Consider the following 56,205-nt stretch of genomic DNA (forward strand, 5'->3'; position numbering starts at 1 on the left):
CTATCGGTCCCCGAACACGGTGCGGTGCCAGTCCTTCGCCGCCACCGCGGTGTTGTCGAACATGACGTGTTTGATCTGGGTGTACTCCTCGAACGAGTACGCGGACATGTCCTTGCCGCAGCCGGAGGACTTGTAGCCGCCGTGCGGCATCTCGCTGATGATCGGGATGTGGTCGTTGATCCAGACGCAGCCGGCCTTGATCTCCCGGGTGGCCCGGTTCGCGCGGTACACGTCCCGGCTCCAGGCGGAGGCGGCCAGCCCGTACGGGGTGTCGTTGGCGAGCGCGAGGCCCTCGTCGTCGGTGTCGAAGGGCAGCACGACCAGGACCGGCCCGAAGATCTCCGACTGGACGACCTCGCTGTCCTGGGCCGCGTCGGCGATGAGGGTGGGCCGGTAGTAGGCGCCCTTGGCGAGCTCCCCCTCGGGAGCCTCGCCGCCGGTCACCACGCGCGCGTAGGCACGCGCCCGGTCCACGAAGCCGGCGACCCGGTCCCGCTGCACGTGCGAGATCAGCGGGCCGAGGTCGGTGCCGGCGGCGAAGGGGTCGCCGAGCCGGACCGTCTCCATCAGCGCCGCCGTCCGCTCCACGAAGGCCTCGTACAGCGGCCGCTGCACGTACGCGCGCGTGGCGGCGGTGCAGTCCTGCCCGGTGTTGATGAGAGAGCCCGCGACGGCGCCGTGGGCGGCGGCCTCCAGGTCGGCGTCGTCGAAGACCACGAAGGGCGCCTTGCCGCCGAGCTCCAGGTGGAGGCGCTTGACGGTGGCGGTGGCGACCTCGGCGACGCGCTTGCCGACGGCGGTGGATCCGGTGAAGGAGGTCATGGCCACGCCGGGGTGACCGACGAGGTGCTCCCCGGCCTCCTCGCCGGTGCCGGTGACGATGTTGATCACCCCGTCCGGGATCCCGGCGTCGGTGGCCGCCCGGGCGAAGAGCAGCGAGGTCAGCGGGGTGAGCTCGGCGGGCTTCAGGACGATGGTGTTGCCCGCGGCGATCGCCGGGAGGATCTTCCAGGCGGCCATCTGGAGGGGGTAGTTCCAGGGCGCGATCGACCCGACGACGCCGATGGGCTCGCGCCGGACGTACGAGGTGTGGTCGCCGGAGTACTCACCGGCGGACTGCCCCTGGAGGTGCCGTGCGGCACCGGCGAAGAAGGCGGTGTTGTCGATGGTCCCGGGGACATCGAACTCGCGGGTCAGCTTCAGTGGCTTGCCGCACTGGAGCGACTCGGCGCGGGCGAAGTCCTCGGCCCGGTCGGCCAGGACCGCGGCGAACCGGTGCAGGGCGTCGGACCGCTCGCCGGGCGTCGCTCCCGCCCAGCCGGGGAAGGCCGCGCGGGCGGCGGCGACGGCCCGGTCGACGTCGGCCGTGCCCGCCAGCTCGTAGGTGAGGACCTCCTCGCCCGACGCCGGGTCGACGACCGCGTGCGTGCGGCCGGAGGTGCCCTTGGTCAGACGGCCCGCGATGTACTGCGCGCCCTCCGCGAAGCGTTCCCCGGCCGGAAATCGGTCCGGGGTGGCAATGCCCGGGTTGTGCATGTGGCTCTCCTCCGTGTCCCCTGATGGGGCCGGCGTGGCTCAGGCTCGATTTGAGTGCCGATCCTGACAGAGGTATGCCACTCCAACAAGTGATTCCGTTGTTGATTTTTGGTTACGCGACGGAATCTGTCGACCAGGTGTCGAGTTCGCCGCGAAAAGGCAGGACGCTGTGTCAGTGGTGCCTGCCACACTCGCGTGCATGGAGGAGATCACGGGGGCGGTCGGCTCGCAGGAGGCACTGATCAGGGCGGTCCGCGACGGGGCCAGGATCAGGTTTCTGCACTTCTGGGGGCACCGGCCGCGGCCGGACGGCCGGATCGGGGCGAGCTGTCTGAGCCAGTGGTGGCCGGCGCCGTTCACGGTCGACGGGGCGGCGTACGCGACGGCCGAGCACTGGATGATGGCCGCCAAGGCCCGGCTCTTCGAGGACCCGGCGGCGGAGCGCGCCGTGCTGGCCGCGGCGCATCCCGCCGAGGCCAAGAAGGCCGGACGGCTGGTACGCGGCTTCGACGAGGCAGTCTGGCGGCGGGAGCGGTTCGGGATCGTCGTGGAGGGCAGCGTCCACAAGTTCGGCGCGCATCCCGAGCTGCTGGGCTACCTGCTGGGCACGGGCGACCGGGTGCTGGTCGAGGCGAGCCCCGTGGACCGGGTGTGGGGCATCGGTCTTGCCGCGGACGACGAGGCGGCGGCCGATCCGCAGCGGTGGCGGGGGCCCAATCTGCTGGGGTTCGCGCTGATGGAGGCGCGGGAGCGGCTGCGGGCGACCGGAGCATGAGTGAGGGGCCGGTCCCGGGGACCGGCCCCTCCCGAACCTCCGGGGGCGCCGTTCAGGCAGCCGCGCCGAGCCCACCCATGATGCCGGCGAACAGCAGGAAGCCCAGCAGCGGCAGGATCACCGTGGCGATGATGCCGCAGACCAGGCCCGCGGTCGCCGCGCCCTTGTTGGTGGCCTCGCCACGGGTGGCCTTGCCGCGGCCGACGGCGCCGAAGATGATCGCGAGGATGCCCAGGATCACGCCGAAGAACCACAGGATGAACGTCACGCTGCACACCACGCCGATGATGCCCAGCACCAGTCCCGTGGTGCCCATGCCGTTGCTCGGCTGCGCGGGCATCCCGTAGCCGGGCGTCTGCGGGTAGCCCACGGGCGGCGCCGCCGGGTAGCCGGGGCTGCCCTGGGGGTAGCCGTAGCCCGAGCCGGGCTGCTGCGGATAGCCGTATCCCGGGGCCGGCTGCTGCGGCGGCTGGGCGGGCGGGCCGAACCCACCCGGGGGCGGATTGGTGTTGGACATGACGATCTCCCCTCCGTTGTCAGACCAGGGCATCGTAGTGGCCAAGTCGGCCCGCAGAGCCCGTGTTTCAGCGGTGGGACGGAGCCGTGGCCACCGGACCGAGGGTTCCGTAGTACGGGTCGTCGTCGGGGTCGTCGCTGTTGATCGCGGCCGTGATGCCGACGGCGATCAGGACGATGACGGTGACGCCGAGGATGATCCCGATGATGCCCATGATCAGACCGGCCTGGGCCTGACCGTGGTTGGTGGCCACCCCGGCCTCGGCGCGCTTGCGGCCCTTGATGCCGAAGACCACGGCGAGGATGCCGGTGACCAGGGAAACCACGCCGTAGAGGCAGAACAGGGCGCAGGAGATGATGCCGAGCACCATCGCGGCCACACCCATGCCGTTCTGAGGGGCCATGGGCATGCCGGGCCAGCCGTAGCCGGACTGGGGATATCCGGGGTAGCCGTAGCCGCCGGGCGCTCCCGGGCCGGTGGGAGCCACGGGCGGGGGCGGGACGGCGCCGGTGCCGCTGCCGGACGGGTCGTACTGCGGGATGCCGGTGCCCGACGGGTTGTACTGCGGCGTGCCGGTGCCGGTGCCGGACGGGTCGTACTGCGGCGTGCCGGTGGGCGGGGTGAAGCCCGGCATGGAGGTGACCGTGGCCTGGTCGTGCACGGACGGTGGCTGCGGCGCCGGGTTCTTGTCGAGCGAGGGCTTGCTCTCCGGTGGCGCCCACGGGTCGTGGCTGCCGCCGTCCGGCTGCGTGGCGTCCGTCATCGTGCGTCCCCCCTGGGTCGATCGTGCCGCCATGCTACGGGGCCGTGCGACGCGGGCCACAGGGCGGGGGCGGCGGCCGGTCGCCTCCCGGCGCGGCCACGTCCGGCCAGGTCCCGCGCCCCGGGGAAGCGGCGCCGTGCCACCGCATACGATGAAGCCGAGTCATCGATCAGCCGATCACCCGCGCCCGCCCGCCCTGCGCCGGCCGGAGCGCCGTTCCGGGGAGGAACCTTGACCCAGCATCTCGTCGACCCCCACACCCCGCGCGACCTGTCGGCGTTCATCGCCGGACTGCCCAAGTCCGAACTGCATGTGCACCACGTGGGCTCCGCCTCCCCCCGGATCGTCTCCGAACTGGCCGCGCGGCACCCCGACTCGAAGGTACCGACCGACCCCGAGGCGCTGGCCGACTACTTCACGTTCACCGACTTCGCGCACTTCATCGACGTGTACCTGTCGGTCGTCGACCTGATCCGCACCCCGGAGGACGTCCGGCTGCTGACGTACGAGGTGGCCCGGGACCTGACCCGGCAGCAGGTGCGGTACGCCGAGCTGACCATCACCCCCTTCTCGTCCACCCGGCGCGGCATCGACGAGCGCGCCTTCATGGACGCGATCGAGGACGCCCGCAAGGCCGCCGAGGCCGACTTCGGGACCGTGCTGCGCTGGTGCTTCGACATTCCCGGCGAGGCAGGGCTGGAGGCCGCCGAGGAGACGACCCGGCTGGCCACCGACGACCGGCTGCGCCCCGAGGGCCTCGTCTCCTTCGGTCTCGGCGGTCCCGAAGTCGGCGTGGAACGCCCGCAGTTCAAGCCGTACTTCGACCGGGCGATCGCCGCGGGACTGCACTCCGTGCCGCACGCGGGCGAGACGACCGGCCCGCAGACGGTGTGGGACGCGCTGACCCATCTGCGGGCCGAGCGCATCGGGCACGGCACCAGCTCCGCGCAGGACCCGAAGCTGCTCGCGCACCTGGCCGAGCACCGCATCCCGCTGGAGGTGTGTCCGACCTCGAACATCGCCACCCGCGCGGTGCGCACCCTCGACGAGCACCCGATCAGGGAGTTCGTGCGGGCCGGAGTCGTCGTCACCATCAACTCCGACGACCCGCCGATGTTCGGCACCGACCTGGACAACGAGTACGCGGTCGCCGCCCGGCTGCTGGACCTCGACGAGCGCGGCCTGGCCGAGCTGGCGAAGAACGCCGTCGAGGCGTCCTTCCTGGACACGCCCGGCAAGGCCCGGATCACGCACGAGATCGACTCGTACACCGCGCAGTGGCTCTCCCGGTGACGCCCGCCCCGGTCGCCGTGGCCCACCGGGGCGACCCCTACCGCGTCCGCGAGAACACCGTCGCCTCGCTGCGTTCCGCGCTGCGCCGGGGCGCGGACGCCGTGGAGATCGACGTACGGCTCACCCGGGACGGCGTGCCGGTGTTGCTGCACGACGCGACACTGAAGCGGCTGTGGGAGCACGAACGGCCGGTGCGGGCACTGTCCTCGCAGGAGGTGCGCGGGCTGACCGGCGGCGGGGTGCCCACTCTGGCCGAGGCGCTGAGCGCGACCGACGGGCACCGGGTGATGATCGACCTGCCCGGCTCGCCCGACGTGCGGGCGGTGCGCCGGATCACGGGTGTCGTGGGGGAGGCGGGTGCGTCGGACCGCGTCTACTACTGCGCGGGCGCCGACGTCATGCTCGCCGTGCGTGCGGCGGATCCGGCCGCCGAGATCGCCCTCACCTGGACGACCCTGGCCCCGCCCCGGCCCGTCCTGCTGGAGGCGATCCGCCCGCGCTGGCTCAACTACCGCTTCTCGCTGGTGGACCGCCCGCTCGCCGAGCGTGTGCACCGCGACGGCCGGCTGCTGTCCGTGTGGACCCCCGACACACGCCGCTCGATGCGACGGCTGCTTCAGGCGGGCGTGGACTCGATCACGACGAACCGCGTCGACGTCCTGTGCGCCACTCGCGCGAGCGCCGCGGCACCCTCGCCGGATCGGCCGGCGTCGCGCCCCTGACGTACTGCGGCACCGGCGCGCTGTCCGTGCCGGTGCCGCGGACGAGGGATCACCCGCGGGGAGACGGCGTGAGGTTTCGGGACAACCGTTTCAATGACCGCTGAGCACCCGGGGTGGCCACCGGCGCGGTCCGCACCTCCAGCCGCTTTCCGCTGCCGCAGGACGTTCAGCGGGACCACCCCGAACACCCCGAAGGCGATGTCGATCACCGGCCACCGGCCACCGGCCACCGGCCACCGGCCACCGGAAAGGGTTCCTCGGGCCGCACGACGGCCCCGGGCGAAGCGGAGGTCCGCCCGGGGCCGTCGGCACGTCACCGCGTGACTACGCGTCCAGCGACGTCATCACGTGCTTGATCCGCGTGTAGTCCTCGAAGCCGTACCCGGAGAGGTCCTTGCCGTAGCCGGACTTCTTGAAGCCGCCGTGCGGCATCTCGGCGACCAGCGGGATGTGCGTGTTGATCCACACACAGCCGAAGTCGAGCTTCTTGGACATCCGCATGGCGCGGCCGTGGTCCTTGGTCCACACCGAGGAGGCCAGCGCGTACTCGACGCCGTTGGCCCACTCCACGGCCTGCTCCTCGTCGGAGAAGGACTGCACGGTGATGACCGGGCCGAAGACCTCCTGCTGGATGATCTCGTCGGTCTGCTTCAGGCCCGAGACGACGGTCGGCGCGTAGAAGTAGCCCTTGTCGCCGACCCGCTTGCCGCCGGCCTCCACGCGCGCGTGCGCGGGCAGCCGGTCGATGAAGCCCTCGACCTGCTTGAGCTGGTTGGGGTTGTTGAGCGGGCCGAACAGCACCTCCTCGTCGTCCGGCTGCCCGGTCTTGGTCTCGGAGGCGGCCTTCGCGAGCGCGGAGACGAACTCGTCGTGGATGGACTCGTGGACGAGCACGCGCGTGGCGGCGGTGCAGTCCTGGCCGGCGTTGAAGTAACCCGCGACCGAGATGTCCTCGACGGCCTTGGCGATGTCGGTGTCCTCGAAGACCAGGACCGGCGCCTTGCCGCCCAGCTCCAGGTGGACACGCTTGACGTCCTTGGCCGCGGACTCGGCGACCTGGATGCCCGCCCGCACGGAACCGGTGATGGAGGCCATGGCCGGGGTGTCGTGCTCGACCATCAGGCGGCCGGTGTCGCGGTCGCCGCAGATGACGTTGAAGACGCCCTTGGGGACGATCGAGCCGATGATCTCGGCCATGAGGACCGTCGAGGCAGGGGTGGTGTCGGACGGCTTCAGCACGACGGTGTTGCCCGCCGCGATCGCCGGGGCGAACTTCCACACGGCCATCATCATCGGGTAGTTCCACGGCGCGACCTGGGCGCAGACGCCGACCGGCTCGCGGCGCACGATGGAGGTCAGGCCCTCCATGTACTCACCGGCCGAGCGGCCTTCGAGCATCCGCGCCGCCCCCGCGAAGAAGCGGATCTGGTCGACCATCGGCGGGATCTCCTCGGAGCGGGTCAGCCCGACCGGCTTGCCCGTGTTCTCCACCTCGGCCGCGATCAGTTCCTCGGCGCGCTCCTCGAAGGCGTCCGCGATCTTCAGCAGGGCCTTCTGACGCTCGGCGGGCGTGGTGTCGCGCCAGCCGGGAAAGGCCTCGGCGGCCGCCGCCATGGCGGCGTCCACGTCCGCCTGCCCGGACAGCGGAGCGGTCGCGTACGCCTCGCCCGTCGCGGGATTGACCACCTCGGTGGTCCGCCCGTCGGCGGCGTCCCGGAACTCACCGCCGATGTAGTTGCGCAAGCGACGCAGCTCGGTGCTCACTGCCGGCCCTCCAGTTCGGATGTCCAGTACTTGAGACACCCACCCTAGTCGGCCGCCCCACGTTTTCAACACCCCCACTCCCTTCGATCGTGCGGAATCCGCAGGTATAGGGGACACAGACAACGGATTTCATCGATCGAGGCTTGCGGAAGTGACGAGACCTCGTGCACAGTGACCTCGTGGCCAGTCGAAGCGCAGACCAGAAGGGCTCGCGGGAGCACCGCGAGTCCTCCCGCGAGTCCAGGAACGGCAGCTCGCCGCAGCTGGACGCCGTCTCCCTCGCCATCATCGAGCAGCTCCAGGAGGACGGCCGTCGGCCGTACGCCGCCATCGGCAAGGCCGTGGGCCTGTCCGAAGCGGCCGTGCGCCAGCGCGTCCAGAAGCTGCTCGATCAGGGCGTGATGCAGATCGTCGCCGTCACGGACCCGCTCACCGTGGGCTTCCGCAGACAGGCGATGGTCGGCGTCAACGTGGAGGGCGACGTGGAGTCGGTCGCCGACGCGCTGTCGGCCATGTCCGAATGCGAGTACGTGGTGATGACCGCGGGCTCCTTCGACCTGATGGTGGAGATCGTCTGCGAGGACGACGACCACCTCCTGGACGTCATCAACAAACGCATTCGGGCGGTGCCCGGAGTGCGCTCCACCGAGAGCTTCGTCTACCTGAAGCTCAAGAAGCAGACCTACATGTGGGGAACCCGATAACCGTGAGGACCCGATAGCCGTGAGCAAGGACCTCTCCCAGACCGCGTACGACCACCTGTGGATGCACTTCACGCGTATGTCGTCGTACGAGAAGGCCCCCGTTCCCACCATCGTCCGGGGCGAGGGCACGTACATCTACGACGACAAGGGCAAGCGCTACCTGGACGGCCTCGCCGGTCTCTTCGTGGTGCAGGCCGGACACGGCCGGGTCGAGCTCGCCGAGACCGCCTTCAAGCAGGCACAGGAGCTCGCGTTCTTCCCGGTGTGGTCCTACGCGCACCCCAAGGCCGTCGAGCTGGCCGAGCGTCTCGCCGGGCACGCGCCGGGCGACCTGAACAAGGTCTTCTTCACCACCGGCGGCGGCGAGGCGGTCGAGACCGCCTGGAAGCTCGCCAAGCAGTACTTCAAGCTGGTCGGCAAGCCCACCAAGCACAAGGTCATCTCACGTGCGGTCGCCTACCACGGCACCCCGCAGGGCGCCCTGTCCATCACCGGCCTGCCGGCCCTGAAGGCCCCCTTCGAGCCGCTGGTCCCGGGCGCCCACAAGGTCCCGAACACCAACATCTACCGCGCCCCGATCCACGGCGACGACCCCGAGGCCTACGGCCGCTGGGCCGCCGACCAGATCGAGCAGCAGATCCTCTTCGAGGGCCCGGACACCGTCGCCGCGGTCTTCCTGGAGCCGGTGCAGAACGCGGGCGGCTGCTTCCCACCCCCACCCGGCTACTTCCAGCGGGTCCGCGAGATCTGCGACCAGTACGACGTACTGCTCGTCTCGGACGAGGTCATCTGCGCCTTCGGCCGCCTGGGCACCTACTTCGCCTGCGACAAGTTCGACTACGTGCCGGACATGATCACCTGCGCCAAGGGCATGACCTCGGGCTACTCCCCCATCGGCGCGTGCGTCATCTCCGACCGCCTCGCCGAGCCGTTCTACAAGGGCGACAACACCTTCCTGCACGGCTACACCTTCGGCGGCCACCCGGTCTCCGCGGCCGTGGGCCTGGCCAACCTCGACCTGTTCGAGCGCGAGAACCTCAACCAGCACGTCCTGGACAACGAGGGCAACTTCCGCGCCACCCTGGAGAAGCTCCACGACCTGCCGATCGTCGGCGACGTCCGCGGCAACGGCTTCTTCTACGGCATCGAACTGGTGAAGGACAAGCACACCAAGGAGTCCTTCAACGACGAGGAGACCGAGCGCGTCCTGTACGGCTTCCTCTCCAAGGCGCTGTACGACAACGGCCTGTACTGCCGCGCCGACGACCGCGGCGACCCGGTCGTCCAGCTCGCCCCGCCGCTGATCTCCGACCAGTCGACGTTCGACGAGATCGAGCAGATCCTGCGCGCCACCCTCTCGGAGGCGTGGACCAAGCTCTGACGCCCCGTCGCTCAGATCGTCTTTCTGGATGATCAACACCGGCCCCCGGTGCCGCCCGTTCGAGTGAGAAACGGTGGCCCGGGGCCGCGTGCTCTCCGGCGTCCCGCCGCCTTCTGCCTAGCGTGCCCAGTGACCGATCGGCCCTGCCTTCGTTCCCCCGCACGGGGGATGGACACGGGAACTACGGATCTGAACCGAGGTGTACGCGCATGGAGGCCCCGCCGGACAACGACGTGCTCTGGGCACGCGCCCTGCACTTCCAGCACGACGACGGCTCACCCGCGCTCTGCGGCGTCTCGCTCGGCGTGCGGGAGGGCGAGATCCTCGCCATCGGCGGCCCGCGCGGCAGCGGCAAGACGACCCTGCTGCGGTGCCTGTCCGGTCTGGAGCCCGTCCGGCGCGGCGAGGTCTGGTTCAACAGCGTGCCCGTGCACACCATGGGCACCCTCACCCGCGAGCGGCTGCGCCGCGATCGCTTCGGCTGGATCGACCCGGCGCCCTCCCTGGTCGCGGAGCTCAACGTCTGGGAGAACACCGCCCTGCCGCTGATGCTGCGCGGCACCAGCAGGCGGCGCGCCAAGACCGCCGCCCTGGAGTGGCTGGAGCGCCTGGACATCGGCGACAGCGCCCGCAAACGCCCGCACCAACTGGTGCAGGCCGAGCGCCAGCGGGTCTGCATCGCCCGCGCCCTGGCCCCCGCGCCCTCGGTCCTGTTCGCCGACGAGCCCACGGCGCCCCTGCACCGCGCCGACCGCGCCCATGTGCTGCGCACCCTCACCACGGCGGCCCGCTCCCACCGCATCACCGTCGTCCTGGCCACCCACGACGCGGAGACCGCGGCCCTCGCCGACCGCACGGTGTCCCTGCTGGACGGGCGGCGCGTGCAGACGGTGCACCTGCCTCCGGTCAGCGAGAGCACCGAGCCGGAAGGCCGGGCAGCGTGCTCGCTCTCCGTCTGACCCGCGGCGCCCACCCAGCCGTCCAACTGCGCCGCCTCCTGGTCGCGGCCGCCTCGGCGGGCACGGGATTCCTGCTGCTCTGCGCCCTCGGCTACGGGCTGGGCCACCCCGGCGCCCCCGGTTCCGCCCTGCTGCGGCTGGCCTGGTGCACGGCGCCCCTGGCCGCCACGGTGTACTTCGCGGTCGCGGTGGCCCGTACCGACCCGGGCACCGAGCCCCGCCCCGGCCTCTCGGCGATCGGTCTCGGGCCGGTGCGCATGATGGCCGTCTCGGCGACGACGACCGCTCTGTCCTGCACCCTCGGCTCGATGGTGGCCCTGCTGGTCTTCCTGCACCTGCGGGGCGACCTGAGGGGCATGCCCTTCGACGGCGCCGCCGCCGCGTGGCTCGCCGCGGACCAGCCCCTGCCGCTGCCGGCCGCCCTGACCCTGCTGGCGCTCGTGCCCGTCGGCGCGTCGGTGGCGGTGGCGCTGGTCCTGCGGCCGCGCGAGGCGGCGCCCGCCCGGTCCGGGCCGGCCCGGATGTACGGCCGCTTCGGCGCCTACCGGCGCACCAGCGCCCGCGAGACCTTCGGGGCGTACGGCCGGTTCGGCCGGCAGCTCGCCCGGCCGGGGACCGGCGGCACCGCCGGGTCCCCCCCGAAGAGCGGCCCGCCGGCGGCCCGGACCAGCGGGTCGGTCCCGGCCGCGGTCGCCGGTTCCGGTGGGTCGGTGAACGCGGTCGCGGATCCCCCTCGGCCACCCGCGGCGCACCCGGGCGCCGGGGACGCGGCCGTGGAGGTCACCGCGCCCGGCACCCCGCACCCGGCCTCGGCCTCACCGGAGCCGACGGATGCGAGGGGCCCGGCCGCAGAATCCGCTCAAGGGCTCAGCCCGCGCGCCGCGGCACCGGACGCGGCCGGCGCCATCAGCCCCGCCGGTGCCCTGGCACGGCACACCGGCCCGACCGCCGACGCGCCCGACGCCCTCGACGGCCCCGCCCACGAGGCGGCCCTGCCGGACAGCACCGCCGCCCCCTCCGGTCTCCCCTGGGGCATCACCGTGCTGGCCGCGGGCCTGGCCGTGGAGACCTCCACGAGCCGCACCGCCCCCACCCCGCCCGACCTCGGCTTCTCCGGTGCCTCCCCCGGCGTGATGGCGGGCTGGGCGCTGGCCGCCGTCGGCCTGGCCCTGGCCGGTCCGGGCCTGACCCACCTGTGCGGGCGGCTGCTCCAGTCGGCCCGCCCGGGCGCCCTGCGGCTCCTGGCCGGCCGCATCCTCATGGCGGAGTCCGTCCGCATCGGGCGTCCCCTGGGCGTCGTCTGCGCGGTCGCGTCCGCCGCGTGGGCCATGGCTCTGCTGCACGCCCCGCACGGGCTCTCGCTCGGTCCGCTCACCACCCTCGGCGTGCTCCTCGTGGCCGGCTGCACCGTGGCGACGCTCCTCACGGCCGCCGTCGAGGCCCGGCAGGCCCGTGCCGGCACCACCGCCGCGCTGCTGCGCCTCGGCGCCCCCGCCACGATGCTGCGCAGTGCCGCCGCCCTCCGCGCGGGCGCGCTGCTCGCCCTCTTCGGTCCCCTCTCCCTGACGGTCGCGGAACTCGCCGCGCTGCCCCTGGCGCGCTGAGCCCCGCCGCGGCCCCTGGGAAAACTCCTACGCAAAAAAAATCTCCGCAGGCCGATGAGTTCCGGACCGGCACCCGGTCTATCCCCCGCGTAACGGCACGGACTTGATGGGAGAAACCTCGCATGTACCAGCAGATGATCTTCGTGAACCTGTGCACCGGCGACCTGGACGCCTCGAAGAAGTTCTTCACGGAGCTGGGCTTCACGATCAACGACCAGTTCAGCGACGACACGACCGCCTCGGTCGTGATCAGCGACACCATCGTGGTCATGGTGCACACCAAGGAGAAGTACCTCCAGTTCACCAGGAAGGAGGTCGCGGACTCGACGAAGACCAGCGAGGTGCTGCTCGCGCTGAGCGCCGAGAGCCGCGACAAAGTCGACGAGCTGGTCGAGAAGGCGGTCGCGGCGGGCGGTTCCGTCTCCGGTGAGACCCAGGACCACGGCTTCATGTACGGCCGCGCGTTCGACGACGTCGACGGCCACACCTTCGAGGTCGTGTGGATGGACCCGGCGGCCGTCCAGGGCTGAGCGGCGGCGCTGTGCCAGCATGGGCGAGTGCAGACGATGCCCGCCCATGCGGCCCACCATGACGACCGTGAGATAGAGACGCTCGAGGAGTTCGACGCGACCGTCGCGGCGCGCGGTTCGCTCGCCGGATACCGCGTCCAGGCCGTCGACCTCACGGACCGTACGCGCGAATTGCTCGGCACGGACACGGCGGGCGCGCTCTTCCTCGGCTGCGCGATGCGCGAGGAGGCGGCCGCGAAGATCCGCGGGGAGGGCGCACTGGTCTTCCCGCCGGTCCCGGGCCTGCCGTTCGACCCGTACCGCGGCCTGGTCTACTCCCCGGACGAACTCTTCGCGTCGCTGGCCGACGGTTACGAGGCCACGCCCGACGCCCTGGCCTACGCCTGGTTCCAGCGCACGAAGGCGGACGGCGACATCTACGCCTCCATGCTGCGCGCGGTCCACGACGACTCCGTCTCGGACGCCCTCGACGAACTCCTGTCCGGCGCCCGGGTCGTGGGGGTGATGGGCGGCCACGCGATGGCGCGCGGCACCGAGGAGTACGCCGGTGCCGCACGGCTCGGCCGGGAACTGGCCCGCGCCGGCTTCACGATCGCCACCGGCGGTGGACCGGGCGCGATGGAGGCCGCGAACCTCGGTGCCTACGCGGCCCCCTTCGACGACGAGATGCTCACCGAGTCACTGGAACTCCTCGGCACGGCACCGCACTTCACCCCGTCGATCACCCAGTGGGCCTCGGCCGCCTTCGAGGTGCGCGCCCGCCGGCCCCACGGCGGCCGCTCGGTCGGCATCCCCACCTGGTTCTACGGCCACGAACCGCCCAACGCCTTCGCCTCCCACATCGCCAAGTACTTCGCCAACGCCACCCGCGAGGACGGCCTGCTGGCCCGGTGCAACGCGGGTGTGGTGTTCCTCCCGGGCGCCGCCGGGACCGTGCAGGAGATCTTCGACAACGCGACGCCCAACTACTACGAGTCGCGCGGCGAGCCGACGCCGATGGTGCTGGTGAACCGCACGCACTGGACGGAGAAGCTGCCCGCGTGGCCGCTGCTCCGTTCGCTGGCCCGGGAGCGTTCGATGGAGGCGCGCATCGCGCTGGTGGAGCGGATCGAGGAAGCGCCGGAGGCGCTGAAACGTCTTGGCGGTTAATAAGAAGGCAAAGCAAGTGCCGGCAAGCCGCCCATGCGTTGACACTACTTATGCAGCGCTTATAGACCTGTGAGCCTCCCGGTAGTGCTGATGTTCAGTCAACACTGCCTCAACCCCCCGCTTGAGCAATCCCGTAAAGGACAAACGTGGCAGTTCTGTCCGTATCCCGCCGCGCACGTGCCGTGCGCGTCCTCGGTGTCGTCTCCGCCTCGGCCGCGCTCGCGCTCGGCACCGCCGGCAACGCGCTCGCCTGCGACATCACCGAGTTCTCCGCCGAGGCCAAGTGCGACGGCGACAAGGGCGTCATCACCGTCACCGACGTGGACCCCGCCGGCATCCCGGCCACGGTCAGCGTGTACCTGGAGAACAACGGCGCCGACGTGAAGAAGATCGGCGAGCAGGTGGTGAGGGGCTCGCGCGAGGGCACCACCATCACCTTCGCCGACGACTGGAAGCCGAACGCCGAGTACCGCATCCACGTCAAGGCCGCGCGCTACGTCGACGAGGACATCAAGCCGAACCTCGTCACTCCGGCCACCGCCTGCAAGAAGGAGGAGAAGCCCCCGGCTTCGACTCCCCCGGTCTCGACTCCCCCGGCGACGCCGACCCCGTCGGCCGCCCCGTCGAAGCCGGCCGAGGAGACCGAGACCCCGGCTCCGGAGCCGTCGGAGAGCCAGAGCACCTCGCCGGCGGGCAACGTGCCCGCCCCGGCCGGTGACTCCCACCTCGCCGAGACCGGTGCCGACTCCAACACCGGCGTCATCGCCGGCATCGCGGCGGCCCTGGTCGTCGTCGGTGGCGGTGCGGTGTTCTTCGGCATGCGCCGTCGCGGGACGAACAGCGACAGCTGACGCCCGCGCACACCGTGACGTGGCCCGTCCCCCGACCCGGGGGCGGGCCACGTCCCGTCTCATCCGAACGTTGCCCGCTCCAGCCAAGACTCCGGCAGCTCCCGGTCGCCGAGCACCCGCCTCCTCGGTGTCCGGCGGGAGCCGGCGGCAGAAGCAGCACGGAGGCGAGCGGTCCGCGCAGGGCGACCGTGGCTCTCGTGCCGCGGCGCCAGGAGACACCGTCCTCGGTGAGCTCGCCGAGCCACTCGCCGTTCACTCCGGGCCCGTGTCGGCGGCATGCAGCTGGATGCTGCGGTCCGGGCCGCGCAGGTCCCTCACGTCGTCGTCCGGCGCGGTCCGCCGCACGTGCCGGACGCTCCGCGGCCACCCGTGGACCGTGTCGGCGGCCACCTCGGGCGCGACCTCTCGGGGCAGCCCCGCGGCGAGCGTGGCGTCCGCGCGGTGCACGGTGAACTCGGGCATCACCCGGCGGGCTCAGCCCCCGGAGCTGCGGGTCCCCGCCCGGGCCCACACTTCGGTGGCCGGTCCGGCCTCGCGCAGCGCCGCGACGACCTGCTCGCCGCTCTCCGGCGGCCACGCATCCGGCACCCCGGCGTCGCCCCGGGCCGCTGCTCCCGCGAGACGCGGCACCCGCTCCTCGGGCACCTCCCCCTGGACCCGGGTCCCGCGCGATGCACTCCACCCTGCGCAGGGCTCCGCCCGTATGCCGGACCAGGTCCTCCAGCGGTCAGCCGGGGCGGGTGGGACAGGTGGGCCAGGTGGACACGGTGCCGGACATGCCCGAGGTCACGCCGGACCTCAACAGGCCGACCCGGCGGGCGATCTCGTCGCCTCAGCGGTCCTGCGCGAGCGGCGTCATGCCCGGCCCCCCGAGCCGGAAGCGATCAGCCGGGGCAGGTGGGCCAGGTGGACACGGTGCCGGACAGATCGGTGCCCGACGTCACGCCGGACCTCAACAGGCCGACCCGGCGGGCGATCTCGTCGCCTCAGCGGTCCTGCGCGAGCGGCATCATGCCCGGCCCCCCGAGCCGGAAGCGATCAGCCGAGCACCACGATGTCGGCCGGGTCGAACTCCACTCCGACCGCGTCCCCGACCTCCGGCGCGGCCCGCAGCGCGCACGCCGCCTCCAGGCGCGGGGCGTCCTCGGGCTGGAGATGGACGGCGACGTGGGTGCCCCTGAAGGTGCGGGCGGTCACCGTGCAGCGCAGGCCCGTGTCAGCGGGCACCAGGCGCACTCCGGCCGGGCGTACGAGCAGCGTGCGCGTCCCGTGCGGGGCACCCTCGGGCACCGGCACCTTGCCCCACGGCGTGTCCGCGGCCTCCGCCCCGACCGTCGCCTCGACCACGTTCTCGAAGCCGAGGAAACGGGCGACGAACGCGTCGGCGGGCCGTTGCCACACATCGAGGGGCGTCCCGGACTGGGCGATCCGCCCGTCCCGCATCACCACGACCCGGTCGGCCAGCGCGAAGGCCTCCCCCTGATCGTGCGTCACCGCGAGCACGGTGGTGCCCAACCGGCCGAACAGTTCCCTCAGTTCGACAACCAGCCGCTCCCTCAGCGACCGGTCGAGCTGCCCCAGCGGCTCGTCCAGCATCAGCAGCCGGGGGCTCGGCGCCAGGGCCCGGGCCAGCGCCACCCGCTGCTGCTCCCCACCGGACAGTGCGGCGACGGCCCGGCGGCCCGCACCCGGCAGCCCCACGAGGTCCAGCAACTCCCGCACCCGCTCGGCCTGCCGCCGCCTCGGCTCGCCGTGCATCCGCAGGCCGAAGGCCACGTTGCCGCCCACGTCCCGCTGCGGGAACAGCTGATGGTCCTGGAACATCAGCCCGACCCCCCGCCGGTGCGCCGGCACGCCCGCCTGGTCGCGCCCGTCGAGCACCACCCGCCCGGAGTCGAGGGGTTGCAGCCCGGCCACCGCCCGCAGCAGGGTCGACTTGCCGCTGCCGCTGGGCCCGAGCACACACACGACCTCGTGCTCGGCGACCTCCAGATCGACGGCGTCCAGCACGGCACGCCCTCCGAAGCGAACCGTCGCCCCCCGCAGAGCCAGCATCAGAACTCCCCCGTCCGGTCCGTACGGAGCTTCTCCAGCACGAGCAGGGCCACGGCGCACACCACCATCAGAATCGTCGACAGGGCCATCGCCTGGCCGTAGTTGAGATCCCCGGGCCGCCCGAGCAGCCGGGCCACGGCCACCGGCAGCGTCGGCCGGTCGGGCCGTGCGATGAACACCGTGGCGCCGAACTCCCCGAGCGACACGGCGAAGGCGAACCCGGCCGCGATCAGCAGCGCCCGCCGCACCATCGGCAGGTCCACCTCCCGCCACACCCGCCAGGGTGAGGCCCCGAGCACCGAGGCCGCCTCCCGCAGCCGCACGTCCACCGCCCGCAGCACGGGCAGCATGGTCCGCACCACGAACGGCACCCCGACCAGCGCCTGCGCGAGCGGCACCAGGATCCAGGACGACCTGAGGTCCAGCGGCGGCTCGTCGAGGGAGATCAGGAACCCGAAGCCGACGGTCACCGCGGACACCCCGAGCGGCAGCATCAGCAGCGCGTCGAAGCCGCGCACGAACCGCCCGGCGTCCCGGCGGGTGAGCGCGACCGCGGCGAGACCGCCGATCGCCACGGCGATGAGCGTGGCGGCGACGGCGTACGACAGGCTGTTGCCGATCGCCTCGATCGGCGGGACCAGGAACACTCCCCCGTCCTCGCGGGTCAGCGCCCGGTAGTAGCCGAGGCCCGGCGCCCCCAGAGAACGCTGCACCAGCACGGCCAGCGGGAGCACGAGCAGCAAGGCGACGGTGACGAGCACCCCGCCGAGCATCGCCCACTGCCCCGCGCCTCGGGGCCGGCGCGCGGTCACGGACGCGTCCACCAGCCGCAGCGCGGTCTCCCGCCGTCGCACGGTCCAGGCGTGCACCGCGAGGATCGCGCCCACCGCCACGAACTGGATCATGGTGAGCACGGCAGCGGTGGACAGGTCGAAGATCTCGGACGTCTGCCGGTAGATCTCCACCTCGAGGGTGGAGAAGGTGGGCCCGCCGAGGATCTGCACGACGCCGAAGGAGGTGAAGGTGAACAGGAAGACCATGAGCGCGGCGGCGGCCACGGCCGGGGCGAGGGCGGGCAGGGTGACCTGCCGCCAGGCCTTCAGCGGGGACGCCCCGAGCATCCGGGCGGCCTCCTCCTGACGGGGGTCGAGCTGCGCCCAGAGCCCTCCGACGGTGCGGACGACGACCGCGTAGTTGAAGAAGACGTGCGCGAGCAGGATCGCCCACACCGTGGTGTCCAGACGTACGCCCCACAGCTCGTCGAGCGGCCCGCCCCGCCCGACCAGCGCCAGGAACGCCGTACCGACGACGACCGTCGGCAGGACGAACGGGACGGTGACGACCGCCCTCAGGGCCTGCTTGCCGGGGAAGTCGAGGCGCGCGAAGACGTACGCGCCGGGGAGCGCGACGAGCAGCGTGAGCACAGTGGAGACCACCGCCTGCCAGGTGGTGAACCACAGGACGTGCCGGACGCCGGACTGCGCCAGCACGTCCCCGATCCGCCCGAGGTGCCAGGTCCCGTCGGCTTTCAGGCCGCGCGCGACGATCGCGGCGACGGGGTAGGCGAAGAAGACCGCGAAGAACGCGACGGGCACGGCCAGCAGACCGAACCGCGCCGCCGCGCCCCGCCGCCGAACGGCTACTTCAGGACGAGTGAGGTCCACGACTTGACCCACTGGTCGCGGTGGTCGGCGATCTTCGCCGGGTCCATGGTCTCGGGGTCCTTCGCCTGCGGCCCGTACGTCACGAACTCCGGCGGCACCTGGACGCCCTCGCGCACCGGGTACACGAACATGTTCATCGGCATGTCCTGCTGGAACCGCTCGCTGATCAGGAAGTCCAGGAGCGCCTTGCCGCCCTTGGGGTTCTCGGCGTTGCTGAGCAGTCCCGCGTACTCGACCTGCCGGAAGCAGGTGCCCTCGGCGACCCCGGTCGGCGCCGTGCTCGGCCTCGGGTCGGCGAAGACGACCTCGGCGGGCGGCGAGGAGGCGTAGGACACGACGAGCGGCCGGTCGCCCTTGGCCTTCTTGCCGCCGGCCGAGCCGGAGAACTCCTCGTTGTAGGCCTGCTCCCAGCCGTCGACGACCTTCACACCGTTGGCCTTGAGCTTCTTCCAGTACCCCTCCCAGCCGTCGTCGCCGTACTGTGCGGCGGTGCCGAGCAGGAAACCGAGGCCGGGCGAGGAGGCGGAGGCGTTCTCGGTGACGAGCAGGTTCTTGTACTGCGGCTTGACCAGGTCGTCGAAGTCGCGCGGCGGCCGCAGGTCGTGGTCGGTGAAGTACTTCTTGTCGTAGTTGACGCAGATGTCGCCGGTGTCGATGGGCGTGACCCGGTGCTGCTCCTGGTCGACCTGGTACTCGGCCTTGATCCGGTCCGAGCCCTTGGGCTCGTAGGGCTGGAAGAGGCCGTTGTCGAGGGCGCGGGACAGCAGGGTGTTGTCGACGCCGAAGAAGACGTCGCCCTGGGGGTTGTCCTTGGTCAGGATGGCCTTGTTCACGGCCTGCCCGGCGTCGCCGTCCTTCAGGACGTCGACCTTGTAGCCGGACTGCTTCTCGAAGGCCGCGATGACGTCCTTGGACGCGGCCCACGAGTCGTGGCTGACGAGCGTCACGGTCTTGGAGTCACCGGACCCCTGTCCGCCGTCGGACGATCCGCACGCGGCGAGTGTGCCGGCCAGGCCGAGCCCGACGACCGCCGCCGTCAGCCGCTTTGTGTTGATGCTCACTGGATTCCTCCTGGAGTGACCAGGAGAAGACGCGGCCCTGCCCGGGACTTGTGAGGTCCCGGGCAGGGCGCAACAGCTCGAGTGGTGACCGATCTCCCTACCCAGAATGACCTGGGCCAGGTTCGGAGGGTCTGCGGCCGTGTGCCGCACTCTCAGCGCTGTGGCGCTCCCCTGTCGGAATATGCAGATGTCGAATATGAGGGTGTGCTTACGACGGTCAGACTACCGTTCGGTGGCCGCGAGCTGACCACACGCCCCGTCGATCTCCTGACCACGGGTGTCCCGGATCGTCACCGGCACACCATGGGCGGCGATGGCCTCGACGAACGCCTTCTCGTCCTCGGGCCGGGAAGCCGTCCACTTCGACCCGGGCGTCGGGTTCAGCGGGATCAGGTTGACGTGCACCGGTCTGCCCTTGAGCATCCGGCCGAGCCGGTCACCACGCCACGCCTGGTCGTTGATGTCCCGGATCAGCGCGTACTCGATGGACAGCCGGCGGCCGGACTTGGCGCTGTACTCGAAGCCGGCGTCCAGCACCTCGCGGACCTTCCAGCGCGTGTTCACGGGCACGAGGGTGTCGCGCAGCTCGTCGTCGGGGGCGTGCAGCGAGATGGCCAGGCGACACTTGAAGCCCTCGCCGGAGAAGCGGTGGATGGCCGGGACGAGCCCTACCGTCGAGACGGTGATGCCGCGCTGCGAGAGGCCCACCCCGTCCGGCTCGGGGTCGGTGAGCCGCCGAATGGCGCCGGCGACCCGGTTGTAGTTGGCGAGCGGCTCGCCCATGCCCATGAAGACGATGTTGCTGAGCCGCGCGGGCCCGCCCGGCACCTCACCGTCCCTGAGTGCCCGCATGCCGTCCACGATCTGGTGCACGATCTCGGCGGTGGACAGATTCCGGTCGAGCCCCGCCTGCCCGGTCGCACAGAACGGGCAGTTCATCCCGCATCCGGCCTGGGAGCTGATGCACATGGTCACGCGGTCCGGGTAGCGCATCAGCACGGACTCGACGAGCGTCCCGTCGAACAGCCGCCACAGCGTCTTGCGGGTGGTGCCCTCGTCGGTCGACAGATGCCGCACGACCGTCATCAGCTCCGGCAGCAGCGCTTCCCGCAGCTTCCCCCGCGCACCGGCCGGAATGTCGGTCCACTGCTCCGGATCATGCGCGTACCGCGCGAAGTAGTGCTGAGAGAGCTGCTTGGCACGAAACGGCTTCTCCCCGACAGCGGCAACGGCCTCCTTGCGCTCGGCAGGAGTGAGGTCGGCGAGATGCCGCGGCGGCTTCTTGGCTCCGCGCGGGGCGACGAAAGTGAGTTCTCCGGGTGCAGGCATAACCCTCCCAGTGTCGCAGATCAACTCTGGGGGCCCAGGCCGGATCGGGGTGGGGGCGGTCACCTGTGTGTGCTGCCGGTCAGCTTTGGCCGGCTTCGGACGGCCCGGGGATGAAGCTGCGGCAGGGTAGGCGGGCCCGTGAGGGAAGGCTGCGCCACCGGGGACGGCGACGGCCTATCCGCCCGCGTGCTCCAGCCGGTCCTTGAGGAGCTGCTCGTTGCGCGGGAGTTCCTTGCGGACCTGGGGGCGTACGACGAGGGGGACCAGGACCTTGCCCATGCCGTGGCCCTCCAGGTCGATGTCGATCGTGACGTGCGAGCGACGCCCCTCGTCGTAGGGTTCGACCTCGCCGTGCACCTGGGCACGGACGGGGCCGTCGATGCCGCGCATGCCCCAGCTGCGGGGCGGGTCGTACTCGGTGACCTCCATGGTCATCGGCATGACGCGGCGGCCGACGTGCCGGGTCACACGGACCTTGGTGCCGACACCGACGGGCCCCTCGTCGAGACGCTCCGCGGACACGGCGCTCAGCTGCCACTCCGGCAGGCGCGAAGCGTCCATGACGTACTGGTAGACCTCCTCGGGCCGGCGGTCGACGTCGATGCTCTCTCGGATGATGGCCATGACGGCCTCCTTTGGGAGGTACATCTGAATCGTCCCACTTCGGTCCCCGGGCGTCTTCCCGAGACGGCGGCGAGCCCCCGCCCGGTGGGGCAGGGGCTCGCCGAAAGAGATCGCCTCAGCCGGACCCGACGAACAGCACGAGCAGCAGCCACACCACCGGAGCCGTGGGCAGCAGCGAGTCGAGCCGGTCCATGATGCCGCCGTGACCCGGCAGCAGCGTGCCCATGTCCTTGATGCCGAGATCCCGCTTGATCATGGACTCGCCGAGGTCGCCGAGCGTGGCGGTGACCGCGACCGCGAGGCCCAGCACCAGACCCTGCCACCAGGCGCCGTCGTCGATGAGGAACTGCGTGCACAGCGCCCCCGCGACCATGGCGAAGGAGATCGCGCCGAGCAGGCCCTCGCGGGTCTTGCCGGGGCTGATGCGCGGGGCGAGCTTGTGCCGGCCGAACCGCCAGCCGACGGCGTAGGCCCCGGTGTCGCTGACGACCGTGAGCAGCAGGAAGGTGAGCACCCGTTCGGGACCGTCGTCCGCGGTCAGCATCATCGCCACGAACGTCGCCAGGAACGGCACGTAGAACGCCGCGAAGAGGCCCGCGGTGACGTCCCTCAGGTAGCCCTCGGGCGGTTCCGTCATGCGCCAGACCAGGACGGCCAGCGCCGTGAGCGCCATCGCCACCCACGCGCCCTCGGCACCCCGGACGTACCCGGCGACGATCATCGCGGCACCGCCGAGCGCGAGCGGCACGAGGGGCGCCCGGATGCCCTTGCGTTCCTCCAGCCGCGTGGTCAGCTCCCACAGGCCCACCACGACGGCCACCGCTACGACGCCGACGAAGACGGCCTTGACGACGAACAGCGACGCGACGATCACCGCACCGAGCCCGACACCGACCCCTATCGCGGCACTCAGGTCGCGACCCGCGCTCTTCTTCGGCGGCTTGGGCGCCGGCTGCGGGGCGTCGGGCATGGGCTCCGGATTCGTGTCGTTTCGGACCGGGGGGCCGCTCAGCCGAGCAGCCCCCCGGTCGTCATCCTGGTTTCCGCCGAATGCGGTCACGTCGGGCACGATGGGCATGGGGCGAGTCTGAGGCGCTTCATACGCATCGTATGCGGGACCCGTCGGGACGGCCCCCTGGACGTGCCCGTGGCCTGCGCCCTGGACGTGCCCCTGACCATGCCCGTGGTCGGTGGGCCCCCAGTGGCCGGCCTGTGGCGGCGCCCCCCAGGAAGAGTCGTTCATCAGACCTCGAGCAGCTCCGCTTCCTTGTGCTTCAGGAGCTCGTCCACCTGCGCGACGTACTTCGCGGTGGTGTCGTCGAGCTCCTTCTCGGCACGGCGGCCCTCGTCCTCGCCGACCTCGCCGTCCTTGATCAGCTTGTCGATGGCGTCCTTGGCCTTGCGGCGCACGGAGCGGATGGAGACCTTGGCGTCCTCACCCTTGCTCTTGGCCACCTTGATGTACTCGCGGCGGCGCTCCTCGGTCAGCTCGGGGAACACCACCCGGATGATGTTGCCGTCGTTGCTCGGGTTGACGCCCAGGTCGGAGTCGCGGATCGCCTGCTCGATGTTGCGCAGCGCGCTCTTGTCGAACGGGGTCACCACGGCCATGCGCGGCTCGGGCACCGAGAACGAGGCCAGCTGGTTGATCGGGGTCGGCGCGCCGTAGTAGTCGGCCACGATCTTGTTGAACATCGCCGGGTGCGCACGGCCGGTGCGGATCGCGGCGAAGTCCTCCTTGGCGACCACGACGGCCTTCTCCATCTTCTCCTCGGCCTCGAGGAGGGTCTCTTCGATCACCACTTGCTCCTGCGTGTCTTGAGTAGGCCCGGCTGCGGTTCCATGTGGGGCGGCGGCCGGCTGCGTCGCGTCTTCTTCCTGCACGGTTCCCGACCGGCAGGACATTGTCCATCCCCCGGCCCGGCTCCGTCCCGTCCGTCCCCCGGACGGGGTTGTTCTCCGGAACCTCAGTCCCGGCTGCCGGGGTCCCCCACCAGCGTGCCGATCTTCTCACCCTTGACGGCGCGTGCGATGTTGCCCTCCGCCAGCAGCTCGAAGACCACGATCGGGAGCTTGTTGTCGCGGCACAGCGTCACGGCCGTGGCGTCGGCGACCTTCAGATCGCGCGTGATCACCTCGCCGTAGCCGAGGTGATCGAACTTCACCGCGTCCGGGTTGGTCTTGGGGTCGGAGTCGTAGACCCCGTCCACACCGTTCTTGCCCATCAGCAGTGCCTCGGCGTCGATCTCCAGGGCGCGCTGCGCGGCGGTGGTGTCGGTGGAGAAGTACGGCATGCCCATCCCGGCCCCGAAGATGACCACGCGGCCCTTCTCCAGGTGCCGCACGGCGCGCAGCGGGATGTACGGCTCGGCGACCTGTCCCATGGTGATGGCGGTCTGCACTCGGCAGTCCACGCCCACCTTCTCCAGGAAGTCCTGGAGGGCGAGGCAGTTCATGACCGTGCCGAGCATGCCCATGTAGTCGGAGCGGGCCCGGTCCATGCCGCGCTGCTGGAGTTCGGCACCGCGGAAGAAGTTGCCGCCGCCGATGACGGCCGCGATCTGCGCACCGTCACGCACGACGGCCGCGATCTCGCGGGCGATCTTGTGCACCACGTCGGGGTCGACGCCAAGGCCGCCGCCGCCGGAGAAGGCCTCTCCGGACAGCTTCAGCAGAAACCGGCCGCGTACTTTGCCGTCGTCGCTCTTCTGGGCCTTGGTGGTCATGGGGGATCCCGCCTCTTTCACGTGTTGCACATACCAAGAAGGCCATTGCCGGTGGGGCGTGTTTCGCATCCCATACGGCAATGGCCTCCTCGTCAGATCTGATGTCGTCCGCCACTCATGTGACGGCGTACGCGGACGACTGCTGTCGACCCTATCGGGGCCGGGCGTCGAGCGCGGTACGGACTCAGATGCCGACCTTGATGCGCGTGAAGCGCTTCAGGGTGACACCGGCCTCGTCCAGGACCTTCTGGACGGACTTCTTGTTGTCGAGCGCGTACGGCTGGCCGAGCAGCGTGGCGTCCTTGAAGAAGCCGTTGAGGCGACCCTCGACGATCTTCGGCAGAGCGGCCTCGGGCTTGCCCTCGGCGCGGGTGGTCTCCTCGGCGACGCGACGCTCGGACTCGACGACCTCGGCCGGCACGTCCTCCTTGGAGAGGTACTTCGGCGCGAAGGCGGCGATGTGCTGGGCGACGCCCTTGGCGATCTCCGCGTTCGGCTTGTCCAGCTCGACGAGGACACCGATCTGCGGGGGCAGGTCGGGCATCGTGCGGTGCATGTACGCCGTCACGAAGCCGTCGGCGTACTGCGCGAAGCGGTCCAGGACGATCTTCTCGCCCAGGTTGGCGTTGGCCTCGTCCACGAACGCCTGGACGGTCTTGCCGGCCTCGATCTCGGAGGCGAGCAGGGCCTCGAGGTCGGCCGGGGAGGTCTTGGCGACGTGCTCGGCGATGGTCTTGGCCACGGCCTGGAACCTGTCACCCTTGGCGACGAAGTCCGTCTCGCACTTCAGCTCGACCAGGACACCGGAGGAGTTGTCGTCGGCGATGATCGAGACGACGGCACCGTTCTCGGCGGAGCGGCCCTCGCGCTTGGCGACGCCCTTCTGGCCCTTGATGCGGAGCGCCTCGACGGCCTTCTCGACGTTGCCCTCGGCCTCGTCCAGCGCCTTCTTGCAGTCCATCATGCCGGCGCCCGTGAGCTCACGGAGCTTCTTGACGTCGGCGGCGGTGTAGTTCGCCATGAGTCTGTGAATCTCTCTCGAAGTCTGGAAGATCGAAGATCTGCGGATGCGGATGCGCCCATGGAGCCGGAAGGCGCTGTCCTTCCGCTGACCTACGGGTTAACGGCGGGAGCGGACTTCACCGCGCCGAGGCGCTGGTGGATGCGGTACCGCTCCCGCCGTCAACTCGGACTGACGGGTCAGGCCTGCTCGGCCTCGGCCGGCTTCTCGGCCTCGGCGGCCGGAGCAGCCTCGGCCTCAGCGGCCGGAGCAGCCTCAGCCTCAGCGGCGGGGGCGGCCTCGGCCTCGGCGGCCGGAGCAGCCTCGGCCTCGGCGGCCGGAGCGGCCTCAGCGGCGGGGGCAGCCTCGTCGGCCTTCTTCTCGCCCTCGAGCAGGTCGCGCTCCCACTCGGCCAGCGGCTCGCCCGCGGCCTTCTCGCCCTTGCCCTCGGTGGCGACACCGGAGCGGGAGATGAGGCCCTCGGCGACCGCGTCCGCGATCACACGGGTGAGCAGGGTGACGGAGCGGATCGCGTCGTCGTTGCCCGGGATCTTGTAGTCGACCTCGTCGGGGTCGCAGTTGGTGTCGAGGATCGCGACGACCGGGATGTTCAGCTTCCGGGCCTCACCAACGGCGATGTGCTCCTTCTTGGTGTCCACGATCCAGACGGCGCTGGGCACCTTCTGCATTTCGCGGATACCGCCGAGGGTCTTCTCCAGCTTGGCCTTCTCGCGCGAGAGCACGAGAAGCTCCTTCTTGGTCAGACCGGACGCGGCGACGTCCTCGAAGTCGATCTGCTCGAGCTCCTTGAGGCGCTGCAGACGCTTGTAGACGGTCGAGAAGTTGGTGAGCATGCCGCCCAGCCAGCGCTGGTTGACGTAGGGCATGCCGACGCGGGTGGCCTGCTCGGCGATGGCCTCCTGCGCCTGCTTCTTCGTGCCGACGAACATGACCGTACCGCCGTGGGCGACGGTCTCCTTGACGAACTCGTAGGCGCGGTCGATGTACGACAGCGACTGGAGCAGGTCGATGATGTAGATGCCGTTGCGCTCCGTGAAGATGAAGCGCTTCATCTTCGGGTTCCAACGACGGGTCTGGTGACCGAAGTGGACGCCGCTCTCCAGCAGCTCCCGCATCGTGACGACGGCCATGGCCGTATCTCCTTGAATTTCTCGGTTGTGCCGCGGATGCCGGACGGCTTCCGCGCCTGACGCCCACTGCGCGCCGTTCCACGAGGGACCGAGGGGCGCTGACACGGGCCCTTTGCCGGGGTTCGTGTCGGGGCGTGCGAAGTCGACCCGATGGCTCGGGTCGCCACCAGAAGTGTACGGGACCCACGAGGTGCCGGGTGACGCCGTTGTCCACAACCGGGTGGCGGTCCACAGCGGCGAGCGGTGACGCCGGCGCTCCGGGACGCTTTCCGCATGCGAGCGAACCGATGTGCGCGTGTCTGTGCGCGCCTGATCCTGCTGCCGATCGTCACGGTGACGGCCCTGCTGGCGCCACCGCCACCGCTGTTCGCGGCGGATGCTCCCCCCGCGGACGCCACCGTGCCGGCGATCGGCCGCGCCTGGCCCGTCGGCCTGCGCCCGAGTGTCCTGCGGGGCTGGGAACCCCCGGCGACGGTCTACGGGCCCGGCCATCGGGGGGTGGACCTGGCGGCGCGTGCCGGAACACCGGTTCGGGCGGTGACCGCGGGCCGGGTCTCCTTCGCGGGCCGGGTGGCGGGCAAGGGCGTCGTCTCGGTGGACCTCACGGGGACGGGCGACCCGCCCCTGCGCACGACCTACGAACCGGTGACGGCCTCGGCCGAGGAGGGCGAGGAGGTGGCACCGGGTGAGGTGATCGGCACGGTGGACCCGGGCGGCTCGCACTGCACGGCCCCCTGCGTGCACTGGGGCCTGCGCCGCGGCGAGATCTACCTGAACCCGCTGTCGCTCCTGCCGCCGTGGCTCCTGCACCGGGGCCCGTCGAGGCTGCTGCCACTCGCATAGCCGCGGGCCCGCCTGCCGCCGGTTACCGCACGGGTGTCGCCTGGTTTGCTGCACGGGCGTCGACTGGTTGCCGCCTGGTCGACGGCGGGTGTCGCCCGGCTGTTGCACGGGTGCCGCACGGCGGATGCCGCACGGTGCCGCACGGGTGTCGCACGAGTGCCGCCTGGTTTCCCTTGGTTGCCGCCCGGGTCCCGGCCCGGCGGCGCCCGGCTCCACCGGGCCGGGAAAGGGGAAGGGGAAGGACGGGAAGCCGAACGGGCCCGCGCGCAGAACGCCCGGCCCCAGCCCCAGCCCAGCCCCGGTCCGACGCCGTCAGCCCCGCACGCCCCGCAGAGCCATGGAAACAGCGGCGTCGGTGATGGCGGCCGGCTCCTCCGCGGCCCCGAGCTCGATCCTCCGCACGGCCGCGTCCACGACGCCCTGCAGCAGCATCGCCGCCAACCGGGGCTGCGCGTGTCCCAGCTCGGCCAGCGCCTCGACGATCATCGCGACCAGCCCGCCGTGCGCCGCCCGGATCTTCTCCCGCGCCCCCGCGTCGAGCTCGCTCGCGGAGATCGCGACCACGGCCCGGTGCCGCTGGTCCCCGACGAGGTCCAGCTGCCGGCGCACATACGCCTCGACCTTGGCCTCTGGCGTCTCGGCCCGCTCCATCGCCGCCGACACGTCCGCCGCCCAGACCGGGAAGTCGACCTCGCACAGTTCCTCGACCACGGCCGCCCGAGACCGGAAGTACTCGTAGACGGACGAGCGCGCGAGGCCCGTCCGCTCGGCGAGGGCCGGGAAGGTCAGCGCCTCCGTACCGCCCTCGGACAACAAGGAACGAGCCGCGTCCAGCAGGGCGGCTCGCTGCATCGACCGGTGCTCGGCCACGGAGGCCGCTCGAATCCTTGGCACGTCAACACTCTACGGACGCGTCCCGCCGGACGGGAGTGGTTGATGCCGACCCGACGGCATCGGCCAGGTCAGCGGCCGAAGCTCGCCAGTTTCGCTCTGAGCTGCAGCACCGATTTGGTGTGGATCTGGCTGACCCGGCTCTCGGTCACGCCCAGGACGTTCCCGATCTCGGCCAGGGTGAGGCCCTCGTAGTAGTAGAGCGTGACCACGGTCTTCTCCCGGTCGGGCAGGGTGTTGATGGCGCGTGCCAGGAACCTGCGCAGCTCCCGGTCCTCGGCGACCTCCACGGGGTTGTCGGCGGCGGTGTCCTCCAGCGTGTCCATCACGCTGAGCCCGTCGCCGCCCTCACCGCCGCCGTGCAGCAGCTCTTCCAGGGCCACCACGTTGGCCAGCGACAACTGACTGAACACGGCGTGGAGTTCCTCGACGGCGATGCCCATCTCGCAGGCCACCTCACCCTCGGTCGGCGTCCGCCGCAACCGCGCCTCCAGCGTGGCGTACGCCCGCTCCACATTGCGCGCCTTCTGCCGCACCGAGCGGGGGATCCAGTCCAGCGCCCGCAGTTCGTCGATCATCGCGCCGCGGATGCGGGTGATCGCGTACGTCTCGAACTTGATCTCCCGCTCGATGTCGAACTTCTCGATCGCGTCGATCAGCCCGAACACCCCGGACGAGACGAAGTCCGCCTGCTCGACGTTGGACGGCAGGCCCACACTGACCCGTCCCGCGACGTACTTCACGAGGGGCGAGTAGTGCAGGATCAGTTGCTCCCGCAGCCGCTCGTCCCCCGTCGCCTTGTACGACCGCCACAGCTCGTCGAGCGTCGAGGGAGCGGGCGGCCGCACGCTGCCACCGTCACGGGCGGCTGGGGGGATCGCCGCCCGGTCGGACCCGGAGGTGTGCTGGGGCATTCGTCGCCTTGTGCCGTTCTGCTGCGGAGTGGTGCTGCTGGGGTGAGCTGTCTGTCTGATGTCGAGTTGCCTGTCCGTGTCGGGATCCTCGTGAGCGTAGCGTGACTGCGGTGTCGCGGTGCGCGAAGGGCGGAGGCGGAGGCGTGCGCAGATACGTTCCGGGCAACGTCCTCCCGAGACGGCACGGTCGCTCGGTGTGATCACCGGAGAACCCAACTCGGCGCATTTCCAAGGGTTCTCGGGGTTCGCCCGGACGGCCGAACGCAGATGGTCAGTACAGTCCGTGACGGTCGCGGACCGACATCACCGCCTGGCGTGTCAACTTCCAGCCGTCGCCGTGTCGTTCGACGTAACCGAGTGCTCGGAGTTCGTACAGTCTCGCGATCGCGTCGTCCTGTGCGGTCTGGGCGGAGCGGGCGATCTCGTCCGGCCGGGCCGTCCCGTGCCCCGGCAGTGCGGCGAGTACCTGCCGGGTGGCCGGTTCCAGCAGGTCGCGGGGCAGGACCGGGCCGCGCCGGTCGGGCGCCAGCTCTCCGATGTCGCCGACCAGTTCGACGACCTCCGCGACGTCGGTGACCAGAACGGCTTCCCCGCGCAGCAGATCGTGCACTCCGGCGGAGAGTCCGCTGGTGGCCGGGCCGGGGACGCCCATCGTGTGCCGGCCGAGGCGCTGCGCCGCCCGCGCGGTGACCAGGGAGCCGCTGCGGTGGGCGGCCTCGACGACCACGGTGCCGCGGGTGAGCGCCGCGATCACTCTGTTCCGCAGGATGAACCGGTTCGGCGTCGGGTGGTCGCCGGGCGGCAACTCGCCGACGACCAATCCCTGTTCGGCGATTCTGCTGATCAACTGGGTGTGGCCGCGGGGGTAGGGCCGGTCGACGCCGCAGGCGAGGACGGCGACGGTGGCGCCACCGGCCCCGAGCGCTCCGCGGTGGGCGGCGCCGTCGACTCCGTAGGCGCCGCCGGACACCACCACCCAGCCCTGCTCGGCAAGGCCGGCGGCGAGGGTCGCGGCCATGTGGGCCCCGTACCCGGTGCAGGCCCGGGCACCGACCACGGCGACGGACTTCAGCGCCCACATGCGCAGACTGGGCCGGCCGCGCACCCAGAGCCCCATGGGCCGGGCATCCCCGAGATCGTCGAGCTGCCCCGGCCACTCCGCTCCTCCGGGAGAGACGAACCGCACCCCGGCGGACCGGGCCGCCTCCAGGTCTCGGTGCGGCCGGGCGGCCTCGGCCCTGGCCACCAGCCCGGCCCACCGCTTGGCGCTCACCCCCGGCGGCGCGGCCCCGCCCTCCCTCAGCCGCCGCACCACTCCCCGGACCCCGAACTCCCGCAGCCACCGCCCGCCGACCTCGTCACCGGGCTCGATGACCCGCGTGAGCAGGACACGGTCGAGCAGTTCGCCGTCCGGTTCCTCGGCGGCGTTCACGTCAGCGCCCCGATGGCCATGGGGACGCCTCGCGGTACCCCGGTGCGCAGCTGGAGCGCGAGGGCGACGTCCGTCGCGTCGGGCCGGTCATGGCCGACGAGGTCGGCGATGGTCCAGGCCACGCGCAGGACGCGGTCGAGTCCGCGGGCCGTCAGGACGCCACGCTCCAGGCTCCGCTCGGCCTCGTCCATCGCGCCGGGCACCGCGTACCAGCGGCTGCGCAGCTCACGGCCCGGGACCTCGCTGTTCGTGTGCCAAGGGGTGTCGGCGAGGCGCTCGGCGGCCCGTTGCCGGGCCGCCCGCACCCGGTCGGCGACCGTCGCGGTCGACTCGCCCCTGGCGCCGGAGGCGGTCAGTTCGGTGCGGGTGACGCGGTCCACCTCGACGCGCAGATCGACCCGGTCGAGCAGCGGGCCGGACAGCCTGGCCTGGTAGCGGCGGATCGCCGAGGGCGGACACTCGCACAGGTCGTCCCGCTGCGAGAACCGGCCGCACGGGCAGGGGTTGGCGGCGAGGACCATCAGGAACTTCGCCGGGAAGCGCACGACTCCCGCACTGCGCGCGATCACGACATGGCCCGCCTCCAGCGGTTGTCGCAGGGCGTCCAGTGCATGGCTGCTGAATTCCGGCGTCTCGTCCAGGAACAGTACGCCGCGGTGAGACAACGACACCGCCCCGGGCCGGGCGATGCCCGGCCCGCCGCCGACGAGTGCCTGCAACGTGGCCGAGTGGTGGGGGGCGCAGTAGGGGGCGACGTCGATCAGCGGCTTGCCGGAAGGCAGCAGGCCGGCCACCGAGTGGACCGCGGTGACCTCCAGCGACTCCTGCCGACCGAGTGGGGGCAGGATGGCCGGCAGCCGCTCCGCCAGCATCGTCTTGCCGGCGCCGGGCGGCCCTTCGAGGAAGAGGTGGTGTCCGCCCGCCGCGGCCACCTCCACCGCCGCGCGTGCCGATGCCTGCCCGACGACGTCCGCCAGGTCGTGACCGTGGTCGTGCTGGGCCGCACCCAGGCTGTGCATGCCCGTGGCCGCGCCCGTGCCCGGTAGCCGCAGGCCGGAGAGGAGCGGGTCCGGGCGGCCCAGCTCGTCCTGTTCCTCGTCGGGCAGGGGTTCGTCGGCCAGGACGGCGATCAGCTGCCGCAGACTGCGCACGCCCAGCACCGACACCCCGGGCACGAGGCAGGCCTCCGCGGCGGCACACTCCGGCACCACCACCTGCTCGTACCCCGCGTCGGCCGCCGCCAGCACCGCCGGCAGCACTCCCCGCACCGGCCGCACCCGCCCGTCCAGCCCGAGCTCGCCGATCATCACGATGTCGGCGAGGACCCGCGGGTCGATTCGCTCCGCCGCACCGAGGACCGCCGCCGCGACGGCCAGGTCGAAGCCGCTGCCGGACTTCGGCACCGAGGCCGGACTCAGGCCGACCGTGAGCTTCTTCTGGGGCCAGGCCGCGCCCGAGTTGACGACCGCGGCGCGCACCCGGTCCCGGCTCTCCGTGAGGCTCTTGTCGGGCAGCCCCACCAGCGTGAACGCCGCCACGCCGGGTTCGAGGTCTGCCTGGACCTCGACGACCACGCCCTCCACGCCCACCAGGGCGACCGAACACGTACGGGCGAATGCCATTCAGGCCACCCCCCGCACGTGTTCGACCACGGCGGCGCCGCGGGCGGGGAGCAGCACTCCGACCACGTCGATGCGGACCCCGCCGGGCGGGGCGCCCCCGTGTGTCTGGATCCACCGCTCCGCCAGGTCCCGCAGCCGCTCCGCCTTCTGCGGAGTCACGGCCGCCATCGGATGCTCGAAAGGGCTCGCCCTGCGGGTCTTCACCTCGCAGACGACCAGGACGTCCCCGTCCCTGGCCACGATGTCGATCTCGCCGGCCCGGCCGGAGCGCCAGTTGCGCTCCAGGACCGTCAGACCGGCCTCGGCCAGCCGCCGTGCGGCCAGGCTCTCCCCGTACCTGCCCATGGCGCTGCGGGCCAGATGTGCGTTCATGTCGGCACCACCTCCGGCGCCAACGATCACGCACCCGCCGCCACGAAGTGGATCTTGGTGGACAGCTCAGCGGCTGTGGACAACCTCACCACCCACCCGGGTGACCGGATGCCGCTACGACGGGTGGCTCACCCGCTCGGCAGCTCCAGATCGCTCTTGTTCAACTCCTCGATGTTCACATCCTTGAACGTGAGGACCCGGACCTGCTTTACGAACCGCGCCGGCCGGTACATATCCCACACCCAGGCGTCCGCCATGGAGACCTCGAAAAACACCTCACCCTGGACCGAGTGCACCTGCATCTCATAGTCGTTGGTGAGGTAGAAGCGCCGCTCGGTCTCGATCACGTATTTGAACAGACCGACGACATCGCGGTACTCCCGGTAGAGCTTCAGCTCCATCTCGGTCTCGTACTTCTCGAGGTCCTCGGCGCTCATGGCATGTTCCCCTTCAGCCGTGCGATCCCCCCATTGTGCGCCAGTCCCGTGAGCCCTAGACGATTTCCGGGTCAAGGATCACAGGCCTGGCCGGGGGACCTTCGTCGAGCAGCGTGCGCAGCAGCCCGGCGAGTCTGGTCGGATACACCGTCTCATGTGCCCGGCTCAGTTCCGGACACGTCCACCAGCGCGCTCCGGCGACACTGCGCCGTTCCAGCTCGGTCAGCCCGGCGGCGGCGACCGTCGTGCGGTCCGTGCGAGCCAGGTAGTACCACTCGTCCTGGTCCCAGCGGCGGCCCGCGAACGGGAAGGAGCACCTCCGCCGCCACAGCACCGGCCCGAGCTCCACCTCGATGATGCCCGTCTCCTCGGCGAGTTCCCGCAGGGCGGCCTGTTCACGGGTCTCGTCGCCCTCCACTCCCCCGCCGGGCGTGAACCACCAGTCGTCGGCCGGATCGTCGGGCTCGTGTCCGTGCAGCAGGAGGATGCGGTCCCGCGGGTCGAGCAGCACGACCCGGGCGACCCTGCGCAGTCCGCCCCGGTAGGTGTCCTGGCCCGGCTGCACGGCCTCAGCGGACACCCGCGGGATCCGAGCTCGCCCGTCGGGCCCGGGCAGCCGCGGAGCGCTTGGCGATGGGCCCGTAGGCGCCTCCACCCAGGACGAGCACCGCTCCCGCGATCACGAGGAGAGTGATCGTCCGCAGTGGGCCGGGCGAGGAGAGGGCACCGAGCGGCTCGAAGCCGGTGGGGCGCTCCAGCACGCCCTCCATCGGCCACACGACGGCGTCGACGCGGGCGTCCACGGCGGAGCGCGCCACCGTGCCGCTGGCGGCGTCGGTCAGGTGGGCGGTGGAGTCCACGGAGCTGCCGCGTTCGTCGCCGAGCAGGAAGAGACGGCCCTTGGGAACGGTCACGGTCGGGAAGTTGCTCATCTCGGCCGGGGTGCCGTCGGGCAGGTACGTCTCGTCGATCTCCTTGCCGTTGACCTTCAGCTTGCCGTCCTGGCAGCAGGAGACCGTGTCACCGCCGACGGCGACCACGCGCTTGACCATCGGCGCGTTGGCCCAGGTCGCGTCCTTGAAGACGACCACGTCACCGCGGTGGACCTCGGCTCCGTCGACGCGCTGCGCCAGGATCCGGTCACCCGCGTCGATCGTCGGGGCCATGGAACTGGTGGGGACCGTGTACGGCCGGTAGACCACCGCTCCCCAGGCGAAACCGCCGAGGAACAGTACAAGGCCCAGCGCGACGGCCAGCCCGGACAACCGCTGTCCGGTCCGGCTGCCCACCGGGCCCGTGCTCGGGCCACCGCTGTGCGGGGCCGTGTGCGTCCTGCTCTCGCCACCCATGGGTCCGCACCCTACCCGGGGGTACCTGCCGCGGTCAGCTCATGTCCGGGATCACAGCTTCCGGCGACGCCAGAGCACGACCGGCACCACACCGAGCAGCGCGATTCCCTGCGGCGCGACCGGAAGGCCGCCGGCGCCCGGCCGGGCGTTGAGACCGGCCTGGTCGAAGGTGTCCGGGACCGGCAGGGTGTCCCAGCGGTTGATCGGCCAGGCGATGACGACGGCGCGTCCGACGACGTCCTTCACCGGGACCATGCCGTGGTTCTTGTCGGCCTGGTTGTAGCGGGAGTCCCGCGAGTTCTGCCGGTGGTCGCCCATGACCCAGATGAAGCCCTCGGGGACCTTCACCTTGAACTGGCCGCCCTGGTCGTCCTGGCTGCACGGCGTGTTGCCGGCGTAGACGTACGACCGCTCGTCCAGCGCCTTGCCGTTGACCGTGAGCGGGCCGGTGCCCTCGCACTGGATCGTGTCGCCGCCGACGCCGATGACCCGCTTGATGAGGTCCTTCTCCTCGACGGACGGCATGAGACCGATCCAGCTGAGGAAGGTCTGCAGGGCGTTCGGGTCCGTGGTCGGCTCGCCCGCCAGCCACTTGTCCGGGTCGTGGAAGACGACGACCTCGCCGCGCTCGGGCTCGGACCCGAACCAGGGGGTGAGCTTGTCGACCAGGACCCGGTCACCCTGCTGGAGGGTGTTCTGCATCGAGTCGGAGGGGATGGAGAAGGCCTGCACCAGGAAGGTCTTGATCAGCAGCGCCAGGACCAGCGCGATACCGATCAGGATGGGCAGCTCCTTCCAGAAGGAGCGCGGCTTCTTCGGTGTCCGGGCCGTGCCGCCCGGCCCCTGGTCCCCGGCTGTCGTGTGCTCGTCCGTCACCCTGTCGTCCTCGGCTGCCCCGGAGTCATTCCCGGAGGTCACGGCGCTGTCCGCGGCCGGGACGGCGGATTGCGCGGGGCGTCCGCGATGCTCCTCGCCGTCGTGTCCGGACCGTGCGCCAACCGCCACATCCCCCACGCCAACTCCTCACTCTGTGCCGCTGCCTGCCCCCTAGACGGCGCAGGCCCACCACTCCCATAACGAGCGGGAGTTCCGCAGGGGTCGGGAGCTGGATCGTTCCGTTCGCATCGTAGGGGGCAACCCTATGCGACGGTTCGGGGGCAGCGGTCGACCCGGTGGCCGAGTCGGACACGGAGGCGTACGTCTTCGGTTCCTCCAGCATGTTCCAGTGGCCGAAGGGCCAGGCGATCACCATGGCGCGGCCCACGACCTCGTCCTCGGAGACCGTGCCCCCGTAGTCGGTGTCCTGGTGGGCGCGGGAGTCCGCGGAGTTGTTCCGGTGGTCGCCCATGACCCACAACCGCCCCTGGGGGACGGTGACGTCGAACGGCGTGTCGGACGGGGCGGCGCCGGGATACAGGTAGTCCTCGATCAGCGGGACGCCGTTGACGGTCACGCGCCCCTGCGGGTCACAGCACTGGACCCGGTCGCCGCCGACGCCGACGACCCGCTTGATGAGGTCCTTCTCGTTCTCGGAGGGCAGCAGGCCGATGAAGGTGAGCCCTTCCTTGACCTGCTTGACGACGATGGGGTCGGTCTTCTGCGTGGTCGGCTGCTCGTCCTTGAGCCAGCCCCCCGGGTCCTTGAACACGACGACGTCCCCGCGCTGCGGCTTCGAGCCGAACCACGGGGTGAGCTTGTCGACCAGGACGCGGTCGCCGATCTGGATCGTCTGCTCCATGGAGCCGGACGGGATGACGAAGGCCTGGACGAGGAATGTCTTCAGCACGAGCGCTATCAGGAGGGCGACGCCCACGAGGAGCGGTATTTCCTTGACGGCACCGCGCCGGCGCCGCCGCTTGACCTTGCGCTGGAGCTTGCGGCGTTCGGCACGCGTACGACCGCTGCCGGACGGGGCGGTGCGTCGAGCGCCGGTGGGCAACAGGTTCTCCGCGGGGCTCGCGGGGACGCCGCGCGGTTTGCCTCGGTTACCCATGGGCGCCCGCCCTCGCGGCCGCGGGCACGCGCGTGTAGGCGTCGGGGCGGTGCAGCCGGCCGGTGTGGCCGAAGGGCCAGACGATCCAGTCGGCGCGTCCGATCACCTCGCCGACGGGGATCATGCCGCCGCCGGGGGAGCCGAGGTGGTCGCGGGAGTCGCTGGAGTCGCCGCGGTGGTCGCCGAGGACGAACAGGGTGCCGTCGGGCACGACGACGTCGAAGGGCACCGCGGACGGGCTGTCGCCGGGATACAGGAAGCCCGACTCGTCGACCGGCCGGCCGTTCACCTGGATCCTCCCCTCGCTGTCGCAGCAGACCACGTGGTCTCCCCCCACGCCGACAACGCGTTTGATGTAGTCCGCGTGCCCGAAGTACCCGGTCCCGTCGAACACGACGATGTCTCCCCGCTGCGGCGCGGCATCGAAACGGTACGCCAACCTATTTACGAGAACCCGGTCCCCGATCCTCAAACCCTGCTCCATGGATCCGCTGGGGATCTGGAACGGGCGCACCACGAACGTGCTGAGCAGCAGCGAGAACAGCAGGCAGAGCAGCAGGGTGAGAGTGATCCGGCCGCCCGGGACCCAGGAGCCGACCCGCGCCACCAACGCGAAACGCGACCGGTCCTCCGGCCCTGCGGCTTGCGAGGTCGTCACCTCGGAACCGGAAGGGCGGGAGGAGCGGTCGCGCTCCGTCGGCTGTGCTTCGGTGTCCATCGGAGCCAGATGCTATCCGGCCCCGACGCGAACCCCGGAGAGCGCTCAGCTCTCGCGCTTCTCCTTGATCTTCGCGGCCTTGCCGCGCAGCTCGCGCAGGTAGTACAGCTTGGCGCGGCGGACGTCACCCTTGGTGACGAGCTCGATCTTCTCCACGATCGGGGTGTGCACCGGGAAGGTGCGCTCGACGCCGACGGAGAAGGAGACCTTGCGGACCGTGAAGGTCTCGCGCACGCCGGAGCCCTGGCGGCGGATCACGACGCCCTTGAACTGCTGCACACGGGAGCGGTTGCCCTCGATGACGCGGACGTGCACGTTGACCGTGTCACCCGGACGGAAGGCGGGGACGTCGCTGCGCAGCGACGCGGAGTCGACGGTGTCGAGCAGGTGAGACATTTCGTCTGCTTTCCTCGCTGATGCCACAGGTCATCAACGGAAACTAGGTCTTTCGGAAGGTGGGTCGCGCGGGTCGGGGCGGACGTCGTCTCCCCCTGTGGCAGGGGCGCACGCCGGACGGACGCACAACAGCTGGCTATTCTTCCACGCTCTCGGTCCTGCGCCAAAATCGGCCGTACGGCTCCCCCGCCGGGTCCGGCGCCCACCCCAGGATGGAGAGCATCTCGCGGTCCTTCTTGTCGAAGGCCTTGGGGTCGCAGCGCTCGATGAGGTCGGGCCGGTGGGCGGTGGTGCGCTTGAGCGCCTCGTCGCGGCGCCAGCGGGCGATCTTGCCATGGTGGCCGCTGAGCAGCACGTCGGGGATGTCCCGGCCGCGCCACTCGGGGGGCTTGGTGTAGACGGGCCCCTCCAGGAGGTTCGCCATGGCGCCGGGCGCGAAGGAGTCGTCCCGGTGGGACTCGGCGTTGCCCAGGACGCCGGGCAGCAGCCGCGCCACGGCCTCGGTCACGACGAGGACGGCTGCCTCGCCGCCGGCCAGGACGTAGTCGCCGATGGACACCTCGTAGACCGGCATCCGGGTCGCGTACTCGTCGACGACGCGGCGGTCGATGCCCTCGTAGCGGGCCGGCGTGAAGATCAGCCACGGGCGCTCGGAGAGCTGGACGGCGAGTTCCTGGGTGAAGGGGCGGCCGCTGGGTGTGGGCACGATGAGGGCGGGCGCCCGGGAGCCCGTCTCGTAGCCGTCGGCCAGGACGGAGTCCAGCGCGTCCCCCCACGGCTCCGTCTTCATGACCATGCCGGGACCGCCGCCGTACGGGGTGTCGTCGACGGTGTTGTGCCGGTCATAGGTCCAGGAGCGCAGGTCGTGGACGTGCACGCCGAGCTGTCCCCGCGCACGCGCCTTGCCGACGAGGGAGACGTTCAGCGGTTCCAGGTACTCGGGGAAGATCGTGACGACGTCGAGGCGCATTTACGGCTCTTCCCGGCTGGAGGCGATCTCGGCGCGGTCGTCGATCAGGCCGGGCGGCGGGGTGATGACGGCCCTCTGCTCCTCAAGGTCGATCTCGGTGACGATCTCCTCGACGAAGGGGATCAGTACCTCACTGCCGTCGGGGCGCTCCACGATGAACAGGTCCTGCGAGGGCAGGTGGGAGATCTCCGTGATCCGGCCGACCTCGGTGCCGTCCGCGGTGACCACGTCGAGGTCGATGAGCTGGTGGTCGTAGTACTCGTCCTCGTCCTCGGGACGTTCCTCCGGATCGACCTCGGCGATCAGGAGGGTGTTGCGCAGGGCCTCCGCGCCGCTGCGGTCGCTGACGCCTTCGAAGCGCAGCAGGAGGCGGCCGCTGTGGACGCGGCCCGTCTCGATGGTGAGCGGTCCCGTGGTGGCGGGATCCGTGGCGAGCACGGCACCGGGGGCGAGCCTCAGCTCCGGCTCGTCGGTCCGTACCTCGACGGTGACCTCACCCTTGATGCCATGGGCACGGCCGATCCGTGCGACTACCAGCTGCACGTGTCCAAGTCTCCTGTCATACAGCGACGGGCCGGGGACGGCCCTCAGGCCCTCCCCGGCCCGAGCCGGTTGCGATAAGCGTCAGCGGACGTGGTCCACGTCGACGAGGTCGACGCGGACTCCGCGACCGCCGATGGCGCCCACGACGGTGCGCAGGGCGCGTGCGGTGCGGCCGTTTCGGCCGATCACCTTGCCGAGGTCGTCCGGATGGACCCGGACCTCGAGCACGCGACCGCGGCGCAGGTTGCGCGAGGCGACCTGCACATCGTCAGGGTTGTCGACGATGCCCTTCACGAGGTGCTCGAGAGCCTCCTCGAGCATGCTCAGGCCTCGGTCGAAGCGGACTCAGCGGCGGCCTCGTCCTTCTTCTCAGCCTTCTTCTTCTGGGTGATCGCCTCACCCTTGCCCTCGTCCTCGCCACCGATGGCCTCGAAGGACGGGCGCGCGGCCTTCTCCGGCTGCGTCAGCAGCGGAGCCGGGGCGGGCTCGCCCTTGAACTTCTGCCAGTCGCCGGTCTTCTTGAGGATGGCCATCACGGGCTCGGTCGGCTGAGCGCCGACACCGAGCCAGTACGCCACGCGCTCGGCGTCGACCTCGATCACCGACGGGTTGTACGTCGGGTGGTACTTGCCGATCTCCTCGATGGCCCTGCCGTCACGGCGGGTACGGGAGTCGGCGACGACGATGCGGTAGTGAGGCGAACGGATCTTGCCCAGACGCTTCAGCTTGATCTTGACTGCCACGGGAGTGGGTTCTCCTGGTTTTGACGTGGTTGGGCACGGCGGAAATGCCGCGTGGGGTTGCGGTACCCGAGTGCCCGATGGACGCGTCAGCCGGAGGCGAGAGGGTTCCTGTGCGGCTGTCGAGTACAGCTAGCCATTGTGCCACACCCTGGGGGCCCCTCCGGGCCGGGGGCATCACCCGCTGCGCGGGCATGCCGAAAGCGCACCCGGCGTGGAGGTGAAGCCCGTCGGGTGCGCGTCACGGCCCGAGCCCTGCGCCACTGACCGGCACCCACGAGATGCCGGCGGAGGGCGTCAGCTCGCTACCGCTCCCACGACGTCCGGGATCCGGAACGGCTTGCCGCAGCCGCCGCAGACGATGGGGGCCTGGGCGAGGACGGACGGTACGACCCGGACGTTGCGGCCGCAGTCGCAGACCGCCTTGACCCGGACGCCGCCGCCGGAGGAGCCGTGGCGGGCGGCCGGGCCCCGGAAGGTGCGGGAGGTGTCGGAGGAGGTCGCGGCGGTGTGGGCCTTCAGGGCGCGCTGGAGGCGTTCCATGGTCGGGCGGTAGCGGCGCTTCGCCTCGGGGGTGAGCGTGACCAGGGAGAAGCCGCTGCTGGGATGCGGTTCCTCGGGGTGGTCCAGGCCCAGCTCCTCGGCGATCGCGAGGAATCTGCGGTTGTGGTAGCGGCCGGCACGGGAGGTGTCGCGGACGCCGCGCGCGGCGGCGATGCCATGGACTGCCTCATGGAGCAGTCGCTCGAAGGAGAGCTCGTGACCGCACGCGGACGACGACTCCCCGATCAGGGACTCTGGCGCGGCAAGGTCGGGCAGCTCGGGGTGGTACCGCTGAATGTCGGCCCACGCCTGTGCCAGCTCTGCGGCGAGTACAGGTGGTGTCTGTGTCGTGCTCACGTAATGACAACGAGCCGGGGTGCCCCAGTGTTCCGATTCCGGGGCATCCCAAATAATTTGCACGTACCCGTCAGTTGCCCCTGATGCGTCCCGACGAGGGCGGGTGCGCTGATCTGTGGATAAGCCTCACAGCTCACCACAAAGGTGGTGCGTAGTTCCGTGTACGCGCCGGCGCGTAGAGCGCGTCCGCGCGCCGGTGCGCCGGGGTTCCGCCGATGCGCAAGAGGCGTTTCGGTCACCTCGCGCCTTGTTCGGTCGGCGCGGGCACCACTCGGTGAGCGCGTGCGACGACCGCGACGTTACCTGTTGCGTCGCCGGTGCCCGGCATCGACCCGCCACTGGTGGCCGGACACCGCAGGGTCACCGCGCGATCGGCGGGCCCACGTTGCCGGAATGTGAAATCTCGCCATAGGCACATGACAACTCACGAACCGGGCCGCACCCCACTGGACGACAGGTCGAGGGGGGAGTTTCCTGGCATACGGGGGTAGTGCGAGCGCACTGTCACGGGGGCCATGGAATCGGGCAAGAGGCAACTCTCGGCGGATTGGGGCGCTTACTTATGACACCTACGCTCGTGCGGCAGCACCTGCCTCACGCGGGGACCGCACCCCGCGTCGATGTGCGTGCACGCGCGCGTGACTGGTCCGAGATCCAGGAGCGGATGCTCGTACCGCTCTACGAGGCCGTCTACGAGCGACTGGAAGTGGGTCCCGCCACGCGGCTGCTCGGCCTCGGCTGTGGTTCCGGGCTCTCCCTGCTGATGGCCGCCGCCCGGGGAGCGGCGGTCACCGGTGTCGACGCATCTCCCGAAAGAATGGCCCTGGCGCGGGAGCGGCTGCTCCCCGGGGCGCCGGGCGCACGTCCGCGTCCGCGTACCCGGCTGGTCGACGGCTCGCCCCGGGACACCGCGGAGCCGGGCGCTCCCGGGTACACCCTGGTGACCGCCTTCGAGCCGATCGGGTGCCTCGCGGGCGACTCGGAGGGTCTGGGCGGACTGCTCGCGGAGGCCACGCCGCTCGCCCAGCGGGGTGCGGCCGTGGTGCTGGCCGGCTGGGGCCCGCCGGAGCGCTGCGCGACGGCGTCCGTGATGCGGGTGGCCACGAAGCTGGCGGAGCCGTTGCGCACCTCGGGCAGCTGGCGTCCCGCCTGCCGGGACGACCTGGAGGATGTCGCCCAGCGGGCCGGGCTCAAGCCGGACGGGTCGGGGCGGGTGGCGTGCCCCTTCGGCTACGCCGATGTGGACAGCGCGGTACGCGGCCTGAAGTCGACGGGGCTGTTCGACGCGGCGATGACGGCGACGGACCAGGTGCAGGTGGACAAGGAACTGGTCGAGGCCCTGCATCCGCACCAGCGCCAGGACGGGACGGTGTGGATGCCGAACGTGTTCCGGTATCTGATCGCCCGGACACCCTGACGCCCGGACGCCTGACGGACAGGCTTCCGATGCGGGTGTGAAGGGCGCGGGGAAAGCACCGGAGGCCCGGCGCGGAAGGGCGAGGCGGACACCGAGACGGAGGCGGCGAAGGTGAGGGGCGCCCTCCTTGAGGAAGGAGGGCGCCCCTCACCACGGTTCCGGGCGGGTCGTCAGCCCATGAACTTCTTGAACTCGTCGGGGAGTTCGAAGTCCTTGCCGCCCTGCTGCGGCAACCCGAACGCGCTGCCGCCCTCGGCCGCGGCGGCCCGGCGGGCGGCCTCCTCCTGCTCCTGCTGCTTGCGCTTCATCGGGTTGCCGGAGCGCTGCTTGCCCTTGGCCTGCTTCTGCTTCTTCTTCGTCCGGCCGGGGCCGCCACCCATGCCGGGCATCCCCGGCATCCCGGGCATGCCGCCGCCCTGGGCCATGCGGGACATCATCTTGCGGGCCTCGAAGAACCGCTCGACCAGGTTCTTGACCGCGCTGACCTCGACGCCGGAGCCCTTGGCGATACGGGCGCGACGCGAGCCGTTGATGATCGTCGGCTCCTGGCGCTCGGCCGGGGTCATCGACTTGATGATGGCGGCCGTGCGGTCGACGTCCCGCTCGTCCAGGTTGTTGATCTGGTCCTTCATCTGGCCCATGCCCGGCAGCATGCCGAGCAGCTTGGAGAGGGAGCCCATCTTGCGGACCTGCTCCATCTGGGCCAGGAAGTCGTCCAGGGTGAAGTCCTGGCCCTTCTTGGACGCCAGCTTGGAGGCCATCTTCTCGGCCTCTTCCTGGCTGAACGTCTTCTCCGCCTGCTCGATCAGGGTGAGCAGGTCACCCATGTCGAGGATGCGGGAGGCCATCCGGTCAGGGTGGAACGCGTCGAAGTCGTCGAGCTTCTCGCCGTTCGAGGCGAACATGATCGGCTTGCCGGTGATCTGCCGGATCGACAGGGCGGCACCACCGCGCGCGTCACCGTCGAGCTTGGAGAGCACCACGCCGTCGAAGCCGACACCGTCGCGGAAGGCCTCGGCGGTGTTGACGGCGTCCTGGCCGATCATCGCGTCGACGACGAACAGGATCTCGTCCGGGGAGACGGCGTCGCGGATGTCCGCGGCCTGCCGCATCATCTCCTGGTCGATGCCGAGGCGGCCGGCGGTGTCCACGATCACGATGTCGTGGACCTTCGACTTGGCGTGCTCGATGGAGTCCTTGGCGACCTTGACCGGGTCACCGACGCCGTTGCCCGGCTCGGGGGCGTAGACCGCGACACCGGCGCGCTCGGCGACGACGCTGAGCTGGTTGACGGCGTTGGGGCGCTGGAGGTCACAGGCGACCAGCAGCGGCGAGTGTCCCTGCTCCTTCAGCCAGTGGCCGAGCTTGCCCGCGAGGGTGGTCTTACCGGCACCCTGCAGACCCGCCAGCATGATCACGGTGGGCGGCTGCTTGGCGAAGCGCAGGCGCCGGGTCTCGCCGCCGAGGATGGTGACGAGTTCGTCGTTGACGATCTTGAGGACCTGCTGGGCGGGGTTCAGCGCCTTGCTGACCTCGGCACCGAGGGCGCGCTCCTTGACGTTCTTGATGAACGTACGGACGACAGGAAGCGCCACGTCCGCCTCGAGGAGCGCGATCCGGATCTCGCGCGCCGTGGCGTCGATGTCCGCCTCGGAGAGCCGTCCCTTGCCGCGCAGGTTCTTGAAGGTCGCTGAGAGGCGATCGGAAAGAGTATCGAACACGGCGCTCGCGGTCCTCGGGGTCGGTGGCTACAGGGAATCGCCCTCCAGGGTATCCCGGCGTGACAAGTCGCCGGGTCGGCCTCACCCCCGCAGTGTCTCCTCCAGCTTCCGCGCCACGGACGCCGCCTCCTCCCCGGGCAGGGGCGCGCCTTCCGGGCCGGTCACGTAGAAGGCGTCGACGGCGTTGGCGCCGAGGGTGGAGACGTGCGCGCTGCGTACCCGCACGCTCGCGTCCTCCAGGGCGCGGCCGATGCGGAACAGCAGGCCCGGGGCGTCCTGGGAGCGGACCTCGATGACCGTGGCCAGCCGGGAGGCGGCCGGGTGGACCGACACCCGGGCCGCCGGCGCGATCACGCCCCGGCGGCGCGGATAGGCCGCGTCCCGTTCCGCGAGGCGGCCGGCGATGTCCAGGGAACCGTCCAGGGCCCGGACGAGGTCCGCGCGCAGCCGGGCGGCCTGCGGCAGGGAGCCGTACTCGGCGGCGACCCGCCAGTCCAGCAGGAGGACGGAACCCTCGACACCGTCCGGGAGGTGCAGGGAGCGCAGTTCCGCGGTCCGTACGGTCAGCCGGTGCATGGCGAGGACACCGGCCACCGCGGGCAGCACCCCGGGCTGGTCGGGGACGGCGATGAGCAGCTCCACGCCGAGCGGCTCGGGGTCGCCGGACGGTTCCTGCCCGGCGGGTGGCTCGGTCTGCGCCCGCAGGGCGAGCACCGGGCTGCCCGTCGCGGCCGCCTCCAGGGCGAGACGCTCCTGCTCGGCGGTCGGCGCGGCCTCCTCGGGGTCGTCCGGGGCGTCTCCGGCGAACACCGCCGAGACCCTTTTGACCAGGTCGGCGACGAGTGAGCCGCGCCAGGACGACCAGGCGGCCGGGCCGGTCGCGAGGGCGTCGGCCTCGGTGAGCGCGTGCAGCAGCTCCAGGGTGCCCTGGGAGCCGACGGCCTCGGCGACCGCGCGCACGGTGGCCGGGTCCTCCAGGTCGCGCCGGGTGGCGGTGTCGATGAGCGTGAGGTGGTGCCGTACGAGGGTGGCGATGACGGTCACGTCGTGGCGGTCGAAGCCGATGCGGGCGGCGACGTCCTTGGCGATGATCTCGCCGGCGACCGAGTGGTCGCCGGGCCAGCCCTTGCCGATGTCGTGCAGCAGCGCGGCGACCAGCAGCAGGTCGGGGCGGCTGACCCGGCGGGTGAACTCGGAGGCGCGCACCGCCGTCTCGATCAGGTGCCGGTCGACGGTCCACAGGTGCACGGCGTTGCGCTGCGGGCGGCAGCGGACCCGCTCCCAGTCGGGCAGCAGCCGAGTGATCAGCCCTTCCGCCTCCAGCGCCTCCCACACCTCGACAGTGGGGCGGCCGGAGCCGAGCAGGGTGACGAGCTGTTCGCGGGCCTCGGCGGGCCAGGGCGCGGGCAGCGGGCGCACGGTGGCCGCCAGGCGCCGTACGGCGTGCAGCGAGAGCGGGAGTCCGGCCTGTGCGGCGGCGGCCGCGGCGCGCAGGGGCAGCACCGGGTCGCGCTCGGGGCGCGCGGCCCGGGCGAGCACCACCTCGCCGTCCTGCTCGACGACGCCCTCGGCCAGCGGGGACCGCTCGGCGGTCGGCTTCCCGCCGCCCAGCATGGCGCGCAGCCGGGGCCGCACGGCGCGCGACCGCAGGACGCGCCCCACCTCGCGCCAGGTGACATCACTGGCGTACGACACGAGCCGCGCCGCCTCGTACACCTGCCGCAGCAGGGTGTCGGCGTCGAGCAGGCCGAGTTCGGCGGCCACCTGGTCCTGCTCCTGGAGGGCGAGCCGGTCGGTCGCGCGCCCGGTGGCCAGGTGCAGGGCGTCCCGGACGTCGAGCAGCCGGCGCCGGGCGTCGGCGAGGCCCTCGCGCGGGGCGTCGGCGAGCCAGGAGGCGGCGACGGCCCGAAGCGCGGTGGCGTCCCGCAGCCCGCCGCGGGCCTCCTTCAGGTCGGGCTCCAGCAGGTACTGCAACTCGCCCTGGCGTTCGGCACGCTCGGCGCACAGTTCCTGGAGTTCGGGGAGGCGTTTGGGCGCCTGGTTGCGCCAGTCGGCCAGGACGGCGGTGCGCAGTCCCGCGGTGAGCCCGAGGTCGCCGGCGATGTGCCGGGCGTCGAGCAGGCCCAGCTGCACCTTGAGGTCCTCACCCGCGGTCTTGCGGGCCTCGGCGGGTGTGCGGACGGAGTGGTCGAGGTCCAGGCCCAGGTCCCAGACGGGGTACCAGAGCCGGTCGGCCAGGGCGGCGACCGCCTTGGCGTCGCTGCCGTCGTGCAGCAGGAGCAGGTCGAGGTCGCTGCGCGGGGACAGCTCTCCGCGCCCGTAGCCGCCGACGGCGACCAGGGAGGCCCCCCGCAGCCCCTCCGCGCCCGCGCTGAACAGGCCGGTCAGCCAGTCGTCCGTCAGTTCGGCCAGGGCCGCACGGCGCGGCGGCCCGGACCGCGTCTCCTCGGTGAGGAGACGCAGCCGGGCCGCCGCGTAGCCGCTGGGTCCCGAGTCCTCTGCTTCCTTCTGCACGTCCGTACCCGTCACCCAGTGGCTCCTGTTCTGTTCGCCTGCCCAAGGGCCTTCAGAGCGCGTCGGGACCGCGCTCACCGGTCCTGACCCGTACGGCCGTCTCGACCGGGATGGACCAGACCTTGCCGTCACCGATCTTGCCGGTGCGGGCCGCCTTGACCACCACGTCGAGCAGCTGCTCGGCGTCGTCGTCCTCGACCAGGACCTCGATGCGGATCTTGGGGACCAGGTCAACGGTGTACTCGGCACCGCGGTAGACCTCGGTGTGGCCCCGCTGACGACCGTAGCCGCTGGCCTCGGTGACCGTCAGGCCGTGTACTCCGAAGGCCTGCAGGGCCTCCTTGATCTCGTCGAGCCGGTGCGGCTTCACGACGGCGGTGATGAGCTTCATGCGTCCACCTTCTTGCTCTCGGCGCCGCCCACGGCGGCCGCGACGGCGGCGGTCTTGGCGGCACCGCCACCGGCGCCGCTGAAGTCGTATGCGGTCTCGGCGTGCTCGGCCTGGTCGATGCCGGCGACCTCGTCGTCCTCGGGAACCCGCATGCCCATGGTCTTGTCGAGGACGAAGGCCAGGATCGCGGAGACGATCAGGGAATAGGCGAGCACCGCGAAGACACCGGCGCACTGCTTCCAGAACTGGGCCAGGCCGCCGCCGTAGAAAAGGCCCTCGACGGTGGACTGGCCCTTGCCGCTGGCGAAGAGGCCGATCAGCAGGGAGCCGACGACACCGCCGACCAGGTGGACGCCGACGACGTCCAGGGAGTCGTCGTAGCCGAACTTGTACTTCAGGCCGACGGCCATGGCGCACAGCACACCGGCGATGGCGCCGACGGCGATCGCGCCGAGCGGGGTGACCGCGCCACCGGCCGGGGTGATGGCGACCAGGCCCGCGACCGCGCCGGAGGCGGCGCCCAGCGTGGTGAACGCGCCGTGGCGGATCTTCTCGTAGATGAGCCAGGCCAGCATGGCGGCGGCGGTGGCGACCTGCGTGTTGACGAACATCAGCGCGCCGACGCCGTCGTCGTTGCCGAGCCAGGAGCCGGCGTTGAAGCCGAACCAGCCGAACCACAGCAGACCGGCGCCGAGCATGACCAGCGGCAGGCTGTGCGGGCGCATCGGGTCCCGCTTGAAGCCGATGCGCTTGCCGATGACGAGGATCACGCCTAGCGCCGCGGCACCGGCGTTGATGTGCACCGCCGTACCACCGGCGAAGTCGATGACGCCCAGTTCGAAGGCCCAGCCGCCGGAGCCCCACACCCAGTGCGCGACCGGGAAGTAGACGACGGTGGCCCACAGGGCGATGAACAGCGCCCAGGCGCTGAACTTGACGCGGTCCGCGAGGGCACCGCTGATCAGGGCGGGCGTGATGATCGCGAACATCAGCTGGAAGACCAGGAACACGAACACCGGGATCGTGTAGCCGGGCCACAGCTCCGTCAGGCCGATGTCGCCCAGGCCGACCCAGTCGGAGTTCCAGCCGATGAGGCTGCCGGAGTCGGTGCCGAACGCCATGGAAAAGCCGTACAGCACCCACAGGATGGTGACGATCCCGAGGCTGATGAAGCTCATCATCAGCATGTTCAGGGTGCTCTTGACGCGGACCATGCCTCCGTAGAAGAAGGCCAGACCCGGCGTCATGAGCATCACCAGGGCGGAACAGATGAGCATGAACCCTGTGTTCGCGGCAGAGAGCTTGGGCGCTTCTGCGGCAAGGGTGATGGCTGGTGCCATCGGCGTCTCCTCGTCATTGGTACGGCCCCGTGCGGGCGAAGCCTCGAGCGGTATGAGGGGTGGGCCGGTTATGCGCCACGAGATTGGCGCAGCGCGGTTTCGGTGGAAGCGCCTCGTTGTTTCGCGGCCGTGACGAAGGCGCCTGCTGTGTTACGCGTCGATGAACTGCCGGATTGCGGGCGCGCCGATCGTTATCGTGGCGCAACCTTCGGTTTCAGGCAGCCGTGGGCACACAGACCGGCCGCGGTCGGCCTTCCGATGACCTGGCATGGGGGAGCCGAGTCGGGCAGTTCGGGAGGGCCGGCCGCGGCCGGGGTTCCGGGGTGGTCGTGCGGTTTGATCAGACCGCTTCGGCGGCGGTCTCGGGCAGTTCGGCGGCGAGCCGCTCGGTGAGGTCGACGACCTCACCGAGGTCGCCGAAGTCGCGGGCGGCCGTGTCCACCGTCTTGCGGATGCGGGTGTTGACGCGCTCGGAGCGGACCTTCTTGGCGACCTGCATGGCATCGGCTGCGAAGACAGTGCTCCGCTCGGGCTCGCGCTGGAGGAGGTGCACCGTGGCCATGCCGATGAGGTTCAGTGCGTACGACCGCTGGTGCTCGCCGTCCTCGGCGAAGAGCTCCACCGCTCGCTGCATCAGCGGTTCGGCCAGCGAGGCGTAGGCGGGGCTGCGCCCGGCGACGTAGGCCAGGTCGCGGTAAGAGTGGGAGTTCTCGCCGTACAGCTCGGCCTCGGAGAAGAAGCGGATCCAGTCGGGGTCGGGCTCGTCCCACTCGTCGGCCTCGGAGAAGGTGTCCTCCGCCATCCGGACCGCCCGCTTGCACTTGCCGGGCTGCCCCATGTTGGCGTAGGCGCGGGCCTCCATCGCATACAGCATCGACTGGGTGCGCGGGCTCGCGCAGTCCCGGCTGCCGTACTGCGCGAGGTGGATCAGTTCCAGCGCGTCGTCGGGCCGCCCGAGGTGGATCATCTGGCGGCTCATGCTGGACAGCACGTACGAGCCGAGGGGCCGGTCACCGGCCTCCTTGGCGGCGTGTAACGCGAGGACGAAGTACTTCTGCGCGGTCGGCTGGAGCCCGATGTCGTACGACATCCAGCCGGCCAGTTCGGCGAGTTCGGCGGCGACCTTGAACAGCCGCCGGGTCGTGGCCTGGGGCTGGGGTTCCTGGAGGAGGTCCGTCACCTCGTGCAGCTGCCCGACGACCGCCTTGCGGCGCAGGCCGCCGCCGCACTGGGCGTCCCATTGCCGGAACATCACCGTGGTGGACTCCAGCAGGTCCAGCTCCGGCTTGGAAAGCCGGCCGCGGGCGCGCCCGGAACCGGCGTCGGGCTCGGAACGGGGGGCCGGCGGCGAGGGGACCAGCCAGCGCTGCATGGGTTCGATGAGGGCCGGGCCCGCAGCCAGGACCAGCGAGCTCCCGAGGAAGCCGCGCCGCGCCAGCATCAGGTCGCTGCGCGAGAACTCGCTGAGCAGGGCCACGGTCTGCGGGCCCGTCCAGGGCAGGTCGACGCCGGTCGCGGACGGTGACTGGCGCGCGGTGCGCAGCCCCAGGTCCTCGACGGAGACGACGACGCCGAAGCGCTCCGAGAACAGCTCGGACAGGATTTTGGGGATCGGCTCGCGGGGGTTCTCGCCGTCGAGCCAGCGACGCACACGGGAGGTGTCCGTGGAGATGTGGTTGGCGCCCAACTGCCGTGCCCTGCGGTTGACCTGGCGGGCGAGCTCGCCCTTGGACCAGCCGCTGCGCGCGAACCAGGAGGTGAGCAGCTCGTTCGGGCGCTTGTCAGCGTGCGTCGCGCTCGCAGCGTTCGTCCCGCTTCCGCCGTTGCCGCTCACTGGAACGCCCCCATCCCTGAGACCACTTGTCGCCGAGTGCGCCAAGCCCTATCAGCATGCCGGTTCGCACGGCCGTCCGTCCGGCCCTTGTCACCCTTCGAATGGAATGACGACTTGCCTCCGGCATACCCGCGAGCGCAGATGCCCCCAGGCCTCGTGCACACAAAGTAATCCTACGATCACCCGTCCGGCCACGACTCACACGGAAACGCCACCATTCGCCACCCCATTGAATGAACTCCTGTACGCCTCAGCGCGATTCACTTGACACAGCACGACCGGGAGCGGGTGCAGCGATGCACCCAGGGGCGCGCATTGTCGGGCGCGCCACCCCGGGCGCATCCGGGCACTGAGTGAACCGGCCACCACCGGGAAGGCCGAAACGGAGAGTCACGTATCGCGTCCGCAGCGTAACCACCGGTGCGTCGGACCCGTTGGAGGGGGCATGGGCTTCACGATCGGCATCAGCCGGGGCATGCGCGACATCCGGTCCGGCTCACGCCGCCGCGGCCGCACGTCGGACGGCACGGCCGTGGCCGAGTACACAGGGCTGTGGGGCTGGGACGTGGTGCCGGGGGCCCGGGCCTCGGCGGGCGCCTGCTCCTGCGGCCGGGGCGACTGCCCGGCGCCGGGCGCGCACCCACTGGACTTCGCGCCGGTGCTCGCCGCCGGCGCCACACTGGACGACGTGACCGAGATCTGGGGCGAGTTCCCCGGCGCCTCGGTGATGCTGCCGGTGGGCCGGACGTTCGACGTCGTCGAGGTGGCGGAGCCCGCCGGCTGCCGTGCGCTGGCCCGGCTGGAGCGCATGGGCCTGCCCGTCGGCCCGGTCGCGGCGACCCCGGACGGCCGCGCGCACTTCTTCGTCGCCCCCGGCGCCGCCGCCGATCTGCCCGGCCTGCTCTACCGCATGGGCTGGGACGACCCGGACTCCCTCGACCTGCGCGGCCTCGGCCCCGGCACGCACATCACGGCACCGCCGTCCGACCGCGGCGGTCTGGGCCCGGTGCGCTGGCTGCGCTCCCCCGCCCTGGACTCGGCGTCCCACCCGCCGGAGGCCCGCCTGGTGCTGGGCACCCTGGCGTATGTGGCCCACCGGTCGCGGGCCTGACCACGCCGCGAACGTACACAGCGAAGCGCCCGCCCCCGACCGCGTCCGGGGGCGGGCGCTTGTGCGACGCGCGGATCGCGCGGTACGGCTGAGGGGAGGTCACTCCCCGATAAGGGCGTCAACGAAGGCCTCCGGCTCGAACGGCGCCAGGTCGTCCGCGCCCTCGCCGAGCCCGATGAGCTTGACCGGGACGCCCAGCTCGCGCTGGACCGCGACCACGATGCCGCCCTTGGCCGTGCCGTCGAGCTTGGTGAGCACGATGCCGGTGATGTTGACGACCTCGGAGAAGACCCGCGCCTGGACCAGGCCGTTCTGGCCGGTGGTGGCGTCCAGGACGAGCAGCACCTCGTCGACCGGGGCCTGCTTCTCCACGACCCGCTTGACCTTGCCGAGCTCGTCCATGAGCCCGGTCTTGGTGTGGAGGCGGCCGGCGGTGTCGATGAGCACGACGTTCGCACCCATCTCCTTGCCCTCCTTGACCGCGTCGAACGCCACGGAGGCCGGGTCGCCGCCCTCGGGTCCGCGCACGGTATGGGCGCCGACGCGCTCGCCCCAGGTCTGCAGCTGGTCGGCCGCGGCGGCCCGGAAGGTGTCGGCGGCGCCGAGGACGACGCTCTGGCCGTCGGCCACCAGGACACGGGCGAGCTTGCCGGTGGTGGTGGTCTTGCCGGTGCCGTTGACGCCGACGACCATGACGATGCCCGGCTTGCGGTCCTCCGGCTCGGTCTTGACCGCGCGGTCCAGGTCACGGCCGACCAGCGTGATCAGTTCCTCGCGGAGCAGGGTGCGCAGTTCGTCGGTGGTGCGGGTACCGAGCACCTTCACCCGCTCGCGCAGCCGCTCGACCAGTTCCTGGGTGGGCTGCACGCCGACGTCGGCGGTGAGCAGCGTGTCCTCGATCTCCTCCCAGGTTTCCTCGTCGAGGTGCTCGCGCGACAGCAGGACGAGCAGTCCCTTGCCGAGGGCGTTCTGCGAGCGGGAGAGCCGGGTCCGCAGCCGGACCAGGCGGCCGGCGGTCGGTTCCGGGATCTCGATCGCGGGAGCTTCGGCGGGCGGCTCCTCGACTACGACCGGAGCCGAGCCGTCCGGGAGATCCACCTCCTCTATCGTGCGCCGCGGTTCCTCCCGCGGCGTCTCGGCCTCTTCGCCGACGTGCGGCTCGGCCGGTGGGGCGGTGATGTCGGGCGCTGCGGGCGGGGGCGGGGGCAGCTGCTTCTTGCGTCGGCTGCCGACGATGAGCCCGCCGAGCGCGCCGATCACGACCACGGCGATGACTACAGCAAGGATGACGATGTCCATAACGCGTCCAGTATCAGTCATGGGGCCCCGGGTCACCCTGCTCGCACCGCCCCGGAACGCCGCGGGCCGCCGGATCTCCACACCCCTGGATGTCTGACGCATCGTCAGCTAACGTCCCCCGGACACCCGCCCGGCGGAGGGAGACGCCCCATGCCCGTCACGGTCGCACGCTTCAACCTCGTCGCTCCCGGGGCCGGCCCCGCCGAGCTCGGCGCCCGGTACCGGGCGGCCCTGGAGATGGCCGCGTACGCCGACGACCGGGGCGTCACGACGGTGCAGACGGAGGAGCACCACGGGGCGGACAACAACTGGCTGCCGTCGCCGTTCGCCTTCGCGGGGGCCGTCTTCGGCGCCACCCGGCGCGTCGCGGTCACCGTCTCGGCGATCATCGGCCCGCTGCACGACCCGCTGCGGCTGGCCGAGGAGATGGCCGTGCTGGACCTGCTGAGCAACGGCCGGCTGGTGACGGTCGCCGGCATCGGGTACCGGCCGCAGGAGTACGACCTGTTCGGCGTGGACTTCACCCGGCGCGGCGCGCTCCAGGACGAGCTGCTGGAGACCCTGCTGAAGGCGTGGACCGGCAAACCCTTCTCCTACCGGGGCCGCACGGTCCGCATCACCCCGCGCCCCTTCACCGAACCGCACCCCCTGCTCCTGGTCGGCGGCTCCTCCAGGGCCGCCGCGCGCCGGGCCGCCCGGCTCGGTCTGCCCTTCTTCCCGAGCGCGCATCTGCCGGAGCTGGAGGCGTACTACAAGGAGCTGCTCGTCGAGTACGGCACCGAGGGCTGGGTCATGATGCCCGCCGCCGAGACTCCGCTGCTGCACGTGGCCGAGGATCCGGACCGGGCCTGGGCGCGGTACGGCCGGCATTTCCTGCACGAGGCGCGGACGTACGCCTCCTGGCAGTCGGGTGCGGTGCGCTCCGCCGTGAAGTCGGCCGCCACGACCGTGGAGGAGCTGCGCACGGAGGGCGTCTACCGGATCCTCACCCCGGACGCGTGTGTGGCGCTGGGACTGGACTCCTATGTGCTGCATCCGCTGGCGGGCGGGATGCCGGTGGAGGAGGGATGGCGCGGTCTGCGGCTCTTCTGCGAGCAGGTGCTGCCGCGGCTGGGGAGCTGACGCCCACGGATGTCCGGTGGCCGGCCGGGACGCTCCGGTGCTGCACTGACGCCGCGAGTCTCTCGGTCGATGTGTTCCTGCGCGAACCGCACGGACAACGGCGGATACTCGACGTCCCCGAGGGGCGCGACGACTCGGCCGGGTTCGAGTCCTGGCGCGAAACGGTGTGGGGATCACCGCCGGTGCGCCCGCTGGGGCCCGGTTCCTGCCGGTGCTCGCCGATGACGACCTGGAGGTCGAGGCCGGGGACGTGGTGGAGTTCCTGCGCGAGGTGACGCCGCTGCGTGATCACCTCGATGCCGTCGCCGCGACCCCACGCCACCCGCGGAGGCTCGCCGAGCACCGGGAGGGGCTCGTGCGTCGCCTGCGGAATCCGGAGGTGGCCGCCCTGCACGCCGGGGTGATCGGGGGCGGCGTCCTCGTCTGGTGACCCGACGGACCACCGCCCCGGCTCGGGCAGTGGCCGAACCGGGGCGGTGGCGGGTTACGGGGAGAGGGGCAGCGGGGACTTCGGCCCGTCTCCCCGAGTCGGGGGAACGGGTCAGCCCATCTCCTCCAGGGTCTTGCCCTTCGTCTCCTTGACGAATTTCAGCACGAACGGGATCGAGAGCGCGGCGAAGGCGGTGTAGATCACGTAGGTCGCGGAGAGGTTCCAGTCGGCCAGCGACGGGAAGCTCGCGGTGATGGCCCAGTTGGCGATCCACTGGGCGGCGGCGGCCACGCCCAGCGCGGCGGCGCGGATCCGGTTCGGGAACATCTCGCCGAGCATGACCCAGACGACCACGCCCCAGGACAGGGCGAAGAAGAGGACGAAGATGTGCGCGGCGATCAGGGCGATCCAGCCCTGCGCGGCCGGCAGCTTGCCGTCGACGAGGTGGTACGAGAACGCCCAGGCCTCCAGCGCGAGGCCGACGACCATGCCGACCGAGCCGATGATCGCGAGCGGCCTGCGTCCGATGCGGTCGACGAAGATCATCGCGATGACGGTGCCGAGGATGTTGATGATCGACGTCGTGAAGGAGTAGAAGAACGAGGCCGTCGGGTCGACACCCACCGACTGCCACAGCGTCGCGGAGTAGTAGAAGGCGACGTTGATGCCGACGAACTGCTGGAAGACCGACAGGCCGATACCGATCCAGACGATCGGCTTGAAGAAGAAGCTGCCGCCCAGCAGGTCCTTGAAGCTCGACCTGTGCTCGCTCTTCATGGCGCCCTCGATCTCGGCGACCCGGGCGCCGAGGTCCACGTCCTTGCCCTCGACCTCGACGAGGATCTCCCGGGCGCGCTCGTGCTTGCCGACGGAGATCAGGAAGCGCGGGGACTCGGGGATGGCGAAGGAGAGCAGCCCGTAGAGGACGGCCGGGACGACCATGACGCCGAGCATGACCTGCCAGGCCTCCAGGCCCATCAGCTTGCCGCGCTGGTCACCGTCGGCGGCATGCAGCAGACCCCAGTTGACCAGCTGCGAGACGGCGATGCCGATGACGATCGCGGCCTGCTGAAAGGAGCCGAGCCGGCCGCGGTAGGCGGGCGGGGCGACCTCGGCGATGTAGGCCGGGCCGATCACGGAGGCCATGCCGATGGCGAAGCCGCCGACGACGCGCCAGAAGGCGAGGTCCCACAGCGCGAAGGGCAGCGCGGAGCCGACGGCGCTGATGGTGAAGAGGACCGCGGCGATCTGCATGCACCGGATACGGCCGATGCGGTCGGCTATGCGGCCGGCGGTGGCGGCGCCGATGGCGCAGCCGATGAGGGCGATGGCGATGACCTGGGCCAGGGCTGCTGAGCCGACGTCGTAACGGTCGCGGATGGCCTCGACGGCGCCGTTGATCACGGAGCTGTCGTAGCCGAAGAGGAAACCGCCCATGGCGGCCGCCGCGGCGATGAAGATGACGTGCCCGAGATGATCGGGGTGAGCCGTCCCGGCTCCTGACTTGGATGCCTGCGCTGTGCTGGTCACGTGTACTCCTCGGCCACCGGCAACGCTGCCGGAGGGGATCAGCCCTTCGAGGTGCCACCTGAAGGTACCTGAAGGTAAAAGGAACGGTTCCGAGACTATGTCTTCAAGTTTCGAAGTCAATAGTCGGTTCCCGTGAAACGGGCGCAAGACTGTGTCAATCATGTGTTCAAGAAATGAAGCCACCGAGGAGCCGCAGGTGGGCGGGTGTAGAACCCACGCATCTATCGCAGGCGCTGGCTGATGACCTTCGACACACCGTCGCCCTGCATGGAGACGCCGTAGAGCGCGTCGGCGACCTCCATCGTGCGCTTCTGGTGGGTGATCACGATCAGCTGGGAGGCTTCCTGGAGCTCCTGCATGATCCGGATGAGCCGCTGGAGATTGGTGTCGTCGAGGGCGGCCTCGACCTCGTCCATGACATAGAACGGGCTGGGCCGCGCCTTGAAGATCGACACGAGCATCGCCACCGCCGTCAGCGACCGCTCCCCGCCCGAGAGCAGGGACAGGCGCTTGACCTTCTTGCCCGGCGGCCGCGCCTCGACGTCCACACCCGTGGTGAGCATGTTGCCGGGGTCGGTCAGCACCAGCCGCCCCTCACCACCGGGGAACAGCCGGCTGAAGACGCCCTCGAACTCCCGGGCCGTGTCGCGGTAGGCCTCGGTGAAGACCTGCTCGACGCGCTCGTCGACCTCTTTCACCACCTGCAGGAGGTCCGCGCGCGTCTTCTTCAGGTCCTCGAGCTGCTCGCTGAGGAACTGGTGGCGTTCCTCCAGCGCCGCGAACTCCTCCAGGGCGAGCGGATTCACCTTGCCGAGCTGCTGGTAGGCCCGCTCGGCGGCCTTGAGTCGCTTCTCCTGCTCGGCCCGGAGATACGGCCGGGGGCGGTTGCGCGGGTGCTCCGGGTCCTCCGGCAGCTCCTCGCCCTCGGCGGGGGGCGAGGGCGGCACGAGCTGGCGCGGCCCGTATTCCGCCACCAGTCCGGCCGGTTCGACACCCAGCTCCTCCAGCGCCTTGGTCTCCAGCTGCTCGATGCGCAGCCGCTTCTCGGCGCCGAGTACCTCGCCGCGGTGGACCGAATCCGTCAACTTGTCGAGCTCGGCCTTGAGGTCGCGTCCCTCGGTGCGGGCGCGGACGAGTTCTTGCTCCCGGCGGGCCTTGGCCGCCTCGGCGGCGGTGCGCTCCTCGTCGGCCCGGGCCAGGGAGACCTCGATGTGCGCG

General features: G+C 71.2%; 56 protein-coding genes and 1 riboswitch (1 of these 57 cut by a window edge). Of the genes, 15 read left to right on the forward strand and 41 right to left on the reverse strand.

Features of this window, described 5'->3' with window-relative positions; translation table 11 throughout:
- Complete coding sequence (locus ABTX62_RS04040) at positions 1-1,536, reverse strand: gamma-aminobutyraldehyde dehydrogenase (protein ID WP_352114711.1); 1,536 nt, start codon at positions 1,534-1,536, stop codon at positions 1-3.
- Between the two features lie 199 nt (positions 1,537-1,735).
- Here ABTX62_RS04040 and ybiA point away from each other — a divergent pair, with 199 nt between their 5' ends.
- On the forward strand, positions 1,736-2,311 hold the full coding sequence (gene ybiA / locus ABTX62_RS04045) for a riboflavin biosynthesis intermediates N-glycosidase (RefSeq protein ID WP_352114712.1): 576 nt from the start codon (positions 1,736-1,738) through the stop codon (positions 2,309-2,311).
- 52 nt (positions 2,312-2,363) lie between these two features.
- Here the strand turns inward: ybiA and ABTX62_RS04050 are convergent, their stop codons facing one another.
- Together ABTX62_RS04050 and ABTX62_RS04055 are read right to left on the reverse strand one after the other, a co-directional pair.
- Positions 2,364-2,828, reverse strand: coding sequence for a DUF4190 domain-containing protein (locus ABTX62_RS04050; protein WP_352114713.1), 465 nt, complete (start codon positions 2,826-2,828; stop codon positions 2,364-2,366).
- Between the two features lie 67 nt (positions 2,829-2,895).
- Positions 2,896-3,591 (reverse strand): DUF4190 domain-containing protein, encoded by a 696-nt coding sequence (locus tag ABTX62_RS04055; protein WP_352114714.1) that lies wholly within the window; start codon positions 3,589-3,591, stop codon positions 2,896-2,898.
- 231 nt (positions 3,592-3,822) lie between these two features.
- Here ABTX62_RS04055 and ABTX62_RS04060 point away from each other — a divergent pair, with 231 nt between their 5' ends.
- Both ABTX62_RS04060 and ABTX62_RS04065 read left to right on the forward strand, forming a co-directional pair.
- Positions 3,823-4,884: an adenosine deaminase gene (locus ABTX62_RS04060; protein WP_352114715.1), complete on the forward strand. Its 1,062-nt coding sequence runs from the start codon at positions 3,823-3,825 to the stop codon at positions 4,882-4,884.
- Positions 4,881-5,606, forward strand: coding sequence for a glycerophosphodiester phosphodiesterase (locus ABTX62_RS04065; RefSeq protein ID WP_352114716.1), 726 nt, complete (start codon positions 4,881-4,883; stop codon positions 5,604-5,606). Before ABTX62_RS04060 ends, ABTX62_RS04065 begins: the two co-directional genes overlap by 4 nt.
- A 324-nt stretch (positions 5,607-5,930) precedes the next feature.
- Here ABTX62_RS04065 and ABTX62_RS04070 read toward each other — a convergent pair whose 3' ends face one another.
- Complete coding sequence (locus ABTX62_RS04070; RefSeq protein WP_352114717.1) at positions 5,931-7,370, reverse strand: gamma-aminobutyraldehyde dehydrogenase; 1,440 nt, start codon at positions 7,368-7,370, stop codon at positions 5,931-5,933.
- Between the two features lie 164 nt (positions 7,371-7,534).
- Between ABTX62_RS04070 and ABTX62_RS04075 the strand changes: the two genes are divergently transcribed.
- The 7 genes from ABTX62_RS04075 (at position 7,535) to ABTX62_RS04105 (ending at position 14,548) form a co-directional block, all read left to right on the forward strand.
- Positions 7,535-8,074: an Lrp/AsnC family transcriptional regulator gene (locus tag ABTX62_RS04075; RefSeq protein WP_283970295.1), complete on the forward strand. Its 540-nt coding sequence runs from the start codon at positions 7,535-7,537 to the stop codon at positions 8,072-8,074.
- Positions 8,075-8,093: 19 nt separating this feature from the next.
- Complete coding sequence (locus tag ABTX62_RS04080; protein ID WP_352114718.1) at positions 8,094-9,455, forward strand: aspartate aminotransferase family protein; 1,362 nt, start codon at positions 8,094-8,096, stop codon at positions 9,453-9,455.
- Positions 9,456-9,664: 209 nt separating this feature from the next.
- Positions 9,665-10,414 carry an ABC transporter ATP-binding protein gene (locus tag ABTX62_RS04085; RefSeq protein WP_352114719.1) on the forward strand — a complete coding sequence of 250 codons (750 nt, stop codon included), beginning with the start codon at positions 9,665-9,667 and terminating at the stop codon, positions 10,412-10,414.
- Positions 10,396-12,018 carry a hypothetical protein gene (locus ABTX62_RS04090; RefSeq protein WP_352114720.1) on the forward strand — a complete coding sequence of 541 codons (1,623 nt, stop codon included), beginning with the start codon at positions 10,396-10,398 and terminating at the stop codon, positions 12,016-12,018. Before ABTX62_RS04085 ends, ABTX62_RS04090 begins: the two co-directional genes overlap by 19 nt.
- Positions 12,019-12,140: 122 nt before the next feature.
- The gene (locus ABTX62_RS04095) at positions 12,141-12,548 is read left to right on the forward strand and encodes a VOC family protein (protein WP_352114721.1); all 408 of its coding nucleotides are present in this window, start codon (positions 12,141-12,143) and stop codon (positions 12,546-12,548) included.
- Between the two features lie 27 nt (positions 12,549-12,575).
- Positions 12,576-13,697 carry an LOG family protein gene (locus ABTX62_RS04100; protein ID WP_352114722.1) on the forward strand — a complete coding sequence of 374 codons (1,122 nt, stop codon included), beginning with the start codon at positions 12,576-12,578 and terminating at the stop codon, positions 13,695-13,697.
- Positions 13,698-13,852: 155 nt separating this feature from the next.
- A complete protein-coding gene (locus tag ABTX62_RS04105; protein WP_352114855.1) occupies positions 13,853-14,548 on the forward strand; it encodes an LAETG motif-containing sortase-dependent surface protein in 696 nt (231 codons plus the stop codon).
- Between the two features lie 252 nt (positions 14,549-14,800).
- On the opposite strand, the gene ABTX62_RS04110 is transcribed toward ABTX62_RS04105, so the two are convergent.
- From ABTX62_RS04110 to rpsB, 12 genes are all read right to left on the reverse strand, one after another.
- Positions 14,801-15,010, reverse strand: a complete 210-nt coding sequence (locus ABTX62_RS04110; protein WP_352114723.1) for a hypothetical protein — start codon at positions 15,008-15,010, stop codon at positions 14,801-14,803.
- A gap of 12 nt (positions 15,011-15,022) precedes the next feature.
- A complete protein-coding gene (locus ABTX62_RS04115; RefSeq protein WP_352114724.1) occupies positions 15,023-15,193 on the reverse strand; it encodes a hypothetical protein in 171 nt (56 codons plus the stop codon).
- Between the two features lie 393 nt (positions 15,194-15,586).
- Positions 15,587-16,603 (reverse strand): ABC transporter ATP-binding protein, encoded by a 1,017-nt coding sequence (locus ABTX62_RS04120; protein ID WP_352114725.1) that lies wholly within the window; start codon positions 16,601-16,603, stop codon positions 15,587-15,589.
- Complete coding sequence (locus tag ABTX62_RS04125) at positions 16,603-18,267, reverse strand: ABC transporter permease (protein ID WP_352114726.1); 1,665 nt, start codon at positions 18,265-18,267, stop codon at positions 16,603-16,605. The genes ABTX62_RS04120 and ABTX62_RS04125 overlap by 1 nt, the downstream gene beginning before the upstream one ends.
- Positions 18,243-19,328, reverse strand: a complete 1,086-nt coding sequence (locus ABTX62_RS04130; RefSeq protein WP_352114727.1) for a thiamine ABC transporter substrate-binding protein — start codon at positions 19,326-19,328, stop codon at positions 18,243-18,245. The genes ABTX62_RS04125 and ABTX62_RS04130 overlap by 25 nt, the downstream gene beginning before the upstream one ends.
- Before the next feature lie 76 nt (positions 19,329-19,404).
- Positions 19,405-19,511, reverse strand: a riboswitch (TPP riboswitch).
- Positions 19,512-19,550: 39 nt separating this feature from the next.
- Positions 19,551-20,657 carry a dual-specificity RNA methyltransferase RlmN gene (rlmN, locus tag ABTX62_RS04135; RefSeq protein ID WP_352114728.1) on the reverse strand — a complete coding sequence of 369 codons (1,107 nt, stop codon included), beginning with the start codon at positions 20,655-20,657 and terminating at the stop codon, positions 19,551-19,553.
- Between the two features lie 174 nt (positions 20,658-20,831).
- A complete protein-coding gene (locus ABTX62_RS04140) occupies positions 20,832-21,281 on the reverse strand; it encodes an SRPBCC family protein (RefSeq protein WP_352114729.1) in 450 nt (149 codons plus the stop codon).
- A 115-nt stretch (positions 21,282-21,396) separates the two neighbouring features.
- Positions 21,397-22,524, reverse strand: coding sequence for a phosphatidate cytidylyltransferase (locus ABTX62_RS04145; protein ID WP_352114730.1), 1,128 nt, complete (start codon positions 22,522-22,524; stop codon positions 21,397-21,399).
- Positions 22,524-23,081, reverse strand: a complete 558-nt coding sequence (frr, locus tag ABTX62_RS04150) for a ribosome recycling factor (protein ID WP_031120910.1) — start codon at positions 23,079-23,081, stop codon at positions 22,524-22,526. Before frr ends, ABTX62_RS04145 begins: the two co-directional genes overlap by 1 nt.
- 167 nt (positions 23,082-23,248) lie before the next feature.
- The gene (pyrH, locus tag ABTX62_RS04155; protein ID WP_352114731.1) at positions 23,249-24,007 is read right to left on the reverse strand and encodes a UMP kinase; all 759 of its coding nucleotides are present in this window, start codon (positions 24,005-24,007) and stop codon (positions 23,249-23,251) included.
- A 184-nt stretch (positions 24,008-24,191) separates the two neighbouring features.
- On the reverse strand, positions 24,192-25,028 hold the full coding sequence (gene tsf / locus ABTX62_RS04160; RefSeq protein WP_352114732.1) for a translation elongation factor Ts: 837 nt from the start codon (positions 25,026-25,028) through the stop codon (positions 24,192-24,194).
- 179 nt (positions 25,029-25,207) lie between these two features.
- Positions 25,208-26,158 (reverse strand): 30S ribosomal protein S2, encoded by a 951-nt coding sequence (gene rpsB, locus ABTX62_RS04165; protein ID WP_352114733.1) that lies wholly within the window; start codon positions 26,156-26,158, stop codon positions 25,208-25,210.
- Between the two features lie 273 nt (positions 26,159-26,431).
- On the opposite strand from rpsB, the gene ABTX62_RS04170 reads away from it, so the two are divergent.
- Positions 26,432-27,001 carry a murein hydrolase activator EnvC family protein gene (locus ABTX62_RS04170; RefSeq protein ID WP_352114734.1) on the forward strand — a complete coding sequence of 190 codons (570 nt, stop codon included), beginning with the start codon at positions 26,432-26,434 and terminating at the stop codon, positions 26,999-27,001.
- A gap of 312 nt (positions 27,002-27,313) precedes the next feature.
- On the opposite strand, the gene ABTX62_RS04175 is transcribed toward ABTX62_RS04170, so the two are convergent.
- From ABTX62_RS04175 to ABTX62_RS04255, 17 genes are all read right to left on the reverse strand, one after another.
- Positions 27,314-27,871, reverse strand: a complete 558-nt coding sequence (locus tag ABTX62_RS04175) for a TetR/AcrR family transcriptional regulator (protein ID WP_352114856.1) — start codon at positions 27,869-27,871, stop codon at positions 27,314-27,316.
- 92 nt (positions 27,872-27,963) lie between these two features.
- A complete protein-coding gene (whiG, locus tag ABTX62_RS04180; protein WP_352114735.1) occupies positions 27,964-28,806 on the reverse strand; it encodes an RNA polymerase sigma factor WhiG in 843 nt (280 codons plus the stop codon).
- A 271-nt stretch (positions 28,807-29,077) separates the two neighbouring features.
- Positions 29,078-30,238 carry a DNA-processing protein DprA gene (gene dprA / locus ABTX62_RS04185; RefSeq protein WP_352114736.1) on the reverse strand — a complete coding sequence of 387 codons (1,161 nt, stop codon included), beginning with the start codon at positions 30,236-30,238 and terminating at the stop codon, positions 29,078-29,080.
- On the reverse strand, positions 30,235-31,860 hold the full coding sequence (locus ABTX62_RS04190) for a YifB family Mg chelatase-like AAA ATPase (RefSeq protein ID WP_352114737.1): 1,626 nt from the start codon (positions 31,858-31,860) through the stop codon (positions 30,235-30,237). Before ABTX62_RS04190 ends, dprA begins: the two co-directional genes overlap by 4 nt.
- Positions 31,861-32,262, reverse strand: a complete 402-nt coding sequence (locus tag ABTX62_RS04195; protein WP_352114738.1) for a YraN family protein — start codon at positions 32,260-32,262, stop codon at positions 31,861-31,863.
- A 98-nt stretch (positions 32,263-32,360) separates the two neighbouring features.
- Positions 32,361-32,669 (reverse strand): DUF2469 domain-containing protein, encoded by a 309-nt coding sequence (locus ABTX62_RS04200; RefSeq protein ID WP_003993268.1) that lies wholly within the window; start codon positions 32,667-32,669, stop codon positions 32,361-32,363.
- Positions 32,670-32,724: 55 nt separating this feature from the next.
- On the reverse strand, positions 32,725-33,249 hold the full coding sequence (locus ABTX62_RS04205; protein WP_352114739.1) for an NUDIX hydrolase: 525 nt from the start codon (positions 33,247-33,249) through the stop codon (positions 32,725-32,727).
- A complete protein-coding gene (gene lepB, locus ABTX62_RS04210) occupies positions 33,239-34,018 on the reverse strand; it encodes a signal peptidase I (RefSeq protein WP_352114740.1) in 780 nt (259 codons plus the stop codon). The genes ABTX62_RS04205 and lepB (ABTX62_RS04210) overlap by 11 nt, the downstream gene beginning before the upstream one ends.
- Before the next feature lie 51 nt (positions 34,019-34,069).
- Positions 34,070-35,032 carry a signal peptidase I gene (lepB, locus tag ABTX62_RS04215; protein ID WP_352114741.1) on the reverse strand — a complete coding sequence of 321 codons (963 nt, stop codon included), beginning with the start codon at positions 35,030-35,032 and terminating at the stop codon, positions 34,070-34,072.
- Complete coding sequence (lepB, locus tag ABTX62_RS04220; RefSeq protein WP_352114742.1) at positions 34,920-36,011, reverse strand: signal peptidase I; 1,092 nt, start codon at positions 36,009-36,011, stop codon at positions 34,920-34,922. The genes lepB (ABTX62_RS04215) and lepB (ABTX62_RS04220) overlap by 113 nt, the downstream gene beginning before the upstream one ends.
- Positions 36,004-36,729, reverse strand: coding sequence for a signal peptidase I (lepB, locus tag ABTX62_RS04225; RefSeq protein WP_352114743.1), 726 nt, complete (start codon positions 36,727-36,729; stop codon positions 36,004-36,006). The genes lepB (ABTX62_RS04220) and lepB (ABTX62_RS04225) overlap by 8 nt, the downstream gene beginning before the upstream one ends.
- Before the next feature lie 45 nt (positions 36,730-36,774).
- On the reverse strand, positions 36,775-37,125 hold the full coding sequence (gene rplS, locus ABTX62_RS04230; protein ID WP_003993262.1) for a 50S ribosomal protein L19: 351 nt from the start codon (positions 37,123-37,125) through the stop codon (positions 36,775-36,777).
- Positions 37,126-37,261: 136 nt separating this feature from the next.
- Positions 37,262-38,095 (reverse strand): tRNA (guanosine(37)-N1)-methyltransferase TrmD, encoded by an 834-nt coding sequence (gene trmD, locus ABTX62_RS04235; RefSeq protein WP_352114744.1) that lies wholly within the window; start codon positions 38,093-38,095, stop codon positions 37,262-37,264.
- Positions 38,096-38,638, reverse strand: a complete 543-nt coding sequence (gene rimM, locus ABTX62_RS04240; protein ID WP_283970238.1) for a ribosome maturation factor RimM — start codon at positions 38,636-38,638, stop codon at positions 38,096-38,098.
- An 81-nt stretch (positions 38,639-38,719) separates the two neighbouring features.
- Positions 38,720-38,959 carry an RNA-binding protein gene (locus tag ABTX62_RS04245; protein WP_003973401.1) on the reverse strand — a complete coding sequence of 80 codons (240 nt, stop codon included), beginning with the start codon at positions 38,957-38,959 and terminating at the stop codon, positions 38,720-38,722.
- Positions 38,960-38,961: 2 nt separating this feature from the next.
- A complete protein-coding gene (rpsP, locus tag ABTX62_RS04250; protein WP_033313156.1) occupies positions 38,962-39,381 on the reverse strand; it encodes a 30S ribosomal protein S16 in 420 nt (139 codons plus the stop codon).
- A gap of 294 nt (positions 39,382-39,675) precedes the next feature.
- Positions 39,676-40,278, reverse strand: a complete 603-nt coding sequence (locus tag ABTX62_RS04255) for a hypothetical protein (protein WP_283970237.1) — start codon at positions 40,276-40,278, stop codon at positions 39,676-39,678.
- Positions 40,279-40,840: 562 nt separating this feature from the next.
- Here ABTX62_RS04255 and ABTX62_RS04260 point away from each other — a divergent pair.
- Complete coding sequence (locus tag ABTX62_RS04260; RefSeq protein ID WP_352114745.1) at positions 40,841-41,695, forward strand: class I SAM-dependent methyltransferase; 855 nt, start codon at positions 40,841-40,843, stop codon at positions 41,693-41,695.
- A gap of 170 nt (positions 41,696-41,865) precedes the next feature.
- Here the strand turns inward: ABTX62_RS04260 and ffh are convergent, their stop codons facing one another.
- The 5 genes from ffh to nsdA all read right to left on the reverse strand — a co-directional run bounded on the left by ffh (position 41,866) and on the right by nsdA (position 49,495).
- Positions 41,866-43,416 (reverse strand): signal recognition particle protein, encoded by a 1,551-nt coding sequence (gene ffh / locus ABTX62_RS04265; protein WP_352114746.1) that lies wholly within the window; start codon positions 43,414-43,416, stop codon positions 41,866-41,868.
- An 81-nt stretch (positions 43,417-43,497) separates the two neighbouring features.
- A complete protein-coding gene (locus ABTX62_RS04270) occupies positions 43,498-45,945 on the reverse strand; it encodes a [protein-PII] uridylyltransferase (RefSeq protein ID WP_352114747.1) in 2,448 nt (815 codons plus the stop codon).
- A gap of 37 nt (positions 45,946-45,982) precedes the next feature.
- Positions 45,983-46,321, reverse strand: a complete 339-nt coding sequence (locus ABTX62_RS04275; RefSeq protein WP_352114748.1) for a P-II family nitrogen regulator — start codon at positions 46,319-46,321, stop codon at positions 45,983-45,985.
- Complete coding sequence (locus ABTX62_RS04280) at positions 46,318-47,661, reverse strand: ammonium transporter (RefSeq protein WP_352114749.1); 1,344 nt, start codon at positions 47,659-47,661, stop codon at positions 46,318-46,320. Before ABTX62_RS04280 ends, ABTX62_RS04275 begins: the two co-directional genes overlap by 4 nt.
- Positions 47,662-48,001: 340 nt before the next feature.
- Entirely contained in the window at positions 48,002-49,495 is a 1,494-nt protein-coding gene (gene nsdA / locus ABTX62_RS04285; protein WP_352114750.1) for a transcriptional repressor NsdA, read from the reverse strand.
- A 445-nt stretch (positions 49,496-49,940) separates the two neighbouring features.
- On the opposite strand from nsdA, the gene ABTX62_RS04290 reads away from it, so the two are divergent.
- The gene (locus ABTX62_RS04290; RefSeq protein WP_352114751.1) at positions 49,941-50,606 is read left to right on the forward strand and encodes a bifunctional DNA primase/polymerase; all 666 of its coding nucleotides are present in this window, start codon (positions 49,941-49,943) and stop codon (positions 50,604-50,606) included.
- A gap of 99 nt (positions 50,607-50,705) precedes the next feature.
- Here ABTX62_RS04290 and ftsY read toward each other — a convergent pair whose 3' ends face one another.
- Positions 50,706-51,905 (reverse strand): signal recognition particle-docking protein FtsY, encoded by a 1,200-nt coding sequence (gene ftsY / locus ABTX62_RS04295; RefSeq protein WP_352114857.1) that lies wholly within the window; start codon positions 51,903-51,905, stop codon positions 50,706-50,708.
- Positions 51,906-52,055: 150 nt separating this feature from the next.
- Here ftsY and ABTX62_RS04300 point away from each other — a divergent pair, with 150 nt between their 5' ends.
- Positions 52,056-53,027 (forward strand): LLM class flavin-dependent oxidoreductase, encoded by a 972-nt coding sequence (locus ABTX62_RS04300; RefSeq protein ID WP_352114752.1) that lies wholly within the window; start codon positions 52,056-52,058, stop codon positions 53,025-53,027.
- Positions 53,028-53,193: 166 nt separating this feature from the next.
- A complete protein-coding gene (locus ABTX62_RS04305; RefSeq protein WP_352114753.1) occupies positions 53,194-53,457 on the forward strand; it encodes a hypothetical protein in 264 nt (87 codons plus the stop codon).
- Between the two features lie 111 nt (positions 53,458-53,568).
- Here the strand turns inward: ABTX62_RS04305 and ABTX62_RS04310 are convergent, their stop codons facing one another.
- Positions 53,569-54,987 carry a sugar porter family MFS transporter gene (locus tag ABTX62_RS04310; RefSeq protein ID WP_352114754.1) on the reverse strand — a complete coding sequence of 473 codons (1,419 nt, stop codon included), beginning with the start codon at positions 54,985-54,987 and terminating at the stop codon, positions 53,569-53,571.
- Between the two features lie 221 nt (positions 54,988-55,208).
- Positions 55,209-56,205, reverse strand: partial view of a chromosome segregation protein SMC gene (gene smc / locus ABTX62_RS04315; protein WP_352114755.1) — the 3' end only. It continues 2,570 nt past the right edge of the window; only the last 997 of its 3,567 coding nucleotides appear in the window; the start codon falls outside the window, past its right edge; it ends in the stop codon at positions 55,209-55,211.

Source organism: Streptomyces sp. NPDC096046, assembly GCF_040303285.1.
Classification (GTDB): domain Bacteria; phylum Actinomycetota; class Actinomycetes; order Streptomycetales; family Streptomycetaceae; genus Streptomyces.

What these genes read in the sequence shown, in the direction of transcription:
- ABTX62_RS04280 (WP_352114749.1), bottom strand. Translation starts at nt 47,661, where the DNA reads ATGGCACCAGCCATCACCCTTGCCGCAGAAGCGCCCAAGCTCTCTGCC.
- ABTX62_RS04290 (WP_352114751.1), top strand. Translation starts at nt 49,941, where the DNA reads ATGGGCTTCACGATCGGCATCAGCCGGGGCATGCGCGACATCCGGTCC.
- lepB (WP_352114740.1), bottom strand. Translation starts at nt 34,018, where the DNA reads ATGGGTGGCGAGAGCAGGACGCACACGGCCCCGCACAGCGGTGGCCCG.
- rplS (WP_003993262.1), bottom strand. Translation starts at nt 37,125, where the DNA reads ATGTCTCACCTGCTCGACACCGTCGACTCCGCGTCGCTGCGCAGCGAC.
- whiG (WP_352114735.1), bottom strand. Translation starts at nt 28,806, where the DNA reads ATGCCCCAGCACACCTCCGGGTCCGACCGGGCGGCGATCCCCCCAGCC.
- ABTX62_RS04040 (WP_352114711.1), bottom strand. Translation starts at nt 1,536, where the DNA reads ATGCACAACCCGGGCATTGCCACCCCGGACCGATTTCCGGCCGGGGAA.
- trmD (WP_352114744.1), bottom strand. Translation starts at nt 38,095, where the DNA reads ATGCGCCTCGACGTCGTCACGATCTTCCCCGAGTACCTGGAACCGCTG.
- ABTX62_RS04245 (WP_003973401.1), bottom strand. Translation starts at nt 38,959, where the DNA reads ATGCTCGAGGAGGCTCTCGAGCACCTCGTGAAGGGCATCGTCGACAAC.
- ABTX62_RS04145 (WP_352114730.1), bottom strand. Translation starts at nt 22,524, where the DNA reads ATGAACGACTCTTCCTGGGGGGCGCCGCCACAGGCCGGCCACTGGGGG.
- ABTX62_RS04170 (WP_352114734.1), top strand. Translation starts at nt 26,432, where the DNA reads ATGCGAGCGAACCGATGTGCGCGTGTCTGTGCGCGCCTGATCCTGCTG.
- ABTX62_RS04085 (WP_352114719.1), top strand. Translation starts at nt 9,665, where the DNA reads ATGGAGGCCCCGCCGGACAACGACGTGCTCTGGGCACGCGCCCTGCAC.
- lepB (WP_352114742.1), bottom strand. Translation starts at nt 36,011, where the DNA reads ATGGGTAACCGAGGCAAACCGCGCGGCGTCCCCGCGAGCCCCGCGGAG.
- ftsY (WP_352114857.1), bottom strand. Translation starts at nt 51,905, where the DNA reads ATGGACATCGTCATCCTTGCTGTAGTCATCGCCGTGGTCGTGATCGGC.
- ABTX62_RS04055 (WP_352114714.1), bottom strand. Translation starts at nt 3,591, where the DNA reads ATGACGGACGCCACGCAGCCGGACGGCGGCAGCCACGACCCGTGGGCG.
- ABTX62_RS04140 (WP_352114729.1), bottom strand. Translation starts at nt 21,281, where the DNA reads ATGGCCATCATCCGAGAGAGCATCGACGTCGACCGCCGGCCCGAGGAG.
- ABTX62_RS04300 (WP_352114752.1), top strand. Translation starts at nt 52,056, where the DNA reads ATGCCCGTCACGGTCGCACGCTTCAACCTCGTCGCTCCCGGGGCCGGC.
- ABTX62_RS04095 (WP_352114721.1), top strand. Translation starts at nt 12,141, where the DNA reads ATGTACCAGCAGATGATCTTCGTGAACCTGTGCACCGGCGACCTGGAC.
- ybiA (WP_352114712.1), top strand. Translation starts at nt 1,736, where the DNA reads ATGGAGGAGATCACGGGGGCGGTCGGCTCGCAGGAGGCACTGATCAGG.
- lepB (WP_352114743.1), bottom strand. Translation starts at nt 36,729, where the DNA reads ATGGACACCGAAGCACAGCCGACGGAGCGCGACCGCTCCTCCCGCCCT.
- ABTX62_RS04120 (WP_352114725.1), bottom strand. Translation starts at nt 16,603, where the DNA reads ATGCTGGCTCTGCGGGGGGCGACGGTTCGCTTCGGAGGGCGTGCCGTG.
- rpsB (WP_352114733.1), bottom strand. Translation starts at nt 26,158, where the DNA reads ATGGCCGTCGTCACGATGCGGGAGCTGCTGGAGAGCGGCGTCCACTTC.
- ABTX62_RS04110 (WP_352114723.1), bottom strand. Translation starts at nt 15,010, where the DNA reads ATGCCCGAGTTCACCGTGCACCGCGCGGACGCCACGCTCGCCGCGGGG.
- pyrH (WP_352114731.1), bottom strand. Translation starts at nt 24,007, where the DNA reads ATGACCACCAAGGCCCAGAAGAGCGACGACGGCAAAGTACGCGGCCGG.
- ABTX62_RS04050 (WP_352114713.1), bottom strand. Translation starts at nt 2,828, where the DNA reads ATGTCCAACACCAATCCGCCCCCGGGTGGGTTCGGCCCGCCCGCCCAG.
- ABTX62_RS04275 (WP_352114748.1), bottom strand. Translation starts at nt 46,321, where the DNA reads ATGAAGCTCATCACCGCCGTCGTGAAGCCGCACCGGCTCGACGAGATC.
- ABTX62_RS04200 (WP_003993268.1), bottom strand. Translation starts at nt 32,669, where the DNA reads ATGAGCGCCGAGGACCTCGAGAAGTACGAGACCGAGATGGAGCTGAAG.
- tsf (WP_352114732.1), bottom strand. Translation starts at nt 25,028, where the DNA reads ATGGCGAACTACACCGCCGCCGACGTCAAGAAGCTCCGTGAGCTCACG.
- ABTX62_RS04260 (WP_352114745.1), top strand. Translation starts at nt 40,841, where the DNA reads ATGACACCTACGCTCGTGCGGCAGCACCTGCCTCACGCGGGGACCGCA.
- rlmN (WP_352114728.1), bottom strand. Translation starts at nt 20,657, where the DNA reads ATGCCTGCACCCGGAGAACTCACTTTCGTCGCCCCGCGCGGAGCCAAG.
- ABTX62_RS04190 (WP_352114737.1), bottom strand. Translation starts at nt 31,860, where the DNA reads ATGGCATTCGCCCGTACGTGTTCGGTCGCCCTGGTGGGCGTGGAGGGC.